Raw genomic sequence first — 56,567 nt, 5'->3', positions numbered from 1 at the left:
GCGACATCACAGACCTGGGTAACGTGGAAGCCGCCAGCAGAAACACCACGGAGGCACTGGGCCCCGTGTCGATACTTGTCAACAGCGCCGGTATCGCCGGAGCCAATGCGCCGACGGTGGATTATTCGGTGCTGGAATGGGATCAGGTCATCAAGATCAATCTTAGCGGCACCTTTCATGTGAACAAGGTGCTCGTCAAGGGCATGATCGAGCGCGGCTACGGTCGTGTAGTCAACATTGCGTCGATCGCAGGCAAAGAAGGTAATCCCAATGCATGTGCCTACAGCGCTTCCAAAGCAGGTGTTATTGCGCTGACCAAGAGCTTGGGCAAGGAGACCGCAAGTCAAAACATCTCCGTCAATGCCATCACCCCTGCGGCGGCAAAGACCAAAATCTTCGACCAGATGTCGCAGCAGCACATTGATTACATGCTGTCCAAGATCCCTCGAGGAAGGTTTCTCCAGGTCGACGAGGTCGCGAACCTTGTGAGTTGGCTGGTTAGCGAGGAAAACTCCTTCACTACCGGTGCCGTTTTTGATCTTTCCGGCGGCCGAGCCACATACTAGTGGGTGCAGCACGCCTTCACGGAGGCGTGCGCAACAAAAGCAAAAAAAACAATGGAGACAAATGATGAGTGCCACGCTGTCTGTTGATAGTGGCTTGAGCGCCGAAGAAGCATCGCGCGAAAAGGCCATTTACCGCCGGGTGTTCTGGCGGTTCATTCCTTTGTTGGTGATTTGCTGGGTCGTGGCGTATCTCGACCGGGTGAATATCAGCTTTGCAAAGCTGCAGATGCAGAGCGAGCTTGGGTTTTCCGATGCTGTGTATGGTTTGGGGGCCAGTATTTTCTTCATCGGCTACTTCCTGTTCGAAGTCCCAAGCAACATGGTTCTCCACCGGGTCGGCGCTCGGATGTGGATCATGCGCATCATGGTGACATGGGGAATCGCTTCCGCATGCACAATGTTCGTCACCAGCGAGCTGGCATTCTATTTCATTCGATTCTTGGTTGGCGCGTTGGAGGCAGGCTTTGTGCCTGGCGTCCTGTACTACTTCACGAAATGGTTCCCCTCCAAGCGACGAGGGCGCATTAATACGATCTTCATGTCCGGTATCGCGTTCTGCGGGATCATTGGCGGCCCGATCTCCGGGGGGATCATGAAGTTCATGGATGGCGCGATGGGCCTGCATGGGTGGCAGTGGCTGTTCTTGCTGGAAGGGATCCCCTCGATCATCCTGGGTATTGTCATCTGGCTCCATCTGGACGACGAGGTCGAGGACGCCAAATGGCTAGGCGCCAGCGACAAGCAGTTCTGGCGCAGCATGGTGGCGCTCGATGCCAAGGAAGCTGACACACACCATTTCGGGGCGGCCTTGCGAGAGCCTGCCACTTACACCCTCTCATTCATTTACCTTTGCCTGGCCGGCGGGATATATGGGCTAGTCTTCTGGATGCCGCAGCTCATCAAGACCGCAGGAACACAAGACACCTTCACGATCGGTCTGATCTCCTCCATACCCTACCTGGTAGCAGGCGTCGTGATGATTGTGCTCGGAAAGAACTCTGATCGGACGGGCGAGCGCCGATGGCACCTGGCATTGACGGCGCTTGCTGGCGGCATGGGTTATTTCATTTGCGGGATGTACAGCGAGCACACAGTCGCGCTGCTCATCGGACTGACCGTGGCAGCAACGGGCGTGATTTCGGCAATCGGCCTGTTCTGGGTTTTTCCGCAACGCTTCCTCACGGGCATGGCGGCCGCGGCGGGTATCGCCCTCATCAATTCCATTGGACAGCTTGGTGGCTTGATCAGTCCCTACATGGTTGGTAAGGTCAAAGACGTCACTGGCAGCGCAAGCATGGGGCTCTACACCTTGGCGGCAGCACTTGCTATTAGCTTCGTTGTGATTGCCTGGTGTCTGCCCAAGCGCTATTACGTGCGAACCAAGGTCTAATGTGATGCGCAGCGACCCCACTTCCGGTCCCACTGTCGCAGGAGGGCCGGAAGGTGTGGTGCGAAGCGAGCGTCGCGACAAGTACCGGTTCGGGAGGCTTGCTTTCGCGCCCTACGGGGCGCGACATAAAGCGCCCGGCATGCGAGCGCAGTCGAACCCCAGCATGTGTATCTTGCGCGGGCCCATGTATCGTGTCTGTGGTGTGTGACCGAGCCAACCCTGTGAACAGGATGGAAGCAAAGACGATTGCCATCCTCGACGCCAAAGAGACAGACGGGCAGGCCAATCAGATTACGCTTCCCGCTTCATCCGTCGCTTCGCTGGTTTGCCACGCGACACAACAGCCCCCGAAACCCCCGCCGCTTCACTCAACATCTCCCGCAGCCAGAGCATGCCCGGGTCGTTGTGATTGCGCGGATGCCAGGCCGCGCTGAGTGAGAAGCCGGGCAGGTCGAAGGGGAGGGCGAAAGCGTCCAGCCGGTCGGCGTATCGGTGCACCAGCCGCGCGGGCATCGTGCAGACGTAATCGCTGTGGCACAGCAAGTCCGGCACCACCGTGAATGCCTGCACCGATACGGCGACGTCGCGCGTGCGGCCCCGCGATTGAAGATGCTCGTCGACAAAGCCGACGAAGCTGCCGCCGCTCGTGGACACCAGCACGTGTCGCAAAGCGCAGTAGCCGTCGAGCGTGAGCTTGCGTGTCCCCCGCGGATGCGCCTTGCGCTGCGCCATCACGAACGTCTCGTCGACCAGCTTTCGCGCGCGCATCGTCGACGGCACCATGCGCTCGGAGCCGATCAGCAAATCGACGTCCCCGGATTCGAGTTGCGCAGCGATATCCGTCGCGCGCGCGTGCACGAAGGCCACCTGCACGCCGCGCCCCGCCACCAATGGCAGTCTCTCCAGCAATGCCATGCCGATCGTTGACGTTGCGTTGTCGCTCGCGGCAATGACGAAGCGGCGCGCATCGGTCATCGGATCGAATTCGGGCGCCTGATGCACGACCGTCGCCAGATCGCTCAATGCCGCACGCAGCGGCGTCAGCAATGCCAGGGCACGCGCCGTGGCGATCATGCCGCGCCCCGTATCGGCCGGGATCAACAGCGGATCGCCAAACAGGCGCCGCAGACGCGACAACTGCGCCGAGACGGCCGGCTGCGACAACCCGAGCCGCTCCGCTGCGTGCGTCACATTCCGGTCCGCCAGCAGCGCGTCGAGCGTGACCAGCAGATTCAGGTCTGCCCCCTTGAAATCGACCACGGTTATGCCTCGTATGTTTGTTATCTATTTCAAACATACGTCCGCAGCGCCTAGAGTGCAAGGCATGTCATCTCAACCCGGAGTGTCGATCATGAAAGCCTGGATCCTGGAACGCGTTGGACAACCCCTCGTACTGCGCGACATTGAGACCCCCGACGTGCGCCCTGACGCCGTGCTCGTACGCATGGAAGCCGTGCCGCTGCTCAGCTACACGCGCGCCTATCTGAACGGCGAATTGCCGTACCTGTACCCGGAAGGCCCCTTCACGCCGGGGACGAATGGCGTCGGCGCCATCGTGGCGACGGGCACGGGTGTCCATCACTTCCGCGTGGGGCAGCGTGTGGCGGTCAATCCGTACCTGACGAGTACCGAAAACGTCGATTCGCCTGCCGAAGTGCTGATCGGGCTAACGGGGATCAGCGACGACAGCGGACCGCTATTGCAAGACTTTCCCCATGGCACGCTGCGTGAACTGGCGGAATTTCCGGCATCTACGCTGGTGAGTCTCGACGGTCTGGAGCACATGCCGTCGGCACGCCTCGCAACACTCGCCAAATTCGCCGTGCCGATGGGCGGCCTGCGGCGCGCTCGGCTGGTCGCGGGCGAGACGGTTGTCGTGAATGGGGCGACGGGCGCCTTCGGCTCGGCTGCCGCATTGGCCGCGCTGGCAATGGGCGCATCGCAGGTCGTGGCCCTGGGACGCCGCGCAGAATCGCTGGCGGCGCTCGCCCGGCTCGGCGGCGAACGGCTGTCGCCGGTCGTCCTGTCCGGCGACGTGGCGCGCGATACCGCCGCCATCCGGTCGGTGGCGTCCGGCGGCATCGACCTGGCATTCGACATGGTGGGGCAGGCCACAGACCCGTCCAGCACGCTGTCGGCGCTGCGAAGCCTCAAGCGCCGTGGCCGGATGGTGCTCATGGGCAGCATGAACGTGCCGTTACCGCTGCCTTACGGCGAGATGCTGCGCAACGGCTGGGAGGTGATGGGGCACTTCATGTATGCGCCCGCCGACTATCGTGCGCTGATCGGCATGGTTCGCGCGAAGCAGCTTTCGCTCGAGACGATTGACGTCGAAACGTTTGACTTCGAGGCCATCGAAGCGGCCATCGACGCGGCGAGTGCACAGGCGGGACTGGCAGCGACGGTCGTCACGTTTCCCGGCGCCTGAACGGGACATTTGCTGCCAGGCGGGCGAAGCGCGCCGTCGTCGACGGGGCGCTTGGCATATCATGGCCGTTTTCCGTATTGAGCCATGCCCATGCAAGTCCTCGTCGATGCCGACGCCTGTCCTGCCGTCATCAAGGAGATTCTCTTTCGCGCGGCCAACCGTGAATCGATGCTCGTGACGCTGGTGGCGAACCAGTTCCTGCGCACGCCGCCGTCGCCGTTCATCAAGGCCATTCAGGTGCCGTCGGGGTTCGACGTGGCGGATGCGCGCATCGTCGAGATGGTGACGCCGGGCGATCTCGTGATTACCGCCGATATTCCCCTCGCCGCCGCCGTGCTTGAAAAAGGTGGGACCGCGCTCGATCCGCGCGGAAGCTGGTTCACGCCGGAGAACATCAAGGAACGCCTAACCGTGCGCGACATGATGGATCAACTGCGTAACGCTGGCATCGAGACCGGCGGTCCTGCGCCTTTCAGCCCCCGCGACAGCAAGGCCTTCGCCGGGCAACTCGATCGTTTTCTGGCCCGTCACCGTTCGTCGTCGCGTTGAGCACCCGACCGAGCCACCCGCCGCGTCTGCGGACGTCGCCCGATCACTCGCCCCGCTGTTTCCGTTCCCGCAACGCCACCAGCATGTCGACGATATCGCTCGGCAGTCGTCGCTCTTTGGCGATATCGACGCAATCGCGTCCGCGATCGTCGGCAATCGACGGATCGGCGCCCGCATTGATCAACAGACGCAGCGTTGCGAGGCGCTGCAATCGCGCCGCGTAAAAAATCGGGGTCTCTCCGTGTGCGCGATAGCTCAGTACCGGATTGAAGGCGAGCAATGCGCGGCACATGTCGGCGTCGTCGCGCCATACCGCGGCCCACAGCGAATAGCTCGGATTCGCGCCTCGACGCAACAGGAATTCGACCAGCGGACGGTTCTCCGCGCGCGCCACCGCATACCACAGCGCGGTTGCCTGAAAGTCGCCTTCGTCCTCATCCATCGGCACGACCTGCTCGAGTGTCGCGCCGGCATCGAGCAATGTCTCGACGGTCTTCAGCCCGTTAGGCTCGGCCAATGCCGAAGATCCCGACGGTTTGACGGCACATGCCAGATGCAGGGCGGTCCGGCTTTTCGGGTCCATGGCGGCGACAAGGTCGGGCGCTTGCGCCAGCAATGCGGCGACGGCGCCGCAATCCCACTGCCTGGCAGCGTTGAACAATGCGGTCTTCGATGGTCTCGTCATCGTAGATTCCTCAAGTTTCTTCTGAACTGGCCCGCAATAACTCGGCAAAGCGAGCTTCGCACCAGCGCATGACATCGTTGGGTTCGCGCCCGAACCGCCACAGCATGCGCACCGGCAATTGCGGCAGCCCGAGGTCGTCGCAGCGCAGTTCGTGCAGGTCTTCGTATTCCGCAATGTCGATGGGCAACACGGCCCAGCCGAGCTTGTCGACGACCATGCTGGCGATCACGTACGAACTATCGGCCCGCCAGATGGACGGACTCAGTTGCAGCGGCGTGAAGTCGTCCATCTGCAACAGGATCTGCCGGTACTTGGCCAGATCGCCACGCGTGACATGGTCGCGGTAGGCCAGCGGATGGTCGCCGGCGACGAACACCCCCTGCACGGCCGAGCCAACGTACTTGTGTCCCAATGCCGACGAGATCGCCCCGCGATCCACGTGAAAGCCGATGTCGGCGCGTTGTTTCTCGACATACTCGGCGACTTCGGTCGAGGTGCCGTTGAGCAGGGTCAGTTCCAGATAGGCGAACTGATACGCGAGGTCGCGCACCAGTTCGCTCACCGCCTGATACGGCAGGGCCTCATCAAGCGCCAGCGACAGCTGCGGCTGCTCGCCGAACGCCAGGGCGTTCGCGCGGTGATTCAAGCCTTCGGCCTGCCGCAGCAATTCCTTTGCCTCGAGCAGCATCACCTCGCCCTGATCGGTGAGCCTGGCGTTGCGACGGCTGCGGTCGAATAGTTCAAATCCCAAATCGGCTTCGAGCAGCGAAATCGCCGTACTCACCGCCGACTGGGCTTTCCCGAGCCGCCGGGCGGCAGCCGATATCGATCCTTCCTCTGCCGCCGCCACAAAGTAGCGCAATTGTTCTATTGTCCAGTTCATTCATCCATTTTATCGATAGGTTCCAACTTTTTCTAACAACAATTTCACGGCAGAATCGCGCTTCTCCAATATAAAACGCCAGATTGAAACGCCAACATAGGCGAGGCGGCAGACGACCGGATCCCCCGGTCCGGTGGTCTCAGGCACAGACCTCCTTCGCGCAACGCGTACCTGCCGCCCACGGCGCTCCTGGAGCGATGCGGGCCCCCCGGTTCCCCCATCACTGGCGCCGCCACAGGCAGCCACTTGCCGACACTGCGCACCGAACGCGGTGGCTCGGCACCCTGACCGGATGTCGTAAATCCAACGTTCTTACATGTCATCGAAAATCGATTACCGAACCCGCTTCGGAATGCTAACTGGTGTTTGCGCCAGCCTGGTCGTCAGTGTGCTCGTGCTCGCCGCCTGTTCGGATCGCGGCAAGAAAGACGACGCAGAGGCCACACCGGAAGCCGTCGTGCGCACGGTGGAGCGCCGAGCGGAGCCGCTCACGACCCAGCAGCCGGGACGCCTCGAAGCGTACCGCAGCGCCGACGTACGCGCGCGTGCCGGTGGCGTCGTCATCGAGCGCCGCTATCAGGAAGGCCAGAAGGTCGCCAAGGGAGAGGTGCTGTTCCGCATCGATCCGCAACCCTTGTCCGCTGCCCTCGACGCGGCGCGCGGTGCGCTCGCCAAGGCGCAAGCCGAGCACGACTCGGCGCGCGACAAGATCGAGCGCTACCGTGGCTTGCTCGACGAGCGCGCGATCAGCGCCCGCGAAGACGCCGAGTCGCGCGCGGCGGAAGCCCGCACACGGGCCGAAGTACTCGCCGCGAAGGCGGAGGTGCGCAAGGCGGAACTTAATCTCGGCTATACGAGCGTCGCGTCGCCCATCGCGGGGCGCGTGCGTCGTGCGGAAGTCACGGAGGGTGCGCTGGTCGGCCTCGATTCGGCCACGCTGCTTACCCGTGTGGAGCAGATCGATCCGATTTACGTGAACTTTTCGCAACCGGCTGCCGAGGTGTATGCGATGACGCGTGACCTTCGCGCGGGCAAGTTGCAGCAGGGCAGCGAGACTGCCGCACCGCAGGTCCACGTGACGCTGCCGGACGGACGCGAGTATGCGCTGCCCGGCAAGCTGCTCTTCACCGATCTGGCGGTGGACCCGGGCACCGACACCATCGCCATGCGCGCGCTGTTGCCGAACCCGGACGGTGTACTCCTGCCCGGTGCCTTCGTGCAGGTGCGCATGCAAGGTGCCGTGAACCCGAACATCGTGCGCGTGCCGCGCGAGTCGCTCACGCGCACGGCCGATGGCGCCGTGGTGCGCGTGGTCGATGCGCAGGGCAAGGTCCACGACACGAAGGTGCGTGCCGAGGCCATCGAAGGCCGCGACTGGCTGGTGACGGACGGTCTCAAGGGCGGAGAGAAGGTCATCGTGCAGAACGTTGCCCAGTTCTCCGACGGCATGCAGGTCAAGCTCAAGGCCGACACGCCGTCGCCCACCGCGAAGGCGGACGCGTCGGGTGAACCCACGCCGCAAGACAACGTCAAGCCGACGGCGCCCGCGCGCGCCGGCCCGGCCTCCAAAGCGGAGACGCAATAACAATGGCTCGTTTCTTTATCGATCGCCCGGTTTTTGCCTGGGTGATCTCCCTGATGATCACGCTCGTGGGCGTGCTGGCAATCCGGGCGCTGCCCGTTGCGCAGTACCCCGACGTTGCGCCGCCGATGGTGAGCGTGTGGAGCGCTTACCCCGGGGCGTCTGCGCAGATTGTCGAAGACTCGGTCACGGCGATCATCGAACGGCAGATGAATGGTGCACCGGGACTCATGTACACGTCGTCCTCGAGCGGCAACGGCAGATCGTCGGTCAACCTGACGTTCCGTCAGGGCACCAGTCTCGATCTGGCCGCTGTGGAAGTGCAGAACCGGCTCAAGACGGTGGAGTCGCGTCTGCCGGACGTCGTGCGTCGCTATGGCGTGAATGTCGAGCGTGCCGCGGACAACATTCACATGGTTGTTACCCTGTCCTCGCGCAATCCGGCCATCGACGAGTTCGATCTGGGCGAGATCGCCGCAGCGCAGGTCATCGATCAGCTCAAGCGAGTGCCCGGCGTTGGTCAGGTGCAATTCTGGGGCACGGAGAAAGCGATTCGTATCTGGCCCGATCCGGCGAAGCTGGTGGCACTGGATCTCACGGCATCGGACATCGTCTCCAAGGTGCGCGCCTATAACGCACGCGTGACGATCGGCGACATCGGTTCGGGCGCAACGCCATCGTCGGCCCCGATCAACGCGAACGTGGTGTCTGACAGTGCCTTGAGCACACCCGAGGAGTTCGCGAATATTCCGCTGCGCGTGCGTACCGACGGTTCGGCCATCAGGCTCGGCGACGTTGCGCGCGTCGAGCTTGGCGCCTCGGACTACAACTATTCGTCGCGCGTGGATGGGCTGCCCGCCACGGCCATGGGCATCAAGCTGGCTGCGGGGTCGAATGCGGTCCAGGTCATGAAGGCCGTGCGCAAGGTGATGGACGAACAGACGGCCTTGTTCCCCGCCGGTGTAGAGTACCAGATGCCATATGAAACGGCGTCGTTCGTGAAGGTCTCGATCCAGAAGGTGGTCAAGACGCTGCTCGAAGCCGTGGTGCTCGTGTTCCTGGTGATGTATCTGTTCATGCAGAACCTGCGCGCCACGCTGATTCCGACGCTCGTCGTACCGGTCGCGCTGTTGGGCACGTTCGGCGTGCTGCTGGGGCTCGGTTATTCGATCAACACGCTCACGATGTTCGGCATGGTGCTCGCCATCGGTATTCTGGTCGACGACGCCATCGTCGTGGTCGAGAACACCGAGCGGATCATGGTCGAAGAGGGCTTGTCGCCTTACGCGGCGACCGTCAAGGCGATGTCGCAGATCAGTGGCGCTATCGTAGGGATCACGGTCGTGCTGGTGACGGTGTTCGTGCCGATGGTGTTCTTCTCGGGGGCGGTGGGCAACATCTACCGTCAGTTCGCGGTCACGCTCGCGGTGTCGATCGGCTTCTCGGCGTTCCTCGCCCTGTCGCTCACGCCGGCGCTGTGCGCCACGCTCCTGCGTCCCATCGCGCACGATCACCATGAGAAGCGTGGCTTCTTCGGCTGGTTCAACCGTACCTTCGCGCTGGGCACCGAGCGATACACGCGCACGGTGGGTAACACGCTGCGACGTCCGTGGCGCGCATTCGTCGTGTACGGACTGGTGCTGATCGCGGTGCCGCTGGCGTTCATGCGTCTGCCGTCGGCGTTCATCCCGGAGGAGGACACCGGCAGCTTCATGGTGATGGCCTCGGAGCCGCAGGGCGCCACGTTGCCCGAGGCGATGACGGCGCTCAAGCGTATCGAGAGCTATCTGATGAAGAACGAGCCGGTCAAGCACGTGTTCCTGCTGGGCGGCTGGAACGAGTTCGGTGCGGGGCCCGGCGGAGGGATGTTGTACGTCACGCTCAAGGACTGGCACGAGCGCACGTCGAAGCACGATGGCGTGAACGCCATCGTCGATCGGGTGAACGAGAAGTTCACCGGTCAGCCCGACCGCATGATGATCGCGATGAACAGCCCGGCGCTGCCGGAGCTGGGGTCGTCCAACGGCTTCAACCTGCGCTTGCAGAATCGCGCCGGTGTCAGCAGGGAAACGTTCATCGCCGCGCGCGACGACCTGCTGCACAAGGCCGCGCAGGATCCGGTGCTCAAGAACGTGATCTACGCCGGTCAGGGCGATGTGCCGCAGATCGACGTGAGCATCGACCGTCGCAAGATGGAAGCGCTCAAGGTGAACATGGACGACGTGAATACCACGCTCGCCACCATGTTCGGCTCCGATTACGTGGGCGACTTCATGCTGGGCGCGGAGAACCGTCGCGTGATCGTGCAGGCCGAAGGGCGCCAGCGCGTGTCGCCCGAGGACGTAGGTAACCTGCGTGTGCGCAACGCCAATGGCGAGATGGTGCCGCTGTCGTCTTTCGTCTCGCTCAAGTGGAAGCTCGGCTCGCCGGAGCTCAAGCGGTACAACGGGTATCCGTCGTTCACGATTCAGGGCGAGTCGGCCCCGGGCAGGAGCAGCGGCGAAGCGATGGCGCGCATGGAGCAACTCATGGCGGATCTGCCCAAGGGCATCGGTCACGAGTGGAGCGGGCAGTCCCTCGAAGAGCGTATTTCGGGGGCGCAGGCACCCGTGCTGTTTGCGTTGTCCGTGCTGGTGGTGTTCCTGGCGCTTGCCGCGCTCTACGAGAGCTGGGCGATCCCGGCGGCGGTCATCATGGTGGTGCCGCTCGGCGTGATCGGTGCACTCGGCGCCGTGAGCCTGCTGGGCATGCCCAACGACATCTACTTCAAGGTGGGGCTGATTGCGACGATCGGTCTGTCGGCGAAGAACGCCATTCTGATTGTGGAAGTCGCCAACGATCTGACGAAGCAGGGCATGACATGGCTCGACGCCGCAGTGGAAGCGGCGCGATTGCGACTGCGTCCTATCGTGATGACATCGCTCGCATTCGGCTTCGGCGTCGTGCCGCTGGCCATCGCGTCGGGACCGGCATCGGGCGCGCAGCGTGCGATCGGTGTCGCGGTGCTCGGCGGGATTGTCACGGCCACCGTGCTGGCGATCTTCCTTGTGCCGTTGTTTTTCCTGTTGGTCGGACGCTTCGTGCGCCGGCCGTCGACAGACCATCCGGAGGCGCCGCGCGATGCCGCGCCCGCCGTCGAGAGGAACGTATGATGATGTTTCCCCCACGCATGCGCGGGACCAGGATCGCTGGCGCGTGTTTGGTCGCGCTGCTCGGCGGGTGCACGCTGGCGCCCACCTATGAGCGTCCGGCCGCGCCGATGCCGACGACCTACGAGGCGGCGCCTTCCGCCGCCGACGTGCACCTGTCGCTCGCGCAACCGCTAGCGGCCGATGCCGATTGGGCGCAAGTGTTCACAGATCCGGGCTTGCAGACGTTGATTCGCAAGGCGCTCGCGCAGAACCGGGACTTGCGTCTGGCTTCGCTGCGGGTGCAGGAAGCGCGCGCGCTCTATGGCATCGAGGCGGCCAATCTGCTGCCGAGCGTGCAGGCAGGCGGTGCCTTCTCGCGCCAGCGGTATTCCGGCTCGGCAGGCCTGCCCGACGGCGGCAGCGGTACGCCGGAGGGCTACGTGGCCAACGACGTACGGGCGACCGTCGGCGTGAGTGCGTTCGAACTCGATTTCTTCGGTCGCGTGCGAAGCCTTCGCGATGCCGCACTGCAGGAGTATCTGGCAAGCGAGGAAGCGCAGCGCGCCGCGCAGGTGAGCCTGGTCGCGGAAGTGGCCACGGCCTACATCGGGCTGGTGGCGAGCAGCGAGCAGATCGACTACGCCCGCGAGGTGCTGACTGCGCGCGAGGAAGGCATTCGCGTGATTCGTCTGCGCGCCGAACGCGGCCTCGTCGACGACCTCGACCTGAACACCGAGATGACGCAGGTCGAAGTGGCCCGTGCGGCCCTGGCCGAGCGCGAACGGCAGCGCAGCGAGATCGTGCATGCGCTGCAAGTGCTCACCGGAGACGTCGGCACGAAGCCGACCGCGGCCGCGTCGCTCGACAGCGCCTTCGTGGTGCCTGTGGCGGCGGGGTTGCCGTCGTCGTTGCTGATGCGGCGTCCGGACATTCGCCGGGCGGAAGCCCAACTGCGCGGTGCCAACGCGAATATCGGGGCAGCGCGTGCGGCGTTCTTTCCGTCGATCAAGCTCACGACGGATATCGGCACGGCCAGCGCAGGCTTCTCCGATCTGTTCGGTGCAGGCACCGGCGTGTGGTCGTTCATGCCGCAGATCACCGTGCCGATCTTCCAGGGCGGACGCAACGTGCAGGGGCTGAACCTGGCGAACGTGCGAAAGGAAATGGCTGTCGTGTCGTATGAGCGGGTCATTCAGACGGCCTTCGCCGAAGTCGACGATGCCCTGACGGCGCAACAATTGCTCTCGCGCCAGTTTCAGGCACAAAAGCGCGTGTCCGACGGCGAACGCGAGCGACTGCGTCTGGCCAAGCGGCGTTATGTGAACGGCGTGGCGAGCTATCTGGAACTGCTCGATGCGCAGCGCAGCGAGTTTCAGGCCGCGCAGCAGTTGATCGACGTGAAGCAGCGCGTGCTCGTCAATCACGTTGCGTTGTATCGCGCGCTGGGGGGCGGCTGGCAGCCGGATCAGGGGGCATCCTGATGACACGCGTTGCCCTCGCGTCGAAACGTATCGAAAGGTGAAATGACAAAAACCCCGCCGGGTCTCGCGATCCGGCGGGGTTTTTTGTTGGGGCGCACAACCGTTGGCTGCGCTTGCCCAAGCTCAATCGTTACGCATCAGAACGCGAAGCGGCCTTCGGCAGCGATCTTCGCGAGCGGCTCGCGCGGGCTCGGCACTTCGCGTGCGCGCATCCCTTCGGGCAACGTCGCCGGGTCGCCCGGGCGTCCGATGGCGACGGCGGCTTCGATCTTGTACTTCGACGACAGATCGAGTTCGTTGCGGATCTTGTCGTGCTCGATGCCTGCCATGGCATGCGTGGCCCAGCCCGAGAGCGAGGCTTGCAGGGCGAGGTAGCCCCAGGCGGCGCCGGCGTCGAACGCGTGCGTGGGCGCCGGCACTTCCTGATCGCTGCCCGGGGGCGTGAGGGTCGACTTCGAGATCACGATGACGATCGCCGCCGCGTGCTTCGCCCAGCTTTGGTTGAACTCGTTGAGGAAACCGACGAACTGCTCCCAGTGCGGTGTGCCGCGACGGGCGTAGACGAAGCGCCACGGCTGCGCGTTGTAAGCCGACGGCGCCCAGCGGGCGGCTTCGAAGAACGACAGCAGCGTGGCTTCGGGCAGGATTTCATCCTTGAACGCGCGCGGCGACCAGCGGGCCACGAATTGCGGGTCGATGGGATGGTCGGCTTGGCGGGAAGTCGTATCGGACATGCGAAAGTCTCGTTGGCAAAAAGCGATCGGTGAATTCTCTACGCGGCGTCCGGTACGACGTGGACGTGGCGTCAGGGTCGCTAGGATACCGTGCGAGCGCACCGATCCCAACCAATATCGGCACACGTGCATATATCATCACGCTTCATGAACACCTTAAAGAACATGCGGATCTTCGTACGCGTGGCCGATGCGGCGAGCTTCGCCGGCGCGGCGCGCGCGCTCGACATGACCACGGCACAGGTGTCGAAGGCCGTGTCCGAACTCGAAGCGCATCTGCGCACCCGCCTGCTGCATCGCACGACACGCAAGCTTGCGCTCACTGACGCCGGCAACCGCTATCTCGCGCGGTGCCGCGACATCATCTCGCTCGTTGACGTCTCGGAGGCGGAAGCCGGTGCTGCCAGTGCGGCCCCGAGCGGCACATTGCGGTTGCATGCGCCCGCAAGTTTCGGGCAGGTGTTCGTTGTTCCGGCGCTGGCGCAATTCATGGCGCAGTACCCCGACGTGCAGGTCGATTTGCTGCTGTCCTCACGCGTACCCGATCTGCTCGAAGAGAATATCGACGTGTCGCTGCGGCTCGCTACGGCGCAATTGCCCGACTCCGGACTCGTGTCGGCCCGAATCTGCCGGATGGCATCGGTGTTGTGCGCCGCGCCGCAATACCTCGCGCAACACGGCACACCGGCGTCGCTCGAGGCGTTGCCGCAGCACACCATGGTGCGGCTCGTCGCGCCGCATTACGCCATCGATCACTGGCATTTCGAAGGCCCGGACGGTCGCGTGAAGTTGCCGGTGCCCGCGGGACGCCTGCGCGTGAATACGGCCGATGCACTGGCGGCGGCGCTGTCCAATGGCTTTGGCGTGGGGCCGGTGCCGCTGCTCTCGGCCCTCTCGGCATTGCGCAGCGGCACGCTCGTTCGCGTGCTTCCCGAATACGAGCTTCAGGGAACGAACGTGTACGCGGTGTATGCGTCGCGTCTCTATCTCGACGCCAAGGTCAAGTTGTGGATCGAGTTTCTGCGAGCGTTTGTGGAGCAGGCGCTCGCGGCGCCAGACGCCGTAGCGATAGCGCAGCGACCGCAATCAGCAGGCCGATGACCAGCGAGACCCACAGAATGGCCGCGTCGCCCCAGTGCTCGCGCGCCACCGAATAACCCCACGGGGCCACGGCCGATACGGCGAACGCCGGGGTGAGCAGGGTGCCGAGCGCCCGGGCATAGGCGTCGTGCGAAAAGAGTTCGAGCGGCAGACTGGCGCGTAGCAGCGTCGCCAGTCCGTTGAGTGCGCCATAGAGAAAGATGAAGACGCCGGCGACCACGGCCGACGACAGTCCCGCCAGTCCCAGCCCGAAGCAAAGCGGCAGCCCGCAACCCACCACGAGATTGAGTTTGATGGCGCTGGACTGACGCGGCTGAAGCCATTCGAGCGTGCGCGCGCAGACCTGTCCGAGCCCCCACAGTGCTGCAAGCCCGACCGGCAACCCGCGAGCCCCCAGCAGTGAAGTCAGGTGCGCGGCGAGCCCCGACGACAGAATTGCGACGAGCGCCATGATCGCACCATAGAGCGTGGCGGGGCGCCACGGCAGCGGCGAGCGCGATTTCCCGGCGGAGCCGGCCGCGGGCGCGCGAGGGGGTGTCGGGGGCAACATGCGCAGCAGCGCCCAGGCGAGCAGCCCGATCGCCCCGTAGACGAATACGCCGGTTCGCCATCCCCAGGTATCGCCGAGCCAGTTGCCCAGCGGCCAGAAAACGGTCGTGGCCAGCCCGCCCATGAGGGTGATCTGCGTCATCGGTCGACGCGCGTCCGAGCCATAGAGCGACGCGAGGGTCGCGAACGCCGCGTCGTACAGCGACAGGCGCATGCCGACGCCCAGCAGGCACCACGCGACATAGAACTGCACGAGCGTCGTGCTCGTGGCGAGCGTCACGCATCCGGCAGCGCTGACAAGCGTGCCGGTGCACATGACCCGACGCCCGCCCATGCGTTCGAGCCAGCGGCCGGACAGCGGCGACACGGCGGCCATGACCAGCATGGCAAGCGACGGACCGGCGAAGACCCAGGTCTGGGCCCAGCCCGACGTGCGGACAATACGCCACGCGAACGCGCCGGGCAGATAGAAGCTCACGCCCCAGTTGATCAGTTGGGCGAGGCCGAGGGTGATGACGGTGGGCATGACGGATTGGGGGCGATGCCGTTGGCAGCGGCAATATCAGGGGGCAGCGACACAATCTGCATGGTGCGCGCATGCCATCTGTTGGTAAAGTCTTGGCATCTTATCCGGTTCATAAGGAAAACTTTGAGATGCGGCGCCTGAATCTGGATCAGCTTCACACGTTTTCGGAGGTCGTCGATGCCGGCAGCTTCTCGGCGGCCGCCGCGCGTCTGGACCTGTCGCAACCTGCCGTGAGCCTGCAGGTTCGCCAGCTGGAGCAACGTTTGAACGTGAGGCTGATCGAGCGGGTCGGCAAGCGTCTCAAGCCGACATCGGCCGGACTCACGCTGCTCGAACACGCCCGCCGCATCGACGCGGCGGTCGAAGATGCCATGCACGCGCTTTCGAGCCATGCGCGCGGGGTGGCGGGCGAGGTGGCCATCGGCACGGGGGCGACTGCCTGCATCCACCTGCTGCCGCCGATGCTGCGCGCGATGCGCAAGCGTCACCCCAAGCTCGATATTCGTGTGAGTACCGGCAATACGGACGATGTCGTGAGCGCCGTGACGGAGAACCGGCTGGACATTGGGTTGGTTACGTTGCCCGCAGCGGGACGCAGCCTGCATATCACGCCGGTGTTGCGCGACGAGTTCGTGGCCATTGCACCTGCAGGCGATGAGGACTGGGCCGACGAAGTCACGCCCCATGCACTCGCCGCCACGCCGATGGTCGCATTCGAGTCGGGCAGCAGCACGCGATTGCTGATCGATGAGTGGTTCCTGCAAGCGGGATTGCGGGTACGTCCGGTGATGGCGCTCGGAAGCATCGAGGCCATCAAGGAGATGGTGGCGGCGGGACTCGGCTACAGCATCGTGCCGCGCATGTCCGTCAATGCCGCTCATCACCGACGCGGACTACGCATCGCTACACTCACGCCCGAATTGTCGAGAACGCTGGCCATTGTGGTGCGCCAGGACAAACCATTGACGCCGGGGCTGCGTAAAGTCTTGAGCGCTTTGGAGGCATTGGGCGGCACTGCCTGATACGCATTACACAATTGATTCGCAGTCCACGAGAAAAACATCTATCGTTTTATTGGGCGAAATTACTGCCCGCAAAATGCATAGCTAGGACTACAATGCGCGAATATCGGCAATCCACCGGCCATTATTGAGAACGTGCAATTCGCAATGCATCACAATCTTTATCGATATGAGGGCCTGCTCGGTGCACGCTCGGTCGAGGCGCTGGACGCCGAGTTTCAGAATCTGACGCAAGCGCTGGGATATGACGCGTTGTTTTACGCGCCGCTATTGCCGCGGCGAGAGCGCGAGGCGGCAGCGTTTCAGATGGAAGACCAGCGCATTGCGCCGCAGGGTATGCCGAGTCGCCACATTTTCACGACATTTCCTGCTGCGTGGATCGAGCGATATCAAAGCGTGGGATACGCGGAGGTCGACCCGATTCTCGTGGCGGCGAATCTGTCGCCATTGCCGATTCTCTGGCGAACGTTTCTCCAGCAGAAGCGGCCTCACCCCATCTTCGCGGACGCCCGTGCCCACGGGCTGGCCTGTGGCGTGTCGATCCCCATCTACGGGGCGGCAGGCGAGCGGGCCATCTTCAGCGCTGCGACGGCGAGGTCTCCCGAGGAGTCCGCGGAACACGAAGCCCGCATGGTCGGGGAAATCTATCTGACGGCGGTGTACTTTCACCAGGCGATCCAGCAGCTCGACATGCAGTGGGTGGCGAGCCGCAGCACGGGCAAGCTCAGCCCGCGCGAGATCGAAAGCCTGCTGTGGGCGGCGCGCGGCAAAACGGCGTGGGAGATCGGTCTGATCCTGAAAATCTCCGAACACACCGTGACGTTCCACATCAACAACGCCAAGCGCAAGCTCGGCGCCGTGAACCGGCATCAGGCGATTGCCGCTGCGATCAGCAGTGGGCTCATTTCTCCCTGATTTCGCCCTGTTCCGCTGATTCTCATCTCGTGAAATAACGCGATTTTCGAGATAACGCGGCACCATTCCCGCCATCAGGCCATTACCGTGCCATTCACGGGCCATTTCCACGTCATTTCGACGTCGTTTCGACGGAATAGCGCGTCGATTTCACGGCATTTCTGAAACAGTGTGTTGTCGCTTTGGGGCTGGTTCATTAGTAGGGGAAAACTATAATTTACTCATGGCGAAAACTGATTGGTTACCGGTTTTCGTGTCCATGAGCGACGTACTAACGATAAAAGGAGTTTTCCATGAAAAAGAACCTGTTGACCGCCGTCGCGCTTGTTGGCCTGACCATGGCTGCCGGCTCGGCATTCGCTGCGGATCAGACGCAAACGAGCGGTGTGACCCGCGCGCATGTGCGTGCCGAGTTGCAAGCCGCCCGTGAACTTGGCCTGTCGCCGGTGACGGAATTCAATTTCCCGTACACCTTCGAACAGTCGGTGCAATTGCAACAACGCACGGCCGAGATCGAAGCGCAACATCAGGCAGCACCGATCGCCAACTAAATGGCGTCGTTTGCCGATAACCTTTGCAGTTATCGCCTGAGTTTCTGAAGTTTGTTGTACCGGAAGTTCCTGGATTCGCCGACGGCCCGCCCGACTCGCCAACGAGTTTCGCCCGAGCCGCGCGACTCCAGTTCAAATTGACGCCGTACCGCGTCACCGACCACAGCCCCGCCCGAGAATTCGTTCCCGACGGGGCTTGTGTGTTTCTGGCGTGGGGCTTTTGCGACGAAATGACCGTATGGCTGCTTTGCCGTACGGCCGCCCGGCCCGACCCGGGTTGCCCCCGGGCCGACCGGATGCCCTAGCGGGCGTTAGCCTGTTGCGTCGCGCCTTCCCTGGCGCTCTCGTTGTTACCGGCCTTGGCGCTCGATTGCCAGCCGCCACCCAACGCCAGGAACAGATTCACCTGATCCATTGCCACCTGCGTCTGCGAGGCCGCCAATGCGGCTTCCGCGCTCGCGTGTGTGCGCTCGGCATCGAGGCTCGTGAGATAGGGGGCACGACCGGCCTGATAGAGCCTGTGGTTCTGATCGGCGGCGGCGCGCGACTTGTCGCGGGCGTCGCGCAAGGCGTCGTCGCGTTCAAGTTCGCGGGTGTAGGCAGACAGCGACGTCTGCGTTTCCTGCAGTGCCTTGAGGACCACGCCGTCGAAGTGGGCGAGGGCGGCATCGGCGCCGGCTTCCATGCCCTTGATGTGCGCGCGCACCCCATTGGTCGGCAGCGACCACGTGATCATCGGTCCGATGGACCATTGTTCCGTGCGACCCTGTCCGAAGTGCTCGAGCATGCCGCTCGCACCGACCGACGCGCCGATGCGGATCGACGGATACAGATCCGCCGTCGCCACACCGATCTTCGCCGTGGCGGAGGCCAGTTCACGCTCGGCCTGACGCACGTCGGGGCGGCGCTTGAGCAGCGCCGTACCGTCGCCGACGGGCAACGGCTGGCTCAATTGCGGGATGCGACGACATTGTGCGGCGCTCGCGTCGAGCGTGCCGGGCACCTTGCCGAGCATCACGGCGAGCCGATAGGTCGCCGCTTCATGCTGCGCCTGGAAGTGCGGCAGGGCGGCACGCAACGTGTCGGCCTGCGCTTGCGCGCGCAGAAGATCGGTCGGCTGGTCGCGTCCCGCGTCGACCAGCTTGCGCGTGATCGTCACACTCTTTTCCTGAAGCTTCAGTTGCTCGTTGGCGATGTCGTATTCGTGATTGGCCGCACAGCTTTGCACGTAGGCGCGCACGGTTTCGGCCGCCACGCTCACGCGGGCCACGTCCAGCGCAGCCTGACTGGCTTCGGCAGCGGCCAGCGCCGCTTCGTCTGCGCGTGCCAGCTTGCCGAAGAAATCGATCTGATAGGAGATGGACAGCGCGGCGGCGGCCAGATTGATCACCGGCAGCTTTTCTTCCTGCAGGAAACTTTCACCGGAGAGCTGCGCGCGGGCCACGTTGGCTTCCACGCCGCCCTGCGGCAGATTCTCCGACTCGACTTCGTGATACATCGCCACGGCGCGCCGCACATTCGCGAGCGCCACGCGAACGTTCGTGTTGGCCGCAAGGGCTTCCTTCACGAGCGCGTCGAGCTTGGGGTCGTCATACAACTGCCACCAGTCGTCGGGCACCGCTTCGATGGACACGGCATGCTGCGTGCCGTTCGCGATCGGGCCGTTCGCTTCGGGCGAACGCATCACCGATTGCGCCGGCAGGTGGTAGTCGGGGCCGACCGTGGTGCAACCGGCCACGAGCGCGGCAGCGGCTGCCACGGCGCTCATCAACAGTAATCTCGTTTTCATTGCCGGGCTCCCGGTGTCGACGGGGCCAGCCTCGGAGACGACGGCCCCGGCTTGCCCTGCTGGCTTTCCACCACGGTCACCGTAGCGGTGCGGCCTGCCACGAGGCGCATGTCCTCGGGCACGTCGTCGAGCGCGACGCGCACCGGGATGCGCTGTGCGAGACGCACCCAGTTGAAGGTCGGATTGATGTTCGGCAGCATCGACGCGCCGCTCGTGCGGTCACGGTCCTCGATACCGGCGACGATGCTCTGCACATGACCGTGCAGCACCTGACGTTCGCCCATCAACCGGATTTCCACGCGGTCGCCCACGTGGATGCCACCCATCTTGGTTTCTTCGAAGTAGCCTTCCACATGCAGCGAGTTGGCGTCGACCATCGACAGCACCGGGCGGCCGGTGGTGACGTAGTCGCCCACGCGCGGCACGCGATCGTTCAGATATCCGTCGGTTGGCGCAACGACGCGGGTGCGTTCGAGGTTGAGCTTGGCCAGACGCACGGCCGCATCGGCTTGTGCCACGGCGGCTTCGCCCGATTCGACCTTGGCCTGACCGGCTTCCACGACTTCCTTGGCGACCACTTCCGTCAACTGACGATTGCGCGCATTTTCGCGACGCGCCTGCGCGAGCGTGGCACGCAGCGCGGCCACGTTCGCTTCCGATTGCTTGAGCGCAAGCGTATAGCGGTCGCGGTCGATGACGAACAGCAGGTCGCCGCGATGCACGCGCTGGTTGTCCTTGACCTGGACGTCGGTAATGAGGCCGGAGACGTCGGGGGCGATCTGGACGATGTCGGCGCGAATGCGGCCGTCACGTGTCCATGGTGCCACGGTGTAGTAGTCCCAGAGGTGCAGCAGCACGAAGATCGCGACGCAGGAAACCGCGAGCGTCAGAACGACGGGGCCGAGAGAGCGAAGTTTCAGTTTCATGATTGACAGGCGCGCGCGATGACGACGATGCCACCCAGCGCGATGATGTAGACAGCAAGATTGAATAACGAACGGTGCCAGACGAGCCGGTAGAAGCCGATTCGCGCGAGCAGGAAGCGCAGCGCACCGGTCAGCACGAATGCCACGACCATCAGGGCAAGCAGCGTCGGCACGAACACGCCGTAGATGTCGATTTCTCCGCTCATTGGGCACTCCCTAAACGAGGGGCCGGGTACAGGGCCACGTGGATGTCCATGAGCGAGGCGCGCGCGCTGCGCGAGGCCTGATCGCTATGGGCCACCAACGAGCGCACGGCGCCCAGCAGTTTGTCGCGCAGCGTGGCGTCGGGCTCGCTCACGAGATCGTCGAGTCGCGCCTGATAGAAGCGCGCCACGTCGGTGAGCACGGCCTGCACGGCATCGCGCTGCGTTGGATTCAGATGCGGCAGCTCGCGCTGCAACGCCAGCGCGGAGAGTTCCACGCGCACTTCGGTAAAGCCGTCGCTCGACGTTTCGCTTTCGCTCGCGGCCAGACGCGGCACGAGTTGTCCGAGGCGGTCGAGCAAACGAGCACGCAGTCGGCCATGTTCGGCCACGGTGCGGCCCACGGCGTTTCTCGCGATGTCGCGCCAGCTCGAGCGAATCAGGCGGCGCATGGCAACGCGCGTGCCGAACGGGCGTGTCTGCAAGGTCCAGACCAGCGCGAACAGCACACCGGCCAGACCGGCGATGTTGTTGTTCAGGAAGCCCTGGAAGTCGGCGTTGTAGCCGCCCTGAATCCCCACGAAAGTCGCCGTGTTCACCGCCACGAGCATGGCCACCATCGTGAAGCGCGGCTGCGGAATCAGTGTCCCGAGCAACACGAACGGCACGGCAAAGAGCGCAACGAGCAGACCGAAGTCATGCGCGTTCGTCAGGATGAAGAAGACGTACACGGCAGCCAGCACCACGCACACGGCCGTCGCCCAGAAGAACGAGCGAATGAAGGGGGCGGGTTCGTCCATTGCGGCAAAGAAGCAGCAGGCGACGGCGCCGAGCGAGACGGCCGCAGCCCCATCGTTCCAGCCGGTGTAGATCCACACCATGCCCATGAGGAACGTGCAAAGCGCAGCGGAAACGGTTGAGAAAAGCAGCAGGCCGTGATCGTAGTGGCGGGCCCCGCCGAGCTCCCAGTGTTGGAAGGCGGGTGTCCATTCGGACTCGGTGGCCTGATCCTCGCCCTGGCCGAAGCGGCGTTGCAGCGTCGCGCAATCCTGCCAGAGCTGGACGAGCGAGCGCAGACGGTCTTCCGTGGCGGCCACGAGCGCGCCGTACCAATCCGACGCTTCGCCGGCCGCCTGTGGCGGACTCAGCAAGTGCTCGGGCGCGGGCGACGGTGCACCGCGGCGCAGCCACGCGACCACGTCGGCCATCTTGGCTTCGAGGGCTTCGGGCGCCCCCTGCGGGTGCTGGCGCAGGGCATGCACGAGCGACGCTACGGTCGAGAGCACCGGCATCATCATCGTCATGCGCCCGCGCAGTTCCTGTGCTTCACGCACGCGATCGGACTTGTCGGCGTCGTAGGACAACTGGCTGATCAACTGGTCGAGCGCCAGAATGTCGGCCGCCATGCGGTGACGGCTCATGTGGCGCGTGGCCTTGCCTTCCGGGTCGGCCGACAGCATGTCGATGGTCCAGCGCGCTGCGTCGGTGAGCCAGCGTGCGGAGCGGTCGTGCAGCACCTTCGCCACGCTCGTGGGCAGCACCACCGCGCCGACCACGCTCGCGCACACGATCCCGAGAATGATTTCCTCGGCGCGCGCAATGGCGATGTCGAAAACCCCGGCGGGGGTACTCACCGCAGGCAGGGCGATCAGCGGCAGCGTGTACGACGCGAGCAGAAACACATAACTGCGCGGCGAGCGGTGCAGCAGCGAGATATAGAGCAGCGTGCCGGTCCACAACCCGACCGCGGCCATCAGCAATTCAGGGGTATTGACGAGCGCGGGGACGAACGCGATCGACGCCGCAGCGCCGAGCAAGGTGCCGAGCACCCGGTAGAGCGCCTTGGAGCGCGTGGCGCCCGTCAGCGGATGCGACACGATATAGACCGTGGCCATTGCCCAGTACGGGCGCGGCAATCCCAGAGCGAGCGCGATGTAGAGCGCCAGCATCGAGGCGCAGAACGCCTTGATGGAGAAGATCCAGTCGCGTGAGGAGGGCCAATTGAGCACGATTCACTTCTTGGGAGGCGCCATCGCGAGAATGGCCCCGTCGGGGCCCGCCGCGCTGGAGAGAGCTTCGAACACGCGCAACACCGCATCGAAATCCTCGCGCGGGATGTCCGAAAACACCTTCGCGCGCAACTGACTGAGTTCGACTTCGAGTTTTTCGGCGAGCGCTTCGCCGGCCTCCGTCAACCGCAGCGCGTTGGCGCGCCGGTCGCTGGCATCCACTTCGCGCAGCACGAGTCCGGCCGCGCACAACTGATCGAGCAGTCGTACCAGAGAGGCGCCTTCGAGCCCGACGTATTCGGCGAGTTCGACCTGACGCACCCCCTGGCCAAGGCGGCGGATGAAGAGCAGGGGGCCTGCGCTCGCCGCGGAAATGCCGTATTCGACGATCGCGCCCTGCGATAACTGGCGCCACTGTTTGCCTGCCAGCAACAGGTGGCTGGTGAAGACAAATCGGAGCGATTCTAGGGAGGTCATGAAGAAAGATTATATGTTAACTAATAATTAGGATGCTAGTTAATACGGCATTGCGCCAGATGGCGGAGTCGCCGGAAACCATTGCTGGTATTGGATTTGCTGGGAGTATGGAGTTGCGCGGGAGGGGATTTTGGCGGGCCGTTTCGACCAGGCCCGCCTGTTTTATTTTTGAAATCGGGTCTCGGGCGTCCCGAAATCCGAATGCGTGACGTTAATCCTGGTGGTCGTCGTTCGCCTCCGGCAACGCGCCCGATGCCGAGTCGATCTGCTTCATGTTCTCGAGCAGTTTGAGCAGGTAGTGCAGCGTATGTGTGATGTCGCCGGTAGAGAAGTCGGCGAGCGCCTGACCGTAATAGCCGTGGATGCGTGGCACGGCCTCGCGGTGCCAGACCTCATGACCGCGCTCGGTCATGGTGATGCGCCGGGAGCGGCGGTCGCGTCCGTCGGGCGCGCTCACGATGTGCCCGTCGCGCTCCATCCGGCCGATCAGTCCCGACAGGTTCTGGCGGCTGACCATCAGATAGCGGGCGAGATCGCCCACGCTCATGCCGTCCGGCACTTCCGGGCGCGACAGCGCGCCGAGTACGGCCCATTGCTGGGTCGTCAGCCCGAGACTTTCTACCGCACGCGTACCGGTTTTGTGCAACATATTGGCGCATTGATATAACCGGAAAAACACCCGGTTGGCCAACTCCATTCGCGTAATTTCCAAATTATTCTTAGGGTTTTCCATATCGATTTCTCTGCCGTCGCGCGCTTGCGCATCGTCGATGTCGTGTCTAGTATACGTCAATATGTTGACGTAAATTGATCGGTGGGGCGGAATTCTGCGAGGTGAGCAAGGATACCGTGCCGCACCAGCACTCTGGAGGCGAGACATGCAGCGGTTCGAAGGCAAGACCGTCATCGTGACGGGCGGCGGGGGCGGGATTGGCGGGGCGACGTGCCGCCGTCTGGGGAGCGAGGGCGCGGCGGTGGCGGTGTTCGACCGCGATCTGGCGGCGGCCGAGCGCGTGGCAGGCGACATCGTGGCGGCGGGCGGACGGGCGCAAGCCTTCGCCTGCGACATCACCGTGCGTGAGCAGGTCGATGCGGCCATTGCTGCCGCGTCGGCGGCGCTTGGCCCGATCGACGTGCTCGTGAACAACGCCGGATGGGACATCTTCAAGCCGTTCACGAAGACGACCCCGGCAGAGTGGGAGCGACTGATCGCCATCAACCTCGTGGGTGCGCTGCATATGCATCACGCGGTACTGCCGGACATGGTGGCGCGTCGCGGCGGACGCATCGTGAACATCGCCTCCGATGCCGCGCGCGTCGGCTCGTCCGGCGAGGCGGTCTATGCCGCATGCAAGGGCGGACTCGTCGCGTTTTCGAAAACGCTGGCCCGTGAACATGCGCGGCATGGCATCACCGTGAACGTCGTGTGTCCGGGCCCGACCGACACGGCGCTGTTCGCGGATTACAAGGAAGGCGCGGGCAATCCGGAGAAGCTGGTGGAGGCGTTCACCAAGGCGATTCCGCTCGGGCGCATCGGTCAGCCGACGGATTTGCCGGGGGCCATCGCGTTCTTCGCGAGCGACGACGCGGCGTTCATCACGGGCCAGGTGCTGAGCGTGTCGGGCGGCCTGACGATGAGCGGCTGACCTCCCGCGTCCCCTGTTTTCCCGACTTCCACAGATACATCCGATTCCATCGACATCACGTTCGCCGCGCGCCAAGGCCGGCCGCGGCAAGGAGCCAGACGATGCAGTACGAAGACATCCTGTATGAAGTGCGCAACGGCGCGGCCTGGATCACGATCAACCGTCCCGAGAAGATGAACGCATTTCGCGGGCGCACCTGCGACGAACTGATTCACGCCATCAACAAGGCGGGGTACGACCGCGAAATCGCGAGCATCGTGCTGGCGGGAGCGGGCGAGAAGGCGTTTTGCACGGGCGGCGACCAGTCGGCCCACGAAGGGCAGTACGACGGACGCGGCACCATTGGCCTTCCGATGGAAGAACTGCACAACGCCATTCGCGACGTGCCCAAGCCAGTGATCGCGCGGGTGCAGGGCTATGCGATCGGTGGCGGCAACGTGATCTGCACGCTGTGCGATTTCACGATCGCTTCGGAGAAGGCCGTCTTCGGACAGGTCGGCCCGAAGGTCGGTTCGGTCGACCCTGGTTTCGGCACGGCTTTCCTTGCGCGCGTCGTCGGCGAAAAGAAGGCGCGCGAGATCTGGTACCTGTGCCGCCGTTATCCGGCCAACGAGGCGCTCGCGATGGGGCTCGTGAACACGGTCGTGCCGCACGACCAGCTCGACGCCGAAGTGCAGAAGTGGTGCGACGAGATTCTGGAACGCAGCCCGACGGCGATCGCGATCGCCAAGCGCTCGTTCAATATGGATACGGCGCAGCAGGCGGGCATCGCGGGCATGGGCATGTACGCGCTCAAGCTCTATTACGAGACGGAGGAATCGCGTGAAGGTGTGCGCGCCTTCCAGGAAAAGCGCAAGCCCGAGTTCCGTAAATACGCCAAGTAAGCGAGGCAGACGCGATGCACAATCCGTATCTCGACGACGACCTCGTCGCGTTGGCCGAGCACACGCAGCGATTCGCGCAGGATCGCGTTGCGCCCGGCTTTCTGGAACGCGACAAGACGCGCGTGCTCGACCGCACCATCATGCGCGAGATGGGCGAGTTGGGACTCATCGCCCCGGAACTGCCCGAAGCCTGTGGCGGGCAGGGCATGGGTCGGCTCGCGGCCGGTGTGATTCATGAAGCCATTGCACGCGCCGACCTGAGCCTCTCGTACATCAATCTGCTGGCGTCGCTCAACGGTCAGATTCTGGCCGAGCACGGGCAGCCGGACGTCGTCACGCCGTGGCTGCACAAGCTCACGCGCGGCGAGACGTTGCTGGCCATCGCCCTCACGGAGCCACGCGGCGGCTCCGATGCCGCCAACCTGCGCATGCGCGCGGACTTCGACGGCACGCACTACGTGCTCAATGGAGAGAAGACGTCGATCTCCGCTGCCGATCAGGCCGACGCCGCCGTCGTATTTGCACGTACGGGCGAGGTGGCGTCGGGCGCACGCGGCATCTCCGCGTTTCTCGTGCCACTCGATCTTCCCGGTATCACGCGACAACGCTTCGACTGCCACGGGCAGCGTGCCATCGGACGCGGCTCGCTCTTTTTCGAGAACGTGAAGATTCCGACCGACCATGTCCTCGGCGCGCCGGGCGAGGGCTTCGTGCAGGTCATGCAGGGCTTCGATTTCTCGCGCGCGCTCATCGGCTTGCAAGTGCTTGCCGTCGCGCGTGCCTCGCTCGACGAGACATGGGAATACGTGGCCCAGCGTGAAGCGTTCGGCAAACCGTTGTCGGCGTTCCAGGGGGTATCGCACCCGTTGGCCGACTTCGACACGCAGGTCGAGGCCGCCCGTTTGCTTTGTTTGCAAACGCTCTGGCTCAAGGATCGCGGCTTGCCTCACAGTGCCGAGGCGGCGATGTGCAAGTGGTGGGGGCCGAAGCTGGCGTACGACGTCATCCATCAGTGCCTCTTGATGTTCGGCCACGGCGGCTATGACCGGGGTGTGATGGAACAGCGCCTGCGCGACGTGCTGGGTTTCCAGATCGGCGACGGCACCGCACAGATCATGAAGACGATCATCGCGCGCACACGGGCGGGCAGGCAGGCGGTTCCCGTCTGACAGGGGCGCCGCCGCAAGCAAGCAGCAGGATGCAAGACGCAAGACCATAACAACGCGAGAACTGCGACAGCACAGGAGACGATGCGATGGAATTCGATGCGGTGTTGCTTCCCCCGAGACGCGAGCACAGCGTGGCACGCGGCTGGTGGCCCGAACGTACGATCAACGACGCGCTCGATGCCGCGCTGGCCGCGTCGCCGGACAAGATCGCGCTGACTGCCGTGTCGACGGCCACCGGCGACACCACGCAACTGACTTACGCTGCACTCGCCGACGCCGCCGAGCGCCTCGCGCTGGGGCTGTTGCGCCGAGGCGTCGGGCGCGGCGATGTCGTCGCCTGCCAGTTGCCCAACGGCTGGCCGTTCGCCGTGACGTATCTGGCGTGTGCGCGCATCGGTGCGGTCCTCAATCCGCTCATGCACATCTTCCGCGAACGGGAGTTGTCGTTCATGTTGCGTCATGGGGAGGCGAAGGTCTTCATCGTGCCGCAGACATTCCGTGGTTTCGACCACGCCGCGATGGCGCGGGAACTGCAACGCGAATTGCCGGCGCTCGCGCACGTGATCGTCGTGGGCGGCGAGACAGCGTCGGGCGATAGCTTCGACGCGGTGCTCATGGCGGGGGAGCCGGCAGCGACGGAGGCCGAGTGCGCGCAGATGCTGGCCGCGAGGGCGCGCCCGGATGACGTCATGCAGTTGATGTACACGTCGGGCACCACGGGCGAGCCGAAGGGCGTGATGCACAGCGCCAACACCACCTTCTCCAACATCGAGGCCTATGCGCAGCGCATGCGGCTCGGCCGCGACGACGTCATTCTGATGGGCTCGCCGCTCGCGCATCAGACCGGCTTCATGTACGGGCTGATGATGCCGATCCTGCTCGGGGCGAGTGCCGTCATGCTCGATGTCTGGGACCCGGCCAACGCGGTGCGGCTGATCCGGACGTATGGCGTGACGTTCACGATGGCGTCCACGCCGTTTCTTGCCGACCTCACGAAGGCCGTGGCGGCCGGCGGCGAAACGGTGCCGACCCTGCGCGCGTTTCTCTGTGCCGGTGCGCCGATCCCCGGGCCTGTCGTGGAGCAGGCGCGCAAGGTGCTCGGCGCCAAGATCGTGTCGGCGTGGGGGATGACCGAGAACGGCGCGGTCACGCTCACGCGTCTGGAAGACGACGACGTGCGCGCGTCCACCACCGACGGCTGCCCCCTGCCGGGCGTGGAGCTTCGCGTGGTCGACGCGCAAGGGCAGGACTTGCCGCAAGGCGAGACGGGTCGTCTGTTCGTGCGCGCTTGCTCGAACTTCGGCGGCTATCTCAAGCGCGCACAATGGAACGGCACCGACGCCGACGGCTGGTTCGACACCGGCGACATGGCCTGGCTCGACGCCACCGGCTACGTGCGCATCGCCGGACGCAGCAAGGACGTGATCATCCGGGGCGGCGAGAACATTCCTGTCGTGGAGATCGAGGCGCTGCTGTACCGGCACCCGTCGGTGGCGACGGTCGCCATCGTCGCTTATCCCGACGAGCGGCTCGGCGAGCGCGCGTGTGCCGTCGTCGTGCCGCGCCCCGGGCAGTCCATCGACCTTCCGGCGATCACCGGCTTTCTGGCGTCGCACAAGGTGGCGCGACAGTACTGGCCCGAGCGTCTCGAAGTGCGCGACGCGCTGCCGACCACGCCCACGGGTAAGATACAGAAATTCAAGTTGCGCGAGATGCTGCAGGCGGGGGCGTGACCGGCGGCACGTTTGCCTCCCTCCGCGCGGCAGCATGGCTTTCACCAAGGATTGAAGATCGATGACATCGAAAGGACTGGATAGCGAATCGTTCGAGCTGCTGCTCGCGGCCGTGCAACGCTTCATTCGCGAGCGGCTGGTGCCCGCCGAGAACGATGTGGAGGCGCACGACGAAGTCCCCGCCGCGCTCGTCGACGAAATGAAGGAGATGGGCCTGTTCGGGCTGTCGATTCCGGAGGAATTCGGCGGCATTGGCCTGTCGATGGCGCAGGAAGTGCGGGTGGCCTACGAGTTCGGGCAGACGTCGCTCGCGTTTCGCTCGGTCTTCGGCACGAACGTGGGTATCGGCTCGCAAGGCATTCTGATGGACGGCACCGACGCGCAGAAGCGCGATCTGCTGCCGCGCGTGGCGAGCGGCGAGCTGATCATGTCGTTTGCGCTCACCGAGCCGGATGCCGGGTCCGATCCGGCGGCGCTCAAGACACGCGCCGTGCTCGATGGCGATACGTATGTAATCGACGGCGTGAAGCGCTTCATCACCAACGCACCGCGCGCCGGGGCCTTCACGCTGATGGCGCGCACCGGCGGGGAGGGCGCGGGCGGCATTTCGGCGTTCATCGTACCGGCCGACACCCCGGGGCTGTCGCTCGGCAAGCCCGACAAGAAGATGGGGCAGCGCGGCACGAAGACTTGCGACGTGGTGCTCGAAGGCGCCCGTGTGCCGGCAGCGAACATCATCGGCGGTGAAGCGGGCAAGGGCTTCAAGACGGCCATGAAGGTGCTCGATCGCGGGCGTCTGCACGTGGCGGCGCTCGCTTGCGGCATGGCGCAGCGCATTCTCGACGAATCGGTGGCGTACGCGCGCGAGCGCAAGCAGTTCGGTCAGCGCATCGGCGACTTCCAGCTGGTGCAGGCGATGCTCGCGGACAGTCAGGCCGAGCTGTACGCCGGATGGTCGATGGTGCAGGACTGCGCCCTGCGCTACGACGCGAAGCCCGCAGGCAAGCGCGATGCCGACGTCAGTACGCGCGCCTCGTGCGCCAAGTTGTTCTGCACGGAGATGGTGGGCCGCGTAGCCGACCGGGGCGTGCAGGTGCACGGCGGCGCCGGTTACATCAACGAATACAAGGTCGAGCGCTTCTATCGCGACGTGCGCCTGCTGCGCTTGTACGAGGGCACGACACAGATTCAGCAACTCATCATCGGACGCGCGTTGATGCAGGAGGACTGATCGGTGCGCAGCGCGGCGCTTCCCTTGCTCGTCGCGTCGACGTTCTTCATGGAGAACCTCGACGCGACCATCATCACCACGTCGCTGCCCGCGATGGCGACCGACTTCGGCGTTGCGCCGTCGGCGCTCTCCATCGGGCTGTCGTCGTATCTGGTCGCACTTGCGGCCTTCATTCCGGCGAGCGGCTGGCTCGCGGACCGGCTCGGGCCGCGCCGCGTCTTCCCGTGTGCGATCGCCTTGTTCACCCTGGCGTCGGTGCTGTGTGCGATGAGCACGAGCCTCGACATGTTCACGCTGTGCCGGGTGTTGCAAGGGCTGGCGGGCGCCATGATGGTCCCGGTCGGACGTCTCATCGTGCTGCGCAACACCCCGAAGCCGCAACTGGTGCGCGCGCTCGCCACGATCACCTGGCCGGGGCTCGCCGCGCCGGTGCTCGGCCCGGCGCTCGGCGGTTTTATCTCGTCGACCTGGAGCTGGCACTGGATCTTCCTCATCAACGTGCCGTTGGGGATCGCGGCATTCGCGGCCGCCATGTGGCTGGTCAAATCTGCCCCCGGGCAACGCAAACCGTTCGATCTGGCGGGCTTCGTCGCGAGCGGCGTCGGCGCCAGTGCGTTGATGTTCGGCGTGGAACTTGCGAGCCGCACGCCGGCTGACTGGACGCTCGTGACCGGCTGTCTGGTCGGTGGCCTGCTGGCGATGGCGTGGTCGGTTCGCCATTTTGCGCGCACGCCGCATCCGCTCATCAATCTCGGCGCGCTACGTGTGCAGACGTTCGCCGTGACGGTTTGGGGCGGATCGCTGTTTCGCATCGCCATCGGCAGTGCGCCGTTTCTCCTGCCGCTGATGTTTCAGGTCGCGTTCGGCATGAGCGCGGTGACGTCCGGTTTGCTGATGCTCGCCCTGTTCGCGGGCAACCTCGGCATCAAGCCCGCGACGACGCCGATCATGCGCCGGTTCGGCTTTCGCGGCGTGTTGCTCGGCAACGGCCTGCTCGTCGCGCTGGGGTTCGCGCTGTGCGCGCTGCTCAGCGCCACGACGCCGCTGTGGATCATCTCGCTCGTGCTGCTCTTCGGCGGTATCTGCCGCTCGGTGCAGTTCACCACGCTCGCCACGATGGGGTTCGCCGACGTACCGCCGGAGGATATGAGCGGCGCGACCACGCTGTTCTCCGCGCTTCAGCAAATGACTTCCGGCCTGGGCATCGCCGTTGGCGCGCTCGTGCTCAAGCTCACGGAAGTCGCCGGGGCTGCGCCGTACGGTACCGCCGCGTTTCGCTGGACGTTCGTCGTCATGGCCGCGCTGGCGCTGCTCGCCTTGCTCGACGGCAGGCGTCTGCCGTCGGATGCGGGCGCCCATGTGAGCGGGCATACGCCTTCGGCGCAACGATGATGTCGCATTGATGTCGGGCTGACGCGCCGGCCACGGCCGGCGCGTCATGCCTCTTCATGGTGCGCGCGTGCCTATGCCGCGCTATGGTGCACTGCTGCGGTGCAGCAGCGACGGCCCGGTTCGCGGGCCTTTCCCGGGCTTTCTTCTCCTTCACGTTCCTGTATCGCCTTGTCCCACAATGCGCGGCGACTTGTCGTGTGCGTGCTGGCACGCTTGTTGCGTTAGCGAATAGGCCAGCGGCAAAGGCGTCGCGGGCAAGGAATTTCGGTGCGACGTCAGGCGGGACAGCCTGCGACGTACCCACAGGACAACGGCGTCCCTCCGTGCTGCGGCACGGTCGGACGCCGTTTTGTTTTTCGGGCGCTGCAGGCGCTGCAACAGGAGAAGACAGCATGCGCAAACCTCGTCTGGTCGTCATCGGCAACGGCATGGCCGGCATTCGCACGCTCGAAGAGCTGCTCGAGATCGCGCCGCATCAGTACGACATCACCGTGTTCGGGGCCGAGCCGCATCCGAACTACAACCGCATCCTGCTCTCGCCGGTACTCGCGGGAGAGCAGTCGTTCTCGGACATCGTGCTCAATCCGCTCGACTGGTACGCGAGCCAGGGGATCACGCTGCATCTGGGCAAGGAAGTCACGCAGATCGACCGGCCGCATCGCGTGGTGCGATGTGCCGACGGCACCGAGGCCCCCTACGACCGGCTGCTGATCGCCACCGGGTCCAGCCCGTTCATCCTGCCGGTGCCCGGCAAGGACCTCGACGGCGTGATCAGCTATCGCGACATTCGCGACACCGAGATCATGATCGAGACGGCGCGCGTGAAGCGCCACGCCGTGGTGATCGGCGGCGGGTTGCTCGGACTGGAGGCGGCCAACGGTCTGAGGCTGCGCGGCATGGACGTGACGGTCGTGCATCTGGCCGACACGCTGCTCGAGCGCCAGCTCGACAGCACGGCGGGCAGGCTCCTGCAACAGTCGCTCGAAGCGCGCGGCCTGACGTTCCGGCTCGCGCATCAGACGTCGGCGATCCTCGACGACGGCGCCGGTCACGTGCGCGCCGTGCAATTCAGCAACGGCGATACCGTCGACGCCGACCTCGTGGTGATGGCCGCAGGCATTCGCCCCAATACCACGCTGGCTGAAGCGGCGGGGCTGTATTGCTCGCGCGGCATCGTGGTATCCGACACGCTGCAGACCTACGATCCGCGCATCTACGCCGTGGGCGAGTGCGTGAGCCATCGCGGCGTGGCGTATGGGCTGGTTGCGCCGCTGTTCGAGCAGGCCAAGGTGTGCGCGAACCATCTGGCGTTGATGGGCATCGGCAGCTATCGCGGCTCGGTGATGTCCACCAAGCTCAAGGTCACCGGCATCGACCTGTTCTCGGCCGGCGACTTCCTCGGCGGCGACGGCACCGAAGAGATCGTGCTGTCCGATCCTGCGAGCGGCGTCTACAAGAAGCTCGTGATTCGCGACGACAAGCTCGTGGGTGCGTGTCTGTATGGCGATACGGCCGACGGCGCCTGGTATTTCAAGCTGTTGCGTGAAGGGCGGGCGCTGGGCGAATTGCGCGAGCGCATCATGTTCGGCGAATCGAGCGTGGGCGACGTGGGCACGCAGGGACAGAACCGCGCGTCGGCCATGTCCGATGCCGACGAAGTCTGCGGCTGCAACGGCGTGTGCAAGGGCACCATCGTGAAGGCCATCACCGAGAAGGGGCTGTTCACGCTCGACGAAGTGAAGAAGCACACCAAGGCGGCGAGTTCCTGCGGCTCGTGCGCGGGGCTGTGCGAGCAGATCCTGATGAGCACGCTGGGTTCGACCTACGACGCCGCGCCGAAGGAGAAAGCGGTGTGCGGCTGCACGGATCTCTCGCACGCCGACGTGCGCCGTGCCGTGCGCGAACACCACCTGACCACGCACCGCGCCGCCTTCGATTTTCTCGAATGGCGCACGCCCAACGGGTGCGCCACGTGCCGGCCGGCGCTCAACTACTACATGCTGAGCACGTGGCCGAAGGAGGCTGTCGACGATCCGCAAAGCCGCTTCGTCAACGAGCGCGTGCACGCGAATATCCAGAAGGACAACACGTTCTCGGTCGTGCCGCAGATGAAAGGCGGCGTGACGAATCCGGGCGAACTGCGCCGCATCGCCGACGTGGCGGACAAGTATCACATTCCGATGGTCAAGGTGACGGGCGGCCAGCGTATCGATCTGCTGGGCGTGAAGAAGGAGGATCTGGTGAATGTGTGGCGCGATCTCGGCATGCCGTCGGGACACGCCTACGGCAAGTCGATCCGCACGGTGAAGACCTGCGTGGGCAGCGAGTTCTGCCGCTTCGGCACGCAGAACAGCACGCAGATGGGTATCGATCTGGAGACGATGCTCGCGAACATGTGGTCGCCGCACAAGGTCAAGCTGGCGGTGTCGGGCTGCCCGCGCAACTGTGCCGAAGCCGGGATCAAGGACGTGGGTGTGATCGCGGTCGATTCGGGATGGGAGCTGTATGTCGGCGGGAACGGCGGCATCAAGACCGAAGTCGCGCAGTTCCTCGTCAAGGTGAAGACGGCCGACGAGGTCAAGGAGTACACCGGCGCGTTCCTGCAACTCTATCGCGAAGAGGCGTACTACCTCGACCGTACCGTGCATTACCTCGCGCGGGTCGGACTCGATTACGTGAAGCAGCGCATTGTGGCCGACGACGCGAATCGTCGCGCACTGTACGAACGGTTGTTGTTCTCGCTCGACGGGTTGCCCGACCCATGGCAGGCGCGTATCGCGGGGGCGCAAGCCAACGAATACCGTCCGCTCGCGGCCGCAGGCGCCGCAGCGGCAACGGAACCCGTCAACGAATCGGCAACGGTCTGAGGAGATCGCCATGACGCTGTCCAAATCCAACGATCCGATCTGGCTGCACGTGTGCGACGTGGGCGAGATTCCGCGTCTGGGCACCCGCGTGCTCACGCATCCGACTGGCGACATCGCGTTGTTTCGCACCGAGAGCGACAACGTCTTCGCGTTGCGCGACAAATGTCCGCACAAGGGCGGGGCGCTCTCGCAGGGTATCGTGCACGGCGAGAAGGTGACGTGCCCGTTGCACGCCTGGAACATCGACCTGACGACAGGCGAAGCCTGCGCACCGGACGTGGGCTGCGCGCAGCGCTTCGCGGTGCGTATTGATGCGGGTGAGGTGTACCTTGCGCTCGACGAGATGGTGGGTGCCGACATGCCCGACGTCATTGTCACTGCCTGATCGATCGCGCGCCATGACAACGCTCACGCAAACCACCTGCTGCTACTGCGGCGTCGGTTGCGGCATGCTCGTCGAGAGCGACGGCGAGCACATCGTCGGTGTACGGGGCGATCCCGAGCACCCGGCCAATTACGGGCGGCTGTGCAGCAAGGGCATGACGCTGCCGCTCACGGCCCGATCGATCGCCGGCCGCGTGCTCACGCCGGAGTTGCGCACCCGGCGCGATGCCGCACGTGCGCCCGCGAGCTGGGACGACGCGTTGACGACGGTCGCCACGCGCTTCGCCGACGTCATTCGCCGTCACGGACCCGATGCCGTGGCGTTCTACGTCTCCGGGCAACTGCTGACGGAGGACTACTACGTCTTCAACAAGCTGGCGAAAGGGCTGGTGCGCACCAACAACATCGATACGAATTCGCGGCTGTGCATGTCGAGCGCGGTGAGTGCGTACAAGATGGCGCTCGGTGCCGACGGCCCGCCGACCTGTTACGACGACCTCGAAGCCGCGCGAACGGTGCTGTTTGCCGGCAGCAATATGGCATACGCGCATCCGGTGCTGTTCCGTCGTCTGGAAGCGGCGAAGGCGGCCGATCCGTCGATCCGCTGGATCGTCGTGGACCCGCGCCGGACCGATACGGCAGCGATGGCCGACCTGCATCTGGCGATCGTGCCGGGCACCGATGTCGCGCTGTTTCACGGCATGCTGCATCACCTGATCTGGGAAGGCCGGCTCGATCGCCGCTTCATCGATGCCCACACCGACGGGTTCGAAGCACTCAAGCAGGTATTGCGTGCCTATCCGCCGCAACTGGCTGCCGACATTTGCGGCATCGAGGAATCGGCCTTGCGCCAGGCGGCGGACTGGTTCGGTGAGAGTCCTGCTGCGCTGTCGCTGTACTGCATGGGACTGAACCAGTCGAGCCACGGCACGGAAAAGAATCTTGCGCTGATTCAGTTGCATCTGGCGACGGGACAGATCGGGCGCGCAGGTGCCGGACCGTTCTCGCTCACGGGGCAGCCCAATGCGATGGGCGGGCGCGAAGTGGGCGGGCTGGCAACGATGCTCGCCGCGCATCGCGATATCGGTAATGACGCACATCGCGCCGAGGTCGAGCGGCTCTGGGGCGTGCAGGGGCTCTCGGACAAACCGGGATTGCCGGCAGTGGAGATGTTCGACGCCGTGCGCGACGGGCGCATCAAGGCCATCTGGATCGCGTGTACGAACCCCGTGCACTCGATGCCCGACAGCGAACGCGTGCGCGAGGCACTCGCGGCTGCGGAGTTCGTCGTGGTGCAGGAGGCTTTCCACCAGACCGATACCGTGCCCTACGCCGACGTGCTGCTGCCCGCCAGCAGTTGGGGCGAGAAGGCGGGGACCGTGACGAATTCGGAGCGCCGGATCTCGCGCGTCAGGGCTGCTGTGGCGGCACCCGGTGCGGCGCAGGCGGACTGGTGGATCGCGAGCGAAGTCGCGCGTCGTCTGGCGCCGGCGCTCGGGTGTGCGCCCGAGCCGTTCGTCTTTTCGTCCATCGAAAGCATTTTTGACGAGCATCGCGCGCTGACCGTGGGGCGCGATCTCGATATCGGCGGCATCGACTATGCATTGCTCGATCGGCGCGGCCCGCAGCAGTGGCCGTTTCCCGCCGGGGCCGCGCGTGGTCAGGCACGTCGCTACGAAGACGGTGTGTTCGCCACTGTCGATGGACGTGCCCGCTTCCACGCATTCGAATACCGGCCGGTGGCCGAGCCGATCAACGCGCGGCATCCGCTGCGTCTGATCACCGGACGCCTGCGCGATCAGTGGCATGGCATGAGCCGCACGGGGCGCGTGGGGCAGTTGTTCGAGCACGCACCGGAGCCGACGCTCACGATGCATCCGGCCGACGCGTCGCGCCGTGGCCTGCGCGCGGGCGACTTCGTGCGACTCGCGAGCCGTCGCGGCGAGCGGGCGCTGCTACTGGCCGTTAGCGACGACGTCGCCTCGGGCACCGTGTTCGTGCCGATGCACTGGAGCGGGCAGTTCCTGGGCGGCGGCGGCGTGAACGACACGACGCTTGGCGCCGTCGACAAGTACTCGAAGCAGCCGGAGCTCAAGCATGCGGCGGTGCGTGTCGATCCGCTCGCGTTGCCGTGGCGAGTGGCGGCGGTGCGCCGTGGCGACGCACTGCAACTGCACGCGGCGGTGCAGCCATTGCTGGCCGAACGACGCTTCGCGACAGTGCGACTGGAAGGCGACGACCGCATTGTCGTGACAGCGGCCGACGATCAGCCGGACGCCGACTGGCTCGAACGCCTGCACACGGCGCTTGCGTTGCCGCGCGACGAATCGCTGCTGGAGTATCGCGACGCGCGTCGTGCCATGACCAAGCGCGTGGCCTGGCGCGACAAGCTGATCGACGGCGTGCTGGTCGCGGGCAGCGAGGCGGATATCGCGGCATCGATGTCGCTGCTCGCGCGTGTGCGTGACGCCGCCCCGTGGACCCGCGCGCGCCACGCCGTCTTTGTTGCCGACAGTGCGCCCGCCGCACCGCGCGACCGCACCGTCTGCCAGTGCCAGTCGGTCTCGGCCTCGCGTATCGAGGCGGCAATTTCAGCGGGCGCGGACGTCGCGCAACTCAAGGCCACGCTCGGATGCGGCACGGTGTGCGGCTCCTGTGTGCCCGAGTTGCAGCGCATGTGCGCAGCGTCAGGCAAGCCGGTGTCACGGTCTGCGGTGGCTTCGGCGGCATTGGACGCGACATCGGCCGCGAGCGCGACATCGAAGGTGGCGTGAGCGATCCATGCAAGACACAGGCGAAATCCGCGAGGTGCAGGAACCGCAGGCGATGCACGATTCGCAAGATCCGAACGACAGGGAAGTACCGAGGGAGACCTATCATGAAACACGGCAAAGTCACGTTGCTCAGCGCCGGGCCCGGCGCGCTGGACCTGCTCACGTTGCGCGCGGCGCGCGTGCTCGGCGAGGCCGACGTGTTGCTCATCGACGATCTGGCGAACCCGGAGATCGCCACGCTGGCACCGCAGGCCCGCGTGATTGCCGTGGGCAAGCGCGGCGGTTGCCGGTCCACGCCGCAGGCGTTCATCGAACGGCTGATGTGCCGGTTCGCCTCGCGTGGCGCACATGTGGTGCGCGTGAAGGGCGGCGACGCATTGATGTTCGGACGTGCGGGCGAGGAGATGGCGGCGTTGCGTCGCGCGGGCGTGGCGGTCGAGATCGTGAACGGGGTGTCGTCCGCGTTCGCGGCCGCCGCCGGGCTGGGCATGTCGCTCACGCATCGCGACCATTGCGCGGGCGTGACCTTCGTCACCGCGCATCGACAGGACGGCAGCGCGCCAAACTGGGCAGCGCTGGCGGCCACCGGCACCACGCTGGCGATCTACATGGGCGTGACGCGTGTCGAGGCGCTCACCGAGACGCTGATGGGCCATCTTGCCGCATCGACACCGGCCGCGGCCGTGCAGTGGGCGGGCACGCCACAGGAGCGTCGGCTGGTGACGACGTTGGGCAGTCTGGCCGCCAACGTGCGCGCCGCCGGCTTCGCCAGTCCGGCGATCCTGCTCGTGGGCGGCGCCGTGGGTGAGGCGGTGGTACAGCGCGACGACGCAGTGCTCGCGGGGCAGACGTCCGGCCCGGCGGACGGCGTTCGCGTTGCTGCCGTGGCGGCCTGACCATGCTGCGTGTGTTGCTCGTCACGGACACCGACAAGCCGATTGGCGAGTTGCGGGTGGCGCTCGCGCGACTGGGCTGCGAGATGCTCGCGGAGGTGGCCAAGCCGCAGGCGTTGCCTCGCGTGGTGGAAAGCGAACGCCCGGACGTGGTCATCATCGATACCGAATCGCCGTCGCGTGACACGCTCGAACAACTGGCGGTGATGAATGCCGAGGCGCCGCGTCCGGTGCTGATGTTCGCCGCCGACGGCAATCAGTCGCTGATTCGCGCGGCTGTCGATGCGGGCGTAACGGCGTATTCCGTCGAAGGGCTGGCCGCCGATCGGCTCGCGCCGATTCTCGAAGTCGCGTTGGCGCGCTTCGCGCACGAAGAGAAGCTACGCGCACGACTGGCCAAGGCCGAGAGCGAACTCGCCGACCGCAAGCTGATCGATCGCGCCAAGCGGCTGCTCATGGACCGGCGCAGGATTTCCGAGCAGGAGGCGTATGCCATTCTGCGAAAGCGGGCGATGGATCAGGGCGAGAAGCTTGTCGAAGTCGCTCGCCAACTCGTCTCGATTGCCGAATTACTGGGATAGACACTGCACATGTCGACGTCATCATGGTTGGCTTCCGACGCGCACGGGCCGGGCGGCATGCCCGAGAAGCGTCATTTGCGGGTGGGCTTTGTCGCGTTGTCCGATGCGGCCCCGCTGGTCGTGGCGAAGCGTCTGGAGCTGGGACACGAACACGGACTGACGCTGGAGTTGAGCCGCGAGTCGTCGTGGGCGGCCGTGCGCGACAAGCTGATGACCGGCGAGCTCGACGCGGCGCACTCGTTGTACGGCCTTGTCTACGGCGTGCAATTGGGCATTGGCGGACCGCGCGAGGACATGGCCGTGCTGATGGTGCTCAATCGCAACGGGCAGGCGGTGACGGTGTCGCCGTCGCTGGCCGAGGCGATGGCGCACACGGGAGAGTTGCGCGCGGCGTTGGCATCGTTGGGGCGCAAGCCGGTCTTCGCGCAGACGTTCCCGACGGGCACGCACGCCATGTTCCTCAACTATTGGTTCGCGGCCCAAGGCATCGATCCACTCACGGAGGTGACGAGCATCGTGATGCCTCCCGCGCACATGGTGGCGGCGATGGAAGAGGGCGGCCTCGACGGGTTCTGCTGTGGTGAGCCGTGGCATGCGGTGGCGCAGGCGCGGGGACTGGGCCGCACGGCGGTGCTCTCGAGCGACATCTGGCCGAACCATCCGGAGAAAGTGCTCGCCTGCCGGCGCGACTTCGTCACGCAGTATCCGAACACGGCGCTGGCGCTGCTGCGCACGTTGCTCAGCGCGTGCCGGTGGCTGGACATGCCCGGACATCGGGCGGAAGCGGCGGGGTGGCTGGCCGAACCGGCGTGGGTGGGGGCACCGCGCGATTTGATCGCGGCGCGCTTGCTCGGTGACTTCGGGCGTCTGGCAGGGCGGCATGCCCTGCTGCCCGTGAGCTTCTTCGAGGCGGGGGCAGTGAACTACCCGCATGCGTCGGATGGGATGTGGTTCATCGCGCAGTACCGACGCTGGGGCATGGTCGGTGACGAGGCGGTGGCCGATGCCGCGCAGACCGCCGGGGCGGTGAATCAGACGGCGCTGTTCGAAGCGGCTGCGCGCGCTGAGGGCGTTGCCGTCATGTCGAAACCCGCGTGTGAGACGTTATGCGATGGCAAGGTGTGGGGTGCCGCGGAGGCTGCCGATCTTGCTGCTTACGTGAACGGGTTCCCGATTCGGGCCCGCTGATGTCGCTCATGTTGCCGACGACGGACGAAGCGGCTTACTGCGCGAAAACGTCGAAGGCCTCGAAGGTCTTGCCGTCGATGCCCTGACGCTGACAGGCGCGCAGGGCGCGTTCGCGATGACGATGGTGCAGGTTCAGATGGTAGACGAGTGCGAGCAGCACGACCTGACGCGACACGTTGGCGAGCATCGGTTCGAGGCCGGCGGCGCGGGCCAGGGCCCGGCGCAGCGCCGGGTGCAGACAGGCGAGGGCGAGGATCGCAAAGGATCCGGGCACCGCGAGAAACGCTGCTAACGCAATCTTCTTTTTCATGACCGTCGTGTGTGGTGGATGCGCGTCGGCGACGCGACTTCCGGAGACGGTTAGGGTTCTGAACGAAAACCGGCGCACTGTGATGCACCGGTGTCGTCAGGTTGGCGGGCGTCTCCCCCCGTCTCACAGCATGGGTTCCAGTCTAGGGATTCGTTCCCGTTCGATAAACGTTCGAATTCGAAGACCTCTCTTGCGCAAAGTGAGGGGAATCCGCGATGGCTCGCGACGCGCGACGCGCAGGGCCGTGATGGACAGAACCCTGAAATCCCTAATGGAACGACTGCCCTCGCACCGGCGATACTCGTGCGATGGATAATGCGCCTTGTGCCCATGTCGCCCACGATTGCACGGCTGCTGCTATGGCTTCGGAGCCACTGATTCCCCTCCGCACGGAATGCCCGCCCGGTGCCTGCACCTGCGAGCGGGAGCGTCTCATGCGCGATCCGCAGGGAGACCGCCGGGTGCTGCGCCTGACGCAGGCCGAGGAGAAGCGGCTGATCGCGCGCATCGAAGCCATTTCGAGCTACGAAGATCTGCAACGCGTGACCTCGCTGATGCACGCGCAACTCGGCATCGTGCTGACGATCACGCCGAGCCGCAACGAGGTTCGCACCGTGCGCGGCATCACAATCCAGTTGGCCGATCAGCCCGGACTGTGCCGCAAGACCCGGGCGTCACTTCCTGCCGCCGTGCGGCGTTGCCTCGACAATCGCCCCGAAATCGCCTACGCCATTCTCGATTCCTACGATCTGTTCGGTAGCGGCGCGTAGGCCGGCGCCACCGCGACCCGGTGTGACGCATCCCCTTCGGCTCCGCCGTCGCAAGAGGCTTGCATAAGTTGCGAAGCGCAAGTATATTGGTTGCGAAGCGCAACTCATTGCGCTTCAGCCCTTTCCGGGAGCGCACTCATGGATCTCATCGACCTGCCTGGCCAGCCGCGCGAAGCGGAAATCCTGGCGCTACGCGACTTCTCGCGCCGTCTGGTGCGGGAGCTTGGCTTCATGCGTACGACGCTGGCCGACAGCGATCTCGCACCTTCCGCCGTTCACGCCATCATCGAGATCGGCGCCACGCCGGGGATCAGCGCGAAGGATCTCGGCACGCTCCTGCGACTGGACAAATCGAACACGAGCCGTCAGGTGGCCAAGCTCGAAGCCACTGGCCTCGTTCGGCGAACGACGGCCGTCGGCGACGCCCGCACCTCCGAGTTGCATCTGACGAGCGCCGGGCAAACACTGCGCAAGAAGATCGACCGATTCGCCACGGAGCAGGTCTCGAGTGCGCTGCGACGTATCGTCCCCGCCGATCAGGAGGTGCTGGTTCGCTCGCTGGCGCTTTACGCCGACGCGCTCGCGCAGGACAACTCGACCAAAGGGGTTGCGGACAGCGGGGCGCCCTCACAGATCGTCGAGGGTTATCAGCCCGGCTGCATCGGCGACGTGGCGAGTCTGCATGCGCGCTTTTACGCAGCGCATTGGGGCTTCAGTGCGTTCTTCGAAAAGAAGGTGGCCACGGAACTTGCCGAATTCGCCGGCGCGTTGCCCGCACAAGGCAAGGGCCTTTGGCTTTACGTCGAAAACGGCCGGACGCTGGCGTCGCTCGCGATTGACGGAGACCTCGGAACGCGCGTTGCCCATCTGCGGTGGTTCATCGTCGACGATGCCCTGCGTGGCACCGGCATCGGACGGCACCTGATGACGCAGGCGATGGCGTTCGTCGACGCCCGATACGACGAGACTTATCTGTGGACGTTCAAGGGGCTCGACGCCGCGCGCCATCTGTACGAGTCGTTTGGCTTTGCGCTGACGAGCGAGGCGGAAGGCTCGCAGTGGGGCAGTACGGTCGTCGAGCAACGGTTTACGCGACGACGCGGCGGTTGATATTGCCGGAGACGCGACGCGTGATCCGGATTACTGCGCCGCTTCGATGCCGCTGAGAAAACTGGCGACGATCTGTCGGCTTTCGCCGAGATCGCGCAGTTTGGCGTCGAGCTTGTCGATTTCGCGGCGCAGGACCTCGCGCACGTCGTCGCAGGGCTGGAACGTCGTTCCGGTGGCCGGGTCGTCCGCATCGCCAGAACCGACCATGCACGGCAGCAACAGGCGAATGCTCTCGATCTTCAAACCCGAGGCGCTCAACAGGCGGATGCGCCGTGCCGCCAACAATTCCGGTTCGCCGTATAGGCGGTAGCCGGCTTCCGTTCTTGTGGGGCGCAGCAATCCTTCCTGTTCGTAGTAGCGCAACATCCGCTCGCTCACGCCGGTGGCGTTCGCCAATTCTCCGATTTGCATGATGGGCCTTGACCTTGACAGCGTTGTCAGAGTTTAGCCTCGAACGTCTCTTCTGACATTCGAGGTTCATCATGACTCTGGTTGCACAACGCAATGGTTCGACGGCCACGGCGGCGGATCTCGCACCGCTCGCGTTTGCAGGCTTCGCGCACTTCACCGCCATGCAGGTGCGTGACGGGAAGGTGCGTGGCCTGGATCTGCATCTCGACCGTTTGCGTCGGGCGTCGATGGAAATGTTCGGCGTCGCGCTCACGGACGCTCAGGTTCGCGCGTGTCTGCGTGCCGCCATACCCGCGTTGTCGGCCGATCTGTCGCTGACGGCAATGGTGTATTCGCCTGCGGGGGAGTTCGTCGTGGCGGGGCCGGAAGTCACGCCTGAGGTGTTGGTGCGCACCGGCGAACCGTCATCGGGGCCGCGCGGGCCGTTGCGTCTTGCGGTCTTCGAACACGAGCGTGTACTCGCACACATCAAGCATGTCGGCGAAGTCGCAAAGACATACTGGCTGCGTCAGGCCGTCGCACAGGGGTTCGACGACGCGGCGTTCATGGACCGCGCGGGGCGTCTTGGCGAAGCGTCGATCTGGAATCTCGCGTTCTGGGATGGGGAAGGCGTCATCTGGCCCGAGGCCGACGTGTTGCAGGGCACGACGATGTCGATCGTCCAGCGACAACTCGCAGCGATGGGCGTGCCGCAGCGTTCGGCAATCGTGACACGCGACGACGTGGCGGCCATGTCCGGCGCCGTGGTGATGAACTCCTGGACACCGGGCATTGCCGTCACGCAGATAGGATCGGTGGCGTTGCCCGATGCCCCGGCCTTCGTCGGGCAGTTGCATGAGGCGTATGCGCGTGAGCCGCTCGTGAGCCCGTGAAGACGAGCCGGAGCACTACGCCAGCATCGCCAGGGCGTCTGTCAGTGAAAGCACTTGCGTGCGCGAGGCGAACGCAGTGGCGAAGAGCCGGTCGTGAACGACCGGATCCGGGTCGAAACAGCAGTCCTTGACGGTGAACAGGCGGTAGTCGGCATCACTCGCGTGGGCGACGGACGAGAGCATCACGCCCGTCGACGCGACACCGACCATGATCAACGTGTCGATACCACGCGCAGACAGACGCACCTGCAAGTCCGTGCCGTAAAAGGCGCTGGCGCGGTGGGCCATGATGACCGGCTCGTCGGCCTGCGGTGCGAGTTCGGGCGAAATGGTGTCCTCCACGAAACGCCCCAGACTTTTGACGCCTTGTCCGTTCCGATTCATCGGGCTGATTTCGGGATAGCCGGGGCTGAAGTGGAATTGCGCGAAGTAGATGGGTACGCGCTTTGCACGCGCGGCATCGCAAAGCGCGCGCGTGTTCGCGAGCAAGGCGGGGGCAGCGTCGGGAAACAGGCTGAGGATGTCGGTCTGGTAGTGCATGACCAGCAGCGCGGTCTTCTCGGGAACGAGCATTGCGTCGGTCTTGCCGGCGGAGTCGACGGGCCCTGCTGCAATGGAAGTTGACATAAGGCTTCGTGAAGGAGAGCGACGGACGACTCTATCACGATGCAACGCCGCTTCGACTTGGCCCGGGCACCTCGCCCAGATCGGCGCTTGCGTGTCGGGCGGGAGGGCGGAATGACAAAAGCCCGTCGATCTTGCGATCGACGGGCTTTCAAATTTGGTTGCGGGGACAGGATTTGAACCTGTGACCTTCGGGTTATGAGCCCGACGAGCTGCCAGACTGCTCCACCCCGCGTCTGAGAAGAAGAATAATACGGGTATTCTGCGCATTGTGTCAAGCATTTATGACACTGATTTTATGGTGTCCTCAAAAATCGTGCGCGACGTGTGCATTTTCGCCGCATCCGATGCGCATCTGTTGTGCGTCGGCGCTTCACTTGGCGAATTGGCTGGTTTAGTATTTGTGTTACCAACCAGTTAATTAAACCCATTCATGACCAACGATGCTCAGGCAACGCGGGCCACGCGAAACCGCGATCGCACGCGGGCGCAGATTCTCGCCGCAGCGCGCGACGAGTTCTCCCTGCGCGGCTACGAGGGCGCGCGCGTGGAGGCCATCGCCGAACGCGCCGGCTCCAACAAGCGCATGCTGTACTACTACTTCAAGAACAAGGACGAGCTCTTTCTCGCCGTGATGGAAGACACGTATCGCGGCATTCGCGATGCCGAAGCCGAGCTTCGTCTGCTCGACCTCGCGCCGATCGACGCCATTCGTGCACTCGTGACTTTCACGTGGGAATACTATCTCGCGCATCCCGAGTTTCTTTCGCTGCTGAACAGCGAAAACCTGTACCACGCGCAGCATTTGCGCCGATCCACCGACATCCGTTCGTTGAACTCGCCGCTCATCGACACGCTCGGCGAAATCCTCGCGCGAGGGCATCGCGAGAAGCTGTTCCGGGGTGGCGTCGATCCGCTTCAACTGTATATCTCCATCGCCGCGCTCGGGTACTTCTACCTGTCGAACAACGCCACGCTGTGCACCGTGTTCGGACGCGATCTGTCGACGCCGAAGGCGCGTCTCGAACGGTTGCAGCACATGATCGACATGGTCTTGGGGTATCTACTGATCAGCTGATTTTTCGCATGGTTTCCCGTTGACAGCCCATTTTCGCCTGCCTAAGATAATTAACCAGTTGGTAACAAAACCGGAAAGCGACGTCAGCAACAAGATCAAGTCACGACAACACGCCGGCGATGCCTGAGACCCGATCTCGCGCACGACCGGCTCGTACCTCGCCAAGGACGGAGACAACTCATGGCGCAAGCGACACCGTTGGTTCGTAAGGTATTCGAGTCTCGTGCGTTCAGGCCCATTGCCCTGATCGCGATCATCATCGTCGGTTGGGAGCTGGCCATTCAGCTCTTCCAGATCAAGCCGTATCTGGTGCCCGATCCGCTTGTCGTCATCCGTCAACTGGTCACCGACTTTCCCAAGCTGTGGAGCGAGACGCTCGTGACCACCTACGCGACCGTCGGCGGCTTCCTCCTCTCGGCGCTGATCGGCGTGCCGCTCGCCATGCTCATCGCGTATTCACGGCTCGTCGAGAGCTATGTCTACCCGTTGCTGGTGTTCTCGCAGTCGATTCCGAAGATCGCCATCGCGCCGTTGCTGGTGGTGTGGTTCGGCTTCGGGATCGTGCCCAAGATCGTGACGGCGTTTTTGCTAGGCTTCTTCCCGGTTGTCGTCTCGACGGTCATGGGCTTCAAGTCGGTCGATCGCGACATGATCGATCTGGTGCGCTCCATGAAAGCGAGCCGTCTGCAGACCTTCCTCAAGATCAGCTTGCCGTTCGCCATGCCGAGCATCTTCAGCGGACTGAAGGTGTCGGTCACGCTGGCGGTCGTCGGTGCCGTGGTCGGGGAGTTCGTCGGCGCCAACTCCGGCATCGGCTACGTGCTGCAAGTGGCCAACGGCAACTTCGATCTGCCGCTCATGTTCGCCGCACTCATCCTGCTCTCACTCGTCGGCGTCGTGCTGTTCGTGCTGGTCGACATCGTCGAGCGGCTGATGATTCCCTGGCACGCGTCGCATCGCGACGACTACTACGTCAGCACCTGAACCACCGGTTCATCCGTTCACCGAATTTCGCAGTATTTCGCCGCTGCGCGCGGGGTCGCGCGCATGGCTCGCCGTATCCCCCGCAAGAAGAACGACATAAGGAGACTGGCATGATTCGAATGGAAGCGCGACGCGGTGTCGTGTCGCGGCTGGTATCGGCTACACGTCCCTGGCGCCTCGCCGGCATGGCACGCGTGTTGGGCTGCGTCGCCGCCGGGGCAGTCATTGCGCTGGGTACGACAACGCCCGCACAAGCGCGCGACAAAGTCACGCTGATGCTCAACTGGTACACCTATGGCGAGCATGCGCCCTTCTATCTCGGCGTGGAGCGCGGCTACTTTGCGGCCGAGAACATCGATCTCGAAATCCAGGAGGGACGCGGTTCGGCCGTGACCGTGCAGGCAGTCGCCGCCGGGTCGACGACGCTCGGCTACGCCGACGTCAGCACCATGATCAAGGCGGCGGCGAAAGGTGCGCCGGTCGTGACCGTGGGCGTGATGCTGCAAAAGAGCCCCGCGTCGGTGATGGGCTTCGCCGAAAAGAACATCGTGAAGCCCGCCGACATCAAGGGGCGCACCGTCGCCATGACGCCCGGCGACTCGCTCTCGCAGCTCTGGCCCGTCTATCTGAAGGCGAATCATCTGGGCGATGGCGACTACAAGGCCGTCTCGGGCGACGCCACGACCAAGCGCAACGCCGTGGTGAACGGGCGTGCCGATCTGCTGCTCGGTAACGTGAACGACCAGAAGCCGATCATCGAAGAGATCACGGGCAAGCCGGTGCGTGCGTTGCTCTTCGCCGACTCGGGCGTGAATCCGCTCAACGGCGGGATCATCGCGCGCAAGGACATGCTCAAGTCGAACCCCGAACTGTTGCGTCGCTTCCTGCGCGCCGCCTCGAAGTCGGTGCAGGCCGCCACGCAATCGCCGCAAGACGCCGTGAACGCCATGCTCAAGATCAATCCGAAGGCGGGCAAGCCGGAGACGCTCGCCAAGAGCTGGGACGCCACCATCCCGCTGCTGCACACGGCCGGCACGCAGAACCTGCCGCCGCTGCGTTTCGATCCGAAGGACATGGCTGCCACCCTCGATCTGATGGTCAAGTACGGCGGCGTGGACGCGGCAACGGCCGGCAAGGCCGAGGATTACTACTCGCTGGAGTTTCTGCCGAAATGAACCGCCCAGTAGAACGTGCGCTGACGGGCTGGCAAGCGTCTGCCGAGACCTTGCCGGAGACGCTGCCCGACGCCTCGCCCGAAGGTGCGCCCGAGCGCGCACCGGACAGCGCGCGGGCCCCGGCACCGATGATCCGTTTCGACGGCATCGCCAAGACGTATGAAACGAAAGAAGGCGCCGTGCGCTCGCTCAATCCGGTTTCGCTGGACGTGGCGCCCGGCGAGTTCGTGTCGATTGTCGGGCCGAGCGGCTGCGGCAAGAGTACGTTACTGAAGATCGCGGCGGGGCTGTTGCCTGCCACCGAAGGCCGATTGATCGTCAATGGCAAGACGGTGGACGGTCCGCCCGACGATATCGGCATGGTCTTTCAGAGTGCGGTCCTTCTGGCCTGGCGCGACATCCTCTCGAACATCATGCTGCAGATCGAGGTACGCAAGCTCGATCGTGCGAAGTATCTGCCGCGCGCCAAGGCGCTCATCGAGATGGCGGGACTCACGGACTTCGCGCACAAGCTGCCGTGGCAGCTCTCGGGCGGGATGCAGCAACGCGCCGCCATCTGCCGGGCGCTCGTGCACGATCCGCAGATCCTGCTCATGGACGAGCCCTTCGGCGCGCTCGACGCCATGACACGCGAGAAGATGAACCTCGAGCTGCAGCGCATCTGGCTGTCGACGGGCAAGACGGTGCTGCTCATTACGCACAGCATTCCGGAAGCGGTGTTTCTGTCGGATCGCGTGGTGGTGATGTCGGAGCGTCCGGGCAGCATTGCGGCGATCTACGACGTGAAACTGCCGCGTCCGCGCGGGCTCGACGTGATGGGCGATCCTGAGTTCGCTCGTCTGACGCGCAAGATCCGGTCGCATTTCTACGCACAGGGGAATCTCGACGAGTGATCCCGGCGGGCAACGCCCGCGTCGATCCGGTCGCTTGCTGCGGCCCTGAATTCACCAGCATCTTTTCGGGACTGATGAGGACTGACCTATGTCAGCGGTAGCGCTCACCCTAACGTTTTGCGAGTTGTTCGAACGCGATGTCGCGTTGCGACTGCCGTTTCGCTTCGGCGCGGTCACGCTGCGTCATGCGACGCAGGCGTTCGTGCGCGTCGGCGTGCGTCTGGCCGACGGTCGAGAAGCCGTTGGGGCCGCCGCCGAACTGATGGTGCCGAAGTGGTTCGACAAGTCGCCGGCGCTCTCGCAGGAGGAGAACACGGCGCAGTTGCGCGCGTCGCTGCGTCTGGCGCGCCGCCTGGCGTTGGCCGACATCGCACCCGCGACGGCGTTCGCGCGCTTCGAGCGACAGTACCCGGCGCAACTTCGCGAAGCGGCGGCGCTCGAGTTGAATCCGCTGGTGGCCTCCTTCGGACTCGCACAGCTCGACAAGGCAGTGCTCGATGGTGTCTGTCGCGCTGCGGGCATTTCGTTCTTCGACGCGATGCGGCGCAATGTGGTGGGGCTACGTCCCACGTCGCTTGCCCCCGATCTGGAGGCATTCGATTTCGACGCCATGCTCACCGACCTGCGCCCGATGCGCTCGCTGGCGCTGCGTCATACCGTCGGCATGGCCGATGTGCTGCTCGACGGTGGCCACGCCGATCTGCCTGACGACGGGCTGCCCGCCACGCTGGAATCCGTGGTGCGCACCTATCGTCCACGCGAGTTCAAGCTCAAGTTGGGCGGCGATGCGCAGCAGGATCGAGAACGTCTCGCGGCGATCGCGTCGCTATTGGCGAAGCGGTGTCCGGACTATCGCGTGACGCTCGACGGTAACGAGCAATACGCCGACGCCAGCGAATTCCTCGCCTTCTGGCGTTCGCTCGAGCGCGATGCGCAACTCGCCGATCTGGTGCGTCGTGTGCGCTACGTCGAGCAACCGCTCGCGCGCAGCGTGGCGTTGCGTCATCCGCTCGGGCCGCTGGCCAGCGCAGTGCCGATGATGATCGACGAGTCGGACGAGACGATCGAGGCGTTTGCGTCGGCACAGGCACTCGGCTACCGCGCGGTATCGAGCAAAAGCTGCAAGGGGCTCTACAAGTCGCTCCTCAATCGCGCGCGCTGCGAGCAGTGGAATGCGCAGGCCGGGGTGTGCCGTTACTTCATGACGGCGGAAGACCTCACCTGTCAGGCGGGGCTGGCGGTACAGCAGGATCTGGCGCTCGCGGCGTTGCTCGGCGTTACGCATATCGAACGCAACGGACATCACTACGTTGCTGGCATGGCGGGTGCCGGTGAGGAGGAGCAGCGAGCGTTCGCGAAAGGACATCCCGCGTTGTACGCGTGGCGCCCGGGTCGAGATGCGCATGACAACAGCGGCGGATCGCTTCAGCTACGCGTGAACGACGGCGATATCGCGCTCACGGATTTGTACGGAGAAGGTTTCGCGTCCCGTGCCATGCCGGACTGGCGCATCCTTCGGGAAATGCCGGGAGGCTGATGTCGGGAAGTCCCGGTGAATGAATGCCGAGGACTTTTCATAACGATTAGGTATACGAAATTTTATTGCGACGATTATTACGTCCGGCGGTTTCGATGACCTGCGCCGGGCCAGTTCGAATCATCTTGAATCGACGACGCATCGATAGGGCATCGCTACAAGGGAAGTCACAGGAGATTACGTAATGGCAACGCTTCGAATCGGCATCATCATGCACGGCGTGACCGGTCGCATGGGCATGAACCAGCACTTGATCCGCTCCATCGTGGAAATTCGCAGGCAGGGCGGGGTGACGCTCGCGAATGGCGACCGTCTCATGCCGGACCCGATCCTTGTCGGGCGCAACGCGGAGAAGATCGCGGCGCTGGCGCGTCAGTACGGCATCGAGCGCTGGAGCGCGAATCTGGACGAGGCGCTCGCCAATCCGGACGACACGGTGTTCTTCGACGCGGCCACGACACAGGCGCGCCCCGCGCTGCTCAAGCGTGCCGTGCAGGCGGGCAAGCACATCTATTGCGAAAAGCCGGTCGCCACGAACCTGGCCGAGGCGCTGGATCTGTATCGCGCAGCGCAGGCCGCGGGCGTGAAGCACGGCGTGGTGCAGGACAAGCTCTGGCTGCCGGGGCTGCGTAAGCTGCAGATGCTCAACGACGCGGGCTTCTTCGGGCAGGTGCTGTCCGTGCGCGGCGAGTTCGGCTATTGGGTGTTCGAGGGCGACCTGCAGCCGACGCAGCGCCCCTCCTGGAACTATCGCAGTGAAGACGGCGGCGGCATCATTCTCGACATGCTGTGCCACTGGCGCTATGTGCTCGATAACGTCTTTGGCAAGGTCAAGAGCGTGTCGTGCCTCGGTGCGACCCACATTCCGCAGCGCTGGGACGAGCAGGGCAAGCCGTATCAGGCGACCGCCGACGATGCCGCATATGCCACCTTCGAGCTCGAAAACGGCGTGATCGTGCAATTGAACAGCTCGTGGTGCGTGCGCGTGCGTCGCGACGATCTCGTCACGTTCCAGGTGGACGGCACGCATGGTTCGGCCGTCGCGGGGCTGACCGACTGCTGGACGCAATCGCGCGTGAACACGCCCAAGCCGGTGTGGAACCCCGACGTGCGTCAGACACACGACTTCTTCGACGACTGGGTCAAGGTGCCCGATACGACCGTCTACGACAACGCGTTCAAGGTGCAGTGGGAGCTGTTCCTGCGTCACGTGGCGGGCGAGGGCGAATTCCGGTGGAACCTGCTCGAAGGCGCGAAGGGCGTGCAGCTCGTGGAGCTGGGGCTGCAAAGCTGGAAGGAGCGCCGCTGGCTCGACGTGCCCGCGCTCACCGGCCGCGAAGGAGCCTGAGTCATGGCGCCGACACTCAAGCTGATCGATCGCGACGGGCAGTTGGTGCCGTTCACCGTGCGGACCGAACGCACGTGGCAGCCGAGCGCGTCGCCGACGATGAATCGCATTGCCTACTCGGCCGCGCACGTGGTCGCCGACCCGCGCTCGACCGCCGACCCGTGGCTGACGGCGGCCGTCGATTGGGACGCGACGCTGGCCTATCGCGAGCGTCTGTTCTCGCTCGGCCTTGGCGTGGCGGAAGCGATGGACACGGCGCAGCGCGGCATGGGGCTCGATTGGCCGACGTCGCTCGAATTGATCCGTCGCAGCGTGGCGCAGGCGAAGCATCATCCGGGGGCACGTATCGCGTGCGGGGCGGGCACCGATCATCTCGCACCGGCGCCGGGACTCACGCTCGACGATGTAATCCGTGCGTACGAGGAGCAGGTGAGTGCTGTCGAGGCGGCAGGCGGACGCATCATTCTCATGGCGAGCCGCGCACTGGCGGCAGTGGCCAAAGGGCCGGAGGATTATCTGCGTGTGTACGAGCGGATTCTTAGGCAAGTACGCGAGCCGGTCATCCTGCACTGGTTGGGCGACATGTTCGATCCGGCGCTGACAGGCTACTGGGGGCACGCCGATCTCGAGCGTGCGATGGACGTCTGCCTGCAAGTGATCGAGACGCAACCGACGAAGGTCGACGGCATCAAGATCTCGTTGCTCGACAAGGACAAGGAAATCGCCATGCGGCGTCGCTTGCCGCAAGGCGTGCGCATGTACACGGGCGACGACTTCAACTATGCCGAGCTGATCGCGGGCGACTCGCAAGGGTATTCCGACGCGTTGCTGGGTATCTTCGACGCGATTGCACCGGCGGCGTCGGCCGCGCTCGATGCGCTCGGGAGGGGAGATCGCGCCACGTTCGACGCGATTCTGGCGCCGACGGTGCCGTTGTCACGTCATATCTTCGCCGCACCTACGCGCTTCTATAAGTCGGGGGTGGTGTTCATGGCGTGGATCAACGGACATCAGGACCACTTCGCGATGATCGGCGGCCAGCAGAGCACGCGCAGTCTCTGGCATTACTGCGAGCTGTTCCGGTTGGCGACGGCGGCGCAACTCCTGGAGGATCCGGCGCTTGCGGCGTATCGCATGAAGTTGTGGCTCGCGGTGAATGGGGTGGAAGCATGAACGAGCGTATGCACGGTTCGCAGGACGGGGTGGTGACGTCGGTCTCGCCCTATGTGCCGCCCCCGGCGGAGAAGTTGTCGATCAATACGGCGACGGTGCGCCAGCAATGGAAGCTCGACACCATCATCGACGGCATCGCCCGGCACGGCATTCGGGGCATTTCGCCCTGGCGCGATCAGGTGGCCGAACTGGGGCTGGCGGAGACGGCCAGACGCATTCGCGCGCATGACCTGACGGTCACCGGGTATTGCCGCGGGGGCATGTTCCCGGCCGCGGATGCGGCGGGGCGAGCGGCGGCGCGCGACGACAACCGTCGTGCGGTCGACGAGGCGCTCACGGTCGGCGCGCAATGTCTGGTGCTCGTGGTGGGCGGCTTGCCAGCCGGATCGAAGGACATTGCCGGGGCGCGTGCCCAGGTGCGCGACGGCATTGCGGAGTTACTGGATTACTCGCGCGGCGCGGGCATGCCACTGGCCATCGAGCCGCTGCATCCGATGTATGCCGCGGATCGGGCTTGCGTGAACACGATGGCCCACGCGAACGATCTGTGCGACGAACTGGGCGACGACGGACTGGGCATTGCCGTCGATCTGTATCACGTGTGGTGGGACCCGCAACTGGCGGCGCAGATTGCGCGGGCGGGGAAGCAGCGGCTACTGGCGTTTCACATCTGTGACTGGCTCGTGCCGACACGTGAACTGCTGCTCGATCGCGGCATGATGGGCGACGGCGTCATCGATATCCCGGCAGCGCGCGCGCTCGTCGAGGCGCAGGGATACGAGGGCATGCACGAGGTGGAGATCTTCTCGGCGCAGGACTGGTGGAAGCGTCCGGCCGACGAGGTACTCGAGACTTGCAAGGCCCGGCATCTGGCCTGCTGTTGAGGGAGGGGCGGCTGTCTCGGTATGAGGCAGCCGCGATGCTTCAGGAGGGCGCGGCGGGGCGGACGAGGGGCGGTCGCGCTGTCGTGCGGAAGGCTTCGGTTACCAGCGGATGGTCACGCCCGCCTGGACGGAGTGCGAGAGCGACGCGGGATTCAGGCCGCGCTTGTAGCCGATGTCCAGATCGAGGTCCTTCGTCGGGCTGTAGATCGCACCGACCAGGGCGTAGGCGGGCTTGGTCGTCGTGGACGTGTCGGTGTTGCTGGCGAGGCCGATGTCCGCGGCCAGGCGCAGCTTGTCCGTGACGCTGAACAGGACCGCTGTCGAGGCGTTCCAGAGACTGGTGCGATTGCCGACGCCGTTGTTGTTCCAGGTGTAGCCGACGTTTGCCAGGAGCGTCCAGCGATCGAGGTTGTACTGCATCAGCAGGTTTGCGCCGGTCGTGGCGCGGCCGTTGCCCAGTCCGCGGTCCTGGCTGGCCGTCGGCAGCGTGACGAACGGCTTCAGGCCGAGACTCCAGTCGTCGGTCTCGATGAAGCGCCACTTGGCCTGCAAGGTCAGGTCGGTGAAGCCGCTGGTCCAGCCGTCGCCGTCGGGACGCGTGCGCTGGTAAGGCGCCTGGATGGCGAGGTCCAGATTCGGCAACACGCCGTAGGTCAGCGTGTTCGTCCATTGCTGCTGGCGTGCCGTTGGCTGCGTCAGCCACTCACTATTGAGTTCGAGCTGCCAGTTGCCGGTGTCTTGCGTGCCGGTGTCGTCCGTGACCAATGGGTTCATTGCGTTCGCGGTGAGCGGCATGAAGGCGGCAAGCGCGACCGTCGTTGCAGCGGCGAGCGTTGCCGGCGCCAGAGACTTCTTCATCGATAACTCCTGCGGGAGGTGCGTTCGTCTTGGCGAACGTCGGGAAAGCCGTCGGGCGGATCGTAAGGGGCGCGTATGACAGCGTCAACCGGATCGTGCGCATTTCGTGGCGAGTGTGGCGAATTGCCGCATTTATGCCTGGGCGATGTGGGTCGACGTTGCGCTTTTGGGAGGGCTGTGATGGATGCCCGGGCGGGGGCCGAAATGGCGGGTGTTGTTGGCGGAGATGGGGGAGATGGGGGAGATGGCGGAGATGGGGAGATGGGGAGATGGGGAGATGGGGAGATGGGGAGATGGGGAGATGGGGAGATAGGGAGATAGGGAGATAGGGAGATAGGGAGATAGGGAGATAGGGAGATAGGGAGCAACGTATGAGTGGGGAATGGATGTGAGGTGGGTGAAGCGGACGATGTGGCTGATGCGGGCTATGCATCGCGTAAGCGCACCGGGACGATTACCGTGGGTGATATGAGGGCTTAGCCAGAGTGGTAGACTTCGTCCCCTCATTTTCGGGGCGACGTGCCGAGTGTTCCGGCGCATCGCCCCCGTCCTCATGCAAGCCAGAAGTCATCTCATTTTCGGCATCGGCGCCACATGGCTGATGCACCGCACCGGATGGGCCGCCAGCGTGCACGCCTGGCCGTTGACGCTTGTCGGCGCGCTACTGCCCGACATCGATCATCCGAAAAGCATGTTGGGGCGTCGCGTCGCCCCTGTCTCCCTGACAATCTCCGCGTTGTTCGGACATCGGGGCATGACGCATTCGCTGTTGCTGCCTTTGCTCGCGCTCGCCGCGTGCGTATACGGCTGGGGGCGAGTACCGCCGTGGATGCTCGCACTGTGTGCCGGGTACCTGTCCCATCTGCTGGCGGACTGGCTGACGCCGTCCGGTGTACCGTTGTGCTGGCCGCTGAGAACGCGCTTCCGCTCGCCGCTCCATGTGACGACCGGCTCGACCGCAGAGTGGTGTGTGGCCGCGGCGCTTGCATTCGCCATGTGGCGGTGGTGGTGAGCGCTGCCGGATCGCGTTGAACGAAGCCTAAACCTCATCTTGTTCCATAGCGTGCCGGACGCGCGGCCGGTAACGCTCACCGCGCACAGGCGCGCGTCGCCGGCGATGTGATCGTTAGCGCCAGACCAGCGGGGGCTCGTCCATCAACGACACTTGCTCGCGCAACTCCAGAATGCGGTCTTGCCAGTAGCGCTGCGTGTTAAACCACGGGAAGGCAGCGGGGAAGGCCGGATCGTCCCATCGGCGGGCGAGCCAGGCGCTGTAATGCAGCAGACGCAGCGTTCGCAAGGCTTCCGTCAGATGCAGTTCGCGGGGATTGAAGTCGGCGAAGTCTTCGTAGCCGGAGAGCACTTCGTCCAACTGGAGAGTCATTTCCGCGCGGGTTCCCGAGAGAAGCATCCACAGGTCCTGCATGGCGGGGGCCATGCACGTGTCGTCGAAATCGACGAAGTGCGGGCCGGCGTCGGTCCACAGGACGTTACCGCCATGGCAATCGCCATGCACACGCAGCAACTTGACGTCGCCCGCACGTTCGTAGGCGCGGGCAGTGCCGTCGAGCGCCATGTCGGCGATGCTGCGCCAGGCGTCGCGCAGGTCCGTCGGGATGAAGTCGTTCGACCATAGGTAGTCGATGGGCGCGCGCCCGTAGCTCTCGACGTCGAGTGTCAGGCGATGCGCGAAAGGCTGGATGGCGCCTTGGGCGTGAATGCGGCCGAGAAAGCGTCCGAGCCAGTTGAGCGTGTCGGGATCTTGCAGCTCGGGCGCGCGGCCGCCGCGTCGGGGGAAAAGAGCGAAGCGAAAGCCATTGTGGTGGTGCAGGGTTTTGCCGTTGATGACGAGCGGCGCGACGACGGGGATTTCGCTGTCGGCGAGCGATTGGGTGAAGACGTGCTCTTCCAGGATGGCCTCGTCCGTCCAGCGTCCGGGACGGTAGAACTTCGCAATCAGCGGTGGGCCGTCTTCCATCCCAATCTGATAGACGCGGTTCTCATAACTATTGAGGGCGAGCAGTCGCCCGTCGCTGTAGTTGCCCAGATGTTCGACCGCCGAGATGACGGTGTCGGGCAAAAGCGCGGCGAAAGGATGGGCGTGGCCGGCAGTGTCTTGCGAGAGTTCGGTGTTCATGCCCGCTATTGTGCCGCAGGTGGTGAGGTCGACGTAGGCGGCGCTGTCCGGTCATACCTATATAGAGACGTAAGCTGGCGAGAGACGTCGGGGCGGTGGAAAATGCGCCTTCGTAAAAATAATTTCACAAAGGGCTTGCGCGAGTCGGGGAAGGTCATTAATAT

At 64.6% G+C, this 56,567-nt stretch carries 51 protein-coding genes and 1 tRNA gene (1 of these 52 running past the window's edge); 35 read left to right on the top strand and 17 right to left on the bottom strand.

Annotated features, from left to right (window positions below; genetic code table 11):
- Together ABWO90_RS10730 and ABWO90_RS10725 are read left to right on the top strand one after the other, a co-directional pair.
- Window positions 1–566, top strand: the 3' portion of a protein-coding gene (locus ABWO90_RS10730) for an SDR family NAD(P)-dependent oxidoreductase (RefSeq protein WP_353191212.1). The gene continues 187 nt to the left of window position 1, outside the view; only the last 566 of its 753 coding nucleotides appear in the window; its start codon lies beyond the left edge, outside the window; its stop codon occupies window positions 564–566.
- A 64-nt stretch (window positions 567–630) separates the two neighbouring features.
- A complete protein-coding gene (locus ABWO90_RS10725) occupies window positions 631–1,956 on the top strand; it encodes an MFS transporter (protein WP_353191211.1) in 1,326 nt (441 codons plus the stop codon).
- Window positions 1,957–2,247: 291 nt separating this feature from the next.
- Here the strand turns inward: ABWO90_RS10725 and ABWO90_RS10720 are convergent, their stop codons facing one another.
- On the bottom strand, window positions 2,248–3,216 hold the full coding sequence (locus ABWO90_RS10720) for a LysR family transcriptional regulator (RefSeq protein ID WP_353191210.1): 969 nt from the start codon (window positions 3,214–3,216) through the stop codon (window positions 2,248–2,250).
- Window positions 3,217–3,307: 91 nt separating this feature from the next.
- On the opposite strand from ABWO90_RS10720, the gene ABWO90_RS10715 reads away from it, so the two are divergent.
- Together ABWO90_RS10715 and ABWO90_RS10710 are read left to right on the top strand one after the other, a co-directional pair.
- The gene (locus tag ABWO90_RS10715; protein WP_353191209.1) at window positions 3,308–4,384 is read left to right on the top strand and encodes a zinc-binding dehydrogenase; all 1,077 of its coding nucleotides are present in this window, start codon (window positions 3,308–3,310) and stop codon (window positions 4,382–4,384) included.
- Window positions 4,385–4,474: 90 nt separating this feature from the next.
- Window positions 4,475–4,933 carry a YaiI/YqxD family protein gene (locus ABWO90_RS10710; protein ID WP_353191336.1) on the top strand — a complete coding sequence of 153 codons (459 nt, stop codon included), beginning with the start codon at window positions 4,475–4,477 and terminating at the stop codon, window positions 4,931–4,933.
- Window positions 4,934–4,976: 43 nt separating this feature from the next.
- Here the strand turns inward: ABWO90_RS10710 and ABWO90_RS10705 are convergent, their stop codons facing one another.
- Complete coding sequence (locus ABWO90_RS10705) at window positions 4,977–5,618, bottom strand: ankyrin repeat domain-containing protein (protein WP_353191208.1); 642 nt, start codon at window positions 5,616–5,618, stop codon at window positions 4,977–4,979.
- A gap of 10 nt (window positions 5,619–5,628) precedes the next feature.
- Window positions 5,629–6,501: a LysR family transcriptional regulator gene (locus tag ABWO90_RS10700; RefSeq protein WP_353191207.1), complete on the bottom strand. Its 873-nt coding sequence runs from the start codon at window positions 6,499–6,501 to the stop codon at window positions 5,629–5,631.
- Window positions 6,502–6,853: 352 nt separating this feature from the next.
- Here ABWO90_RS10700 and ABWO90_RS10695 point away from each other — a divergent pair, with 352 nt between their 5' ends.
- The 3 genes from ABWO90_RS10695 to ABWO90_RS10685 are packed head-to-tail and all read left to right on the top strand — an operon-like array spanning window position 6,854 to window position 12,695.
- Window positions 6,854–8,086, top strand: coding sequence for an efflux RND transporter periplasmic adaptor subunit (locus tag ABWO90_RS10695; protein WP_353191206.1), 1,233 nt, complete (start codon window positions 6,854–6,856; stop codon window positions 8,084–8,086).
- A 2-nt stretch (window positions 8,087–8,088) separates the two neighbouring features.
- Window positions 8,089–11,235: a multidrug efflux RND transporter permease subunit gene (locus ABWO90_RS10690; RefSeq protein WP_353191205.1), complete on the top strand. Its 3,147-nt coding sequence runs from the start codon at window positions 8,089–8,091 to the stop codon at window positions 11,233–11,235.
- Window positions 11,232–12,695: an efflux transporter outer membrane subunit gene (locus ABWO90_RS10685; RefSeq protein ID WP_353191204.1), complete on the top strand. Its 1,464-nt coding sequence runs from the start codon at window positions 11,232–11,234 to the stop codon at window positions 12,693–12,695. Before ABWO90_RS10690 ends, ABWO90_RS10685 begins: the two co-directional genes overlap by 4 nt.
- A 137-nt stretch (window positions 12,696–12,832) precedes the next feature.
- Here the strand turns inward: ABWO90_RS10685 and ABWO90_RS10680 are convergent, their stop codons facing one another.
- Window positions 12,833–13,429 carry a nitroreductase family protein gene (locus tag ABWO90_RS10680; protein WP_353191203.1) on the bottom strand — a complete coding sequence of 199 codons (597 nt, stop codon included), beginning with the start codon at window positions 13,427–13,429 and terminating at the stop codon, window positions 12,833–12,835.
- Between the two features lie 147 nt (window positions 13,430–13,576).
- Here ABWO90_RS10680 and ABWO90_RS10675 point away from each other — a divergent pair, with 147 nt between their 5' ends.
- Window positions 13,577–14,530 (top strand): LysR family transcriptional regulator, encoded by a 954-nt coding sequence (locus tag ABWO90_RS10675; protein ID WP_353191202.1) that lies wholly within the window; start codon window positions 13,577–13,579, stop codon window positions 14,528–14,530.
- Here ABWO90_RS10675 and ABWO90_RS10670 read toward each other — a convergent pair.
- On the bottom strand, window positions 14,430–15,605 hold the full coding sequence (locus tag ABWO90_RS10670; protein ID WP_353191201.1) for an MFS transporter: 1,176 nt from the start codon (window positions 15,603–15,605) through the stop codon (window positions 14,430–14,432). The two genes, ABWO90_RS10675 and ABWO90_RS10670, sit on opposite strands and share 101 nt — an antisense overlap.
- A 128-nt stretch (window positions 15,606–15,733) precedes the next feature.
- Between ABWO90_RS10670 and ABWO90_RS10665 the strand changes: the two genes are divergently transcribed.
- From ABWO90_RS10665 to ABWO90_RS10655, 3 genes are all read left to right on the top strand, one after another.
- A complete protein-coding gene (locus ABWO90_RS10665; RefSeq protein WP_353191200.1) occupies window positions 15,734–16,627 on the top strand; it encodes a LysR family transcriptional regulator in 894 nt (297 codons plus the stop codon).
- Window positions 16,628–16,774: 147 nt separating this feature from the next.
- Window positions 16,775–17,542 (top strand): autoinducer binding domain-containing protein, encoded by a 768-nt coding sequence (locus tag ABWO90_RS10660; RefSeq protein ID WP_353191199.1) that lies wholly within the window; start codon window positions 16,775–16,777, stop codon window positions 17,540–17,542.
- 293 nt (window positions 17,543–17,835) lie between these two features.
- Window positions 17,836–18,093, top strand: a complete 258-nt coding sequence (locus tag ABWO90_RS10655; RefSeq protein WP_353191198.1) for a DUF4148 domain-containing protein — start codon at window positions 17,836–17,838, stop codon at window positions 18,091–18,093.
- Window positions 18,094–18,394: 301 nt separating this feature from the next.
- Here ABWO90_RS10655 and ABWO90_RS10650 read toward each other — a convergent pair whose 3' ends face one another.
- The 6 genes from ABWO90_RS10650 to ABWO90_RS10625 all read right to left on the bottom strand — a co-directional run bounded on the left by ABWO90_RS10650 (window position 18,395) and on the right by ABWO90_RS10625 (window position 24,230).
- Window positions 18,395–19,882 (bottom strand): efflux transporter outer membrane subunit, encoded by a 1,488-nt coding sequence (locus ABWO90_RS10650; protein WP_353191197.1) that lies wholly within the window; start codon window positions 19,880–19,882, stop codon window positions 18,395–18,397.
- On the bottom strand, window positions 19,879–20,808 hold the full coding sequence (locus ABWO90_RS10645; RefSeq protein ID WP_353191196.1) for an efflux RND transporter periplasmic adaptor subunit: 930 nt from the start codon (window positions 20,806–20,808) through the stop codon (window positions 19,879–19,881). The genes ABWO90_RS10650 and ABWO90_RS10645 overlap by 4 nt, the downstream gene beginning before the upstream one ends.
- The gene (locus ABWO90_RS10640; RefSeq protein ID WP_353191195.1) at window positions 20,805–21,014 is read right to left on the bottom strand and encodes a DUF1656 domain-containing protein; all 210 of its coding nucleotides are present in this window, start codon (window positions 21,012–21,014) and stop codon (window positions 20,805–20,807) included. The genes ABWO90_RS10645 and ABWO90_RS10640 overlap by 4 nt, the downstream gene beginning before the upstream one ends.
- The gene (locus ABWO90_RS10635) at window positions 21,011–23,020 is read right to left on the bottom strand and encodes an FUSC family protein (RefSeq protein WP_353191194.1); all 2,010 of its coding nucleotides are present in this window, start codon (window positions 23,018–23,020) and stop codon (window positions 21,011–21,013) included. Before ABWO90_RS10635 ends, ABWO90_RS10640 begins: the two co-directional genes overlap by 4 nt.
- Before the next feature lie 3 nt (window positions 23,021–23,023).
- On the bottom strand, window positions 23,024–23,497 hold the full coding sequence (locus tag ABWO90_RS10630; RefSeq protein ID WP_353191193.1) for a MarR family winged helix-turn-helix transcriptional regulator: 474 nt from the start codon (window positions 23,495–23,497) through the stop codon (window positions 23,024–23,026).
- 211 nt (window positions 23,498–23,708) lie between these two features.
- Complete coding sequence (locus tag ABWO90_RS10625) at window positions 23,709–24,230, bottom strand: MarR family winged helix-turn-helix transcriptional regulator (protein WP_353191192.1); 522 nt, start codon at window positions 24,228–24,230, stop codon at window positions 23,709–23,711.
- 145 nt (window positions 24,231–24,375) lie between these two features.
- On the opposite strand from ABWO90_RS10625, the gene badH reads away from it, so the two are divergent.
- From badH to ABWO90_RS10565, 12 genes are all read left to right on the top strand, one after another.
- Window positions 24,376–25,143 carry a 2-hydroxycyclohexanecarboxyl-CoA dehydrogenase gene (gene badH / locus ABWO90_RS10620; protein WP_353191191.1) on the top strand — a complete coding sequence of 256 codons (768 nt, stop codon included), beginning with the start codon at window positions 24,376–24,378 and terminating at the stop codon, window positions 25,141–25,143.
- A gap of 101 nt (window positions 25,144–25,244) precedes the next feature.
- Window positions 25,245–26,027 (top strand): 2-ketocyclohexanecarboxyl-CoA hydrolase, encoded by a 783-nt coding sequence (badI, locus tag ABWO90_RS10615; RefSeq protein ID WP_353191190.1) that lies wholly within the window; start codon window positions 25,245–25,247, stop codon window positions 26,025–26,027.
- Window positions 26,028–26,041: 14 nt separating this feature from the next.
- The gene (gene aliB, locus ABWO90_RS10610) at window positions 26,042–27,196 is read left to right on the top strand and encodes a cyclohexanecarboxyl-CoA dehydrogenase (RefSeq protein WP_353191189.1); all 1,155 of its coding nucleotides are present in this window, start codon (window positions 26,042–26,044) and stop codon (window positions 27,194–27,196) included.
- 86 nt (window positions 27,197–27,282) lie between these two features.
- A complete protein-coding gene (aliA, locus tag ABWO90_RS10605; RefSeq protein WP_353191188.1) occupies window positions 27,283–28,929 on the top strand; it encodes a cyclohexanecarboxylate-CoA ligase in 1,647 nt (548 codons plus the stop codon).
- A gap of 61 nt (window positions 28,930–28,990) precedes the next feature.
- Window positions 28,991–30,160: an acyl-CoA dehydrogenase family protein gene (locus ABWO90_RS10600; RefSeq protein WP_353191187.1), complete on the top strand. Its 1,170-nt coding sequence runs from the start codon at window positions 28,991–28,993 to the stop codon at window positions 30,158–30,160.
- Window positions 30,161–30,163: 3 nt separating this feature from the next.
- Window positions 30,164–31,552: an MFS transporter gene (locus tag ABWO90_RS10595; RefSeq protein ID WP_353191186.1), complete on the top strand. Its 1,389-nt coding sequence runs from the start codon at window positions 30,164–30,166 to the stop codon at window positions 31,550–31,552.
- A 392-nt stretch (window positions 31,553–31,944) separates the two neighbouring features.
- On the top strand, window positions 31,945–34,419 hold the full coding sequence (nirB, locus tag ABWO90_RS10590) for a nitrite reductase large subunit NirB (RefSeq protein WP_353191185.1): 2,475 nt from the start codon (window positions 31,945–31,947) through the stop codon (window positions 34,417–34,419).
- 10 nt (window positions 34,420–34,429) lie between these two features.
- A complete protein-coding gene (gene nirD, locus ABWO90_RS10585; RefSeq protein WP_353191184.1) occupies window positions 34,430–34,804 on the top strand; it encodes a nitrite reductase small subunit NirD in 375 nt (124 codons plus the stop codon).
- 13 nt (window positions 34,805–34,817) lie between these two features.
- Entirely contained in the window at window positions 34,818–37,577 is a 2,760-nt protein-coding gene (locus tag ABWO90_RS10580) for a nitrate reductase (protein WP_353191183.1), read from the top strand.
- Window positions 37,578–37,681: 104 nt separating this feature from the next.
- Window positions 37,682–38,473, top strand: a complete 792-nt coding sequence (cobA, locus tag ABWO90_RS10575; RefSeq protein WP_353191182.1) for a uroporphyrinogen-III C-methyltransferase — start codon at window positions 37,682–37,684, stop codon at window positions 38,471–38,473.
- A gap of 2 nt (window positions 38,474–38,475) precedes the next feature.
- Complete coding sequence (locus ABWO90_RS10570) at window positions 38,476–39,051, top strand: ANTAR domain-containing response regulator (RefSeq protein ID WP_353191181.1); 576 nt, start codon at window positions 38,476–38,478, stop codon at window positions 39,049–39,051.
- Between the two features lie 9 nt (window positions 39,052–39,060).
- Complete coding sequence (locus ABWO90_RS10565) at window positions 39,061–40,239, top strand: CmpA/NrtA family ABC transporter substrate-binding protein (RefSeq protein ID WP_353191180.1); 1,179 nt, start codon at window positions 39,061–39,063, stop codon at window positions 40,237–40,239.
- Between the two features lie 34 nt (window positions 40,240–40,273).
- On the opposite strand, the gene ABWO90_RS10560 is transcribed toward ABWO90_RS10565, so the two are convergent.
- The gene (locus ABWO90_RS10560; protein ID WP_353191179.1) at window positions 40,274–40,549 is read right to left on the bottom strand and encodes a hypothetical protein; all 276 of its coding nucleotides are present in this window, start codon (window positions 40,547–40,549) and stop codon (window positions 40,274–40,276) included.
- A gap of 434 nt (window positions 40,550–40,983) precedes the next feature.
- Between ABWO90_RS10560 and ABWO90_RS10555 the strand changes: the two genes are divergently transcribed.
- On the top strand, window positions 40,984–41,319 hold the full coding sequence (locus ABWO90_RS10555) for a hypothetical protein (protein ID WP_353191178.1): 336 nt from the start codon (window positions 40,984–40,986) through the stop codon (window positions 41,317–41,319).
- 138 nt (window positions 41,320–41,457) lie between these two features.
- A complete protein-coding gene (locus tag ABWO90_RS10550; RefSeq protein WP_353191177.1) occupies window positions 41,458–42,429 on the top strand; it encodes a bifunctional helix-turn-helix transcriptional regulator/GNAT family N-acetyltransferase in 972 nt (323 codons plus the stop codon).
- 30 nt (window positions 42,430–42,459) lie between these two features.
- Here the strand turns inward: ABWO90_RS10550 and ABWO90_RS10545 are convergent, their stop codons facing one another.
- Window positions 42,460–42,840, bottom strand: a complete 381-nt coding sequence (locus ABWO90_RS10545; protein ID WP_353191176.1) for a MerR family transcriptional regulator — start codon at window positions 42,838–42,840, stop codon at window positions 42,460–42,462.
- 71 nt (window positions 42,841–42,911) lie between these two features.
- Here ABWO90_RS10545 and ABWO90_RS10540 point away from each other — a divergent pair, with 71 nt between their 5' ends.
- A complete protein-coding gene (locus ABWO90_RS10540) occupies window positions 42,912–43,712 on the top strand; it encodes an aminotransferase class IV family protein (protein ID WP_353191175.1) in 801 nt (266 codons plus the stop codon).
- Between the two features lie 15 nt (window positions 43,713–43,727).
- On the opposite strand, the gene ABWO90_RS10535 is transcribed toward ABWO90_RS10540, so the two are convergent.
- Window positions 43,728–44,339, bottom strand: a complete 612-nt coding sequence (locus ABWO90_RS10535) for a cysteine hydrolase family protein (RefSeq protein ID WP_353191174.1) — start codon at window positions 44,337–44,339, stop codon at window positions 43,728–43,730.
- Between the two features lie 155 nt (window positions 44,340–44,494).
- Window positions 44,495–44,571 (bottom strand) — tRNA-Met (locus ABWO90_RS10530).
- Between the two features lie 198 nt (window positions 44,572–44,769).
- On the opposite strand from ABWO90_RS10530, the gene ABWO90_RS10525 reads away from it, so the two are divergent.
- The 8 genes from ABWO90_RS10525 to ABWO90_RS10490 all read left to right on the top strand — a co-directional run bounded on the left by ABWO90_RS10525 (window position 44,770) and on the right by ABWO90_RS10490 (window position 53,408).
- Complete coding sequence (locus ABWO90_RS10525; protein WP_353191173.1) at window positions 44,770–45,414, top strand: TetR/AcrR family transcriptional regulator; 645 nt, start codon at window positions 44,770–44,772, stop codon at window positions 45,412–45,414.
- Between the two features lie 180 nt (window positions 45,415–45,594).
- The gene (locus ABWO90_RS10520) at window positions 45,595–46,398 is read left to right on the top strand and encodes an ABC transporter permease (RefSeq protein ID WP_353191172.1); all 804 of its coding nucleotides are present in this window, start codon (window positions 45,595–45,597) and stop codon (window positions 46,396–46,398) included.
- A 110-nt stretch (window positions 46,399–46,508) separates the two neighbouring features.
- Window positions 46,509–47,573: an ABC transporter substrate-binding protein gene (locus ABWO90_RS10515; RefSeq protein WP_353191171.1), complete on the top strand. Its 1,065-nt coding sequence runs from the start codon at window positions 46,509–46,511 to the stop codon at window positions 47,571–47,573.
- Between the two features lie 128 nt (window positions 47,574–47,701).
- Window positions 47,702–48,466 (top strand): ABC transporter ATP-binding protein, encoded by a 765-nt coding sequence (locus ABWO90_RS10510; protein WP_353191335.1) that lies wholly within the window; start codon window positions 47,702–47,704, stop codon window positions 48,464–48,466.
- Between the two features lie 88 nt (window positions 48,467–48,554).
- A complete protein-coding gene (locus tag ABWO90_RS10505; RefSeq protein WP_353191170.1) occupies window positions 48,555–50,003 on the top strand; it encodes an enolase-like domain-containing protein in 1,449 nt (482 codons plus the stop codon).
- A 184-nt stretch (window positions 50,004–50,187) separates the two neighbouring features.
- On the top strand, window positions 50,188–51,351 hold the full coding sequence (locus ABWO90_RS10500) for a Gfo/Idh/MocA family protein (RefSeq protein ID WP_353191169.1): 1,164 nt from the start codon (window positions 50,188–50,190) through the stop codon (window positions 51,349–51,351).
- Between the two features lie 3 nt (window positions 51,352–51,354).
- The gene (locus ABWO90_RS10495) at window positions 51,355–52,524 is read left to right on the top strand and encodes a dihydrodipicolinate synthase family protein (RefSeq protein ID WP_353191168.1); all 1,170 of its coding nucleotides are present in this window, start codon (window positions 51,355–51,357) and stop codon (window positions 52,522–52,524) included.
- Window positions 52,521–53,408, top strand: coding sequence for a sugar phosphate isomerase/epimerase family protein (locus tag ABWO90_RS10490; RefSeq protein WP_353191167.1), 888 nt, complete (start codon window positions 52,521–52,523; stop codon window positions 53,406–53,408). Before ABWO90_RS10495 ends, ABWO90_RS10490 begins: the two co-directional genes overlap by 4 nt.
- A 99-nt stretch (window positions 53,409–53,507) precedes the next feature.
- Here the strand turns inward: ABWO90_RS10490 and ABWO90_RS10485 are convergent, their stop codons facing one another.
- A complete protein-coding gene (locus ABWO90_RS10485; RefSeq protein ID WP_353191166.1) occupies window positions 53,508–54,266 on the bottom strand; it encodes a transporter in 759 nt (252 codons plus the stop codon).
- Window positions 54,267–54,819: 553 nt separating this feature from the next.
- On the opposite strand from ABWO90_RS10485, the gene ABWO90_RS10480 reads away from it, so the two are divergent.
- Window positions 54,820–55,278, top strand: a complete 459-nt coding sequence (locus ABWO90_RS10480) for a metal-dependent hydrolase (protein WP_353191165.1) — start codon at window positions 54,820–54,822, stop codon at window positions 55,276–55,278.
- A gap of 114 nt (window positions 55,279–55,392) precedes the next feature.
- On the opposite strand, the gene ABWO90_RS10475 is transcribed toward ABWO90_RS10480, so the two are convergent.
- Window positions 55,393–56,403 (bottom strand): serine/threonine protein kinase, encoded by a 1,011-nt coding sequence (locus ABWO90_RS10475; RefSeq protein ID WP_353191164.1) that lies wholly within the window; start codon window positions 56,401–56,403, stop codon window positions 55,393–55,395.
- Window positions 56,404–56,567: the final 164 nt, after the last annotated feature.

Origin of the sequence: Pandoraea pnomenusa, from assembly GCF_040391475.1 — a bacterium.
Taxonomy (GTDB): Bacteria; Pseudomonadota; Gammaproteobacteria; order Burkholderiales; family Burkholderiaceae; genus Pandoraea; species Pandoraea pnomenusa_C.
Note: the sequence above shows the minus strand (reverse complement) of the source record. Positions and strands in the feature narration are given on the sequence as shown.

Bases quoted from the DNA above. Each gene is read 5' to 3' on its own strand.
- ABWO90_RS10475 (WP_353191164.1), bottom strand. From the start codon at position 56,403: ATGAACACCGAACTCTCGCAAGACACTGCCGGCCACGCCCATCCTTTC.
- ABWO90_RS10480 (WP_353191165.1), top strand. From the start codon at position 54,820: ATGCAAGCCAGAAGTCATCTCATTTTCGGCATCGGCGCCACATGGCTG.
- ABWO90_RS10515 (WP_353191171.1), top strand. From the start codon at position 46,509: ATGATTCGAATGGAAGCGCGACGCGGTGTCGTGTCGCGGCTGGTATCG.
- ABWO90_RS10645 (WP_353191196.1), bottom strand. From the start codon at position 20,808: ATGAAACTGAAACTTCGCTCTCTCGGCCCCGTCGTTCTGACGCTCGCG.
- ABWO90_RS10540 (WP_353191175.1), top strand. From the start codon at position 42,912: ATGACTCTGGTTGCACAACGCAATGGTTCGACGGCCACGGCGGCGGAT.
- ABWO90_RS10535 (WP_353191174.1), bottom strand. From the start codon at position 44,339: ATGTCAACTTCCATTGCAGCAGGGCCCGTCGACTCCGCCGGCAAGACC.
- ABWO90_RS10695 (WP_353191206.1), top strand. From the start codon at position 6,854: ATGCTAACTGGTGTTTGCGCCAGCCTGGTCGTCAGTGTGCTCGTGCTC.
- nirD (WP_353191184.1), top strand. From the start codon at position 34,430: ATGACGCTGTCCAAATCCAACGATCCGATCTGGCTGCACGTGTGCGAC.
- ABWO90_RS10625 (WP_353191192.1), bottom strand. From the start codon at position 24,230: ATGGAAAACCCTAAGAATAATTTGGAAATTACGCGAATGGAGTTGGCC.
- ABWO90_RS10600 (WP_353191187.1), top strand. From the start codon at position 28,991: ATGACATCGAAAGGACTGGATAGCGAATCGTTCGAGCTGCTGCTCGCG.
- ABWO90_RS10680 (WP_353191203.1), bottom strand. From the start codon at position 13,429: ATGTCCGATACGACTTCCCGCCAAGCCGACCATCCCATCGACCCGCAA.
- badI (WP_353191190.1), top strand. From the start codon at position 25,245: ATGCAGTACGAAGACATCCTGTATGAAGTGCGCAACGGCGCGGCCTGG.
- nirB (WP_353191185.1), top strand. From the start codon at position 31,945: ATGCGCAAACCTCGTCTGGTCGTCATCGGCAACGGCATGGCCGGCATT.
- ABWO90_RS10710 (WP_353191336.1), top strand. From the start codon at position 4,475: ATGCAAGTCCTCGTCGATGCCGACGCCTGTCCTGCCGTCATCAAGGAG.
- ABWO90_RS10715 (WP_353191209.1), top strand. From the start codon at position 3,308: ATGAAAGCCTGGATCCTGGAACGCGTTGGACAACCCCTCGTACTGCGC.
- ABWO90_RS10495 (WP_353191168.1), top strand. From the start codon at position 51,355: ATGGCGCCGACACTCAAGCTGATCGATCGCGACGGGCAGTTGGTGCCG.
- ABWO90_RS10570 (WP_353191181.1), top strand. From the start codon at position 38,476: ATGCTGCGTGTGTTGCTCGTCACGGACACCGACAAGCCGATTGGCGAG.
- ABWO90_RS10660 (WP_353191199.1), top strand. From the start codon at position 16,775: ATGCATCACAATCTTTATCGATATGAGGGCCTGCTCGGTGCACGCTCG.
- ABWO90_RS10655 (WP_353191198.1), top strand. From the start codon at position 17,836: ATGAAAAAGAACCTGTTGACCGCCGTCGCGCTTGTTGGCCTGACCATG.
- ABWO90_RS10555 (WP_353191178.1), top strand. From the start codon at position 40,984: ATGCGCGATCCGCAGGGAGACCGCCGGGTGCTGCGCCTGACGCAGGCC.
- ABWO90_RS10520 (WP_353191172.1), top strand. From the start codon at position 45,595: ATGGCGCAAGCGACACCGTTGGTTCGTAAGGTATTCGAGTCTCGTGCG.
- ABWO90_RS10650 (WP_353191197.1), bottom strand. From the start codon at position 19,882: ATGAAAACGAGATTACTGTTGATGAGCGCCGTGGCAGCCGCTGCCGCG.
- ABWO90_RS10705 (WP_353191208.1), bottom strand. From the start codon at position 5,618: ATGACGAGACCATCGAAGACCGCATTGTTCAACGCTGCCAGGCAGTGG.
- ABWO90_RS10670 (WP_353191201.1), bottom strand. From the start codon at position 15,605: ATGCCCACCGTCATCACCCTCGGCCTCGCCCAACTGATCAACTGGGGC.
- ABWO90_RS10510 (WP_353191335.1), top strand. From the start codon at position 47,702: ATGATCCGTTTCGACGGCATCGCCAAGACGTATGAAACGAAAGAAGGC.
- ABWO90_RS10700 (WP_353191207.1), bottom strand. From the start codon at position 6,501: ATGAACTGGACAATAGAACAATTGCGCTACTTTGTGGCGGCGGCAGAG.
- ABWO90_RS10690 (WP_353191205.1), top strand. From the start codon at position 8,089: ATGGCTCGTTTCTTTATCGATCGCCCGGTTTTTGCCTGGGTGATCTCC.
- ABWO90_RS10550 (WP_353191177.1), top strand. From the start codon at position 41,458: ATGGATCTCATCGACCTGCCTGGCCAGCCGCGCGAAGCGGAAATCCTG.
- ABWO90_RS10485 (WP_353191166.1), bottom strand. From the start codon at position 54,266: ATGAAGAAGTCTCTGGCGCCGGCAACGCTCGCCGCTGCAACGACGGTC.
- cobA (WP_353191182.1), top strand. From the start codon at position 37,682: ATGAAACACGGCAAAGTCACGTTGCTCAGCGCCGGGCCCGGCGCGCTG.
- ABWO90_RS10490 (WP_353191167.1), top strand. From the start codon at position 52,521: ATGAACGAGCGTATGCACGGTTCGCAGGACGGGGTGGTGACGTCGGTC.
- ABWO90_RS10500 (WP_353191169.1), top strand. From the start codon at position 50,188: ATGGCAACGCTTCGAATCGGCATCATCATGCACGGCGTGACCGGTCGC.
- aliB (WP_353191189.1), top strand. From the start codon at position 26,042: ATGCACAATCCGTATCTCGACGACGACCTCGTCGCGTTGGCCGAGCAC.
- ABWO90_RS10505 (WP_353191170.1), top strand. From the start codon at position 48,555: ATGTCAGCGGTAGCGCTCACCCTAACGTTTTGCGAGTTGTTCGAACGC.
- ABWO90_RS10630 (WP_353191193.1), bottom strand. From the start codon at position 23,497: ATGACCTCCCTAGAATCGCTCCGATTTGTCTTCACCAGCCACCTGTTG.
- ABWO90_RS10725 (WP_353191211.1), top strand. From the start codon at position 631: ATGAGTGCCACGCTGTCTGTTGATAGTGGCTTGAGCGCCGAAGAAGCA.
- ABWO90_RS10545 (WP_353191176.1), bottom strand. From the start codon at position 42,840: ATGCAAATCGGAGAATTGGCGAACGCCACCGGCGTGAGCGAGCGGATG.
- ABWO90_RS10560 (WP_353191179.1), bottom strand. From the start codon at position 40,549: ATGAAAAAGAAGATTGCGTTAGCAGCGTTTCTCGCGGTGCCCGGATCC.
- ABWO90_RS10665 (WP_353191200.1), top strand. From the start codon at position 15,734: ATGCGGCGCCTGAATCTGGATCAGCTTCACACGTTTTCGGAGGTCGTC.
- ABWO90_RS10565 (WP_353191180.1), top strand. From the start codon at position 39,061: ATGTCGACGTCATCATGGTTGGCTTCCGACGCGCACGGGCCGGGCGGC.
- ABWO90_RS10675 (WP_353191202.1), top strand. From the start codon at position 13,577: ATGAACACCTTAAAGAACATGCGGATCTTCGTACGCGTGGCCGATGCG.
- ABWO90_RS10685 (WP_353191204.1), top strand. From the start codon at position 11,232: ATGATGATGTTTCCCCCACGCATGCGCGGGACCAGGATCGCTGGCGCG.
- ABWO90_RS10580 (WP_353191183.1), top strand. From the start codon at position 34,818: ATGACAACGCTCACGCAAACCACCTGCTGCTACTGCGGCGTCGGTTGC.
- badH (WP_353191191.1), top strand. From the start codon at position 24,376: ATGCAGCGGTTCGAAGGCAAGACCGTCATCGTGACGGGCGGCGGGGGC.
- aliA (WP_353191188.1), top strand. From the start codon at position 27,283: ATGGAATTCGATGCGGTGTTGCTTCCCCCGAGACGCGAGCACAGCGTG.
- ABWO90_RS10640 (WP_353191195.1), bottom strand. From the start codon at position 21,014: ATGAGCGGAGAAATCGACATCTACGGCGTGTTCGTGCCGACGCTGCTT.
- ABWO90_RS10525 (WP_353191173.1), top strand. From the start codon at position 44,770: ATGACCAACGATGCTCAGGCAACGCGGGCCACGCGAAACCGCGATCGC.